The organism is Streptomyces sp. NPDC003016 (assembly GCF_053591455.1).
This window is the reverse complement of record NZ_JBSFTV010000031.1, coordinates 56,662-104,738: the sequence shown is the minus strand read 5'-3', so window position 1 is coordinate 104,738 and position 48,077 is coordinate 56,662. Positions and strand designations below refer to the sequence as shown.

44 protein-coding genes and 2 pseudogenes (1 of these 46 running past the window's edge) are annotated in these 48,077 nt (G+C 70.0%); 18 read left to right on the top strand and 28 right to left on the bottom strand.

The genetic code is table 11. The features are described from left to right. The 4 genes and pseudogenes from ACWDZ4_RS25315 to ACWDZ4_RS25300 form a co-directional block, all read left to right on the top strand. A pseudogene (locus tag ACWDZ4_RS25315) lies at positions 1 to 422 on the top strand (hypothetical protein); the annotation flags it as partial. Between the two features lie 42 nt (positions 423 to 464). Continuing rightward, entirely contained in the window at positions 465 to 1,778 is a 1,314-nt protein-coding gene (locus ACWDZ4_RS25310; RefSeq protein WP_451510676.1) for an SUKH-4 family immunity protein, read from the top strand. Between the two features lie 179 nt (positions 1,779 to 1,957). Beyond that, positions 1,958 to 2,287 carry a hypothetical protein gene (locus tag ACWDZ4_RS25305; RefSeq protein WP_451510675.1) on the top strand — a complete coding sequence of 110 codons (330 nt, stop codon included), beginning with the start codon at positions 1,958 to 1,960 and terminating at the stop codon, positions 2,285 to 2,287. A 334-nt stretch (positions 2,288 to 2,621) separates the two neighbouring features. Continuing rightward, positions 2,622 to 3,417 (top strand): annotated as a pseudogene (locus ACWDZ4_RS25300) (MerR family transcriptional regulator). Positions 3,418 to 3,492: 75 nt separating this feature from the next. On the opposite strand, the gene ACWDZ4_RS25295 reads toward ACWDZ4_RS25300, so the two are convergent. The 7 genes from ACWDZ4_RS25295 to ACWDZ4_RS25265 all read right to left on the bottom strand — a co-directional run bounded on the left by ACWDZ4_RS25295 (position 3,493) and on the right by ACWDZ4_RS25265 (position 10,880). Continuing rightward, positions 3,493 to 3,933, bottom strand: coding sequence for a hypothetical protein (locus ACWDZ4_RS25295; RefSeq protein ID WP_451510674.1), 441 nt, complete (start codon positions 3,931 to 3,933; stop codon positions 3,493 to 3,495). Positions 3,934 to 4,491: 558 nt separating this feature from the next. After that, complete coding sequence (locus tag ACWDZ4_RS25290) at positions 4,492 to 4,887, bottom strand: hypothetical protein (RefSeq protein ID WP_451510673.1); 396 nt, start codon at positions 4,885 to 4,887, stop codon at positions 4,492 to 4,494. A gap of 655 nt (positions 4,888 to 5,542) precedes the next feature. Continuing rightward, positions 5,543 to 6,664: a S8 family peptidase gene (locus ACWDZ4_RS25285; RefSeq protein ID WP_451510672.1), complete on the bottom strand. Its 1,122-nt coding sequence runs from the start codon at positions 6,662 to 6,664 to the stop codon at positions 5,543 to 5,545. Positions 6,665 to 6,714: 50 nt separating this feature from the next. Next, entirely contained in the window at positions 6,715 to 7,437 is a 723-nt protein-coding gene (locus tag ACWDZ4_RS25280; protein WP_451510671.1) for a hypothetical protein, read from the bottom strand. A 574-nt stretch (positions 7,438 to 8,011) separates the two neighbouring features. Beyond that, positions 8,012 to 9,361, bottom strand: coding sequence for a hypothetical protein (locus ACWDZ4_RS25275; RefSeq protein ID WP_451510670.1), 1,350 nt, complete (start codon positions 9,359 to 9,361; stop codon positions 8,012 to 8,014). Next, positions 9,358 to 10,545, bottom strand: a complete 1,188-nt coding sequence (locus ACWDZ4_RS25270; protein ID WP_451510669.1) for a WXG100 family type VII secretion target — start codon at positions 10,543 to 10,545, stop codon at positions 9,358 to 9,360. The genes ACWDZ4_RS25275 and ACWDZ4_RS25270 overlap by 4 nt, the downstream gene beginning before the upstream one ends. Continuing rightward, positions 10,542 to 10,880, bottom strand: coding sequence for a hypothetical protein (locus ACWDZ4_RS25265; RefSeq protein WP_451510668.1), 339 nt, complete (start codon positions 10,878 to 10,880; stop codon positions 10,542 to 10,544). The genes ACWDZ4_RS25270 and ACWDZ4_RS25265 overlap by 4 nt, the downstream gene beginning before the upstream one ends. A 301-nt stretch (positions 10,881 to 11,181) precedes the next feature. On the opposite strand from ACWDZ4_RS25265, the gene ACWDZ4_RS25260 reads away from it, so the two are divergent. Next, positions 11,182 to 11,940, top strand: a complete 759-nt coding sequence (locus tag ACWDZ4_RS25260) for a transposase family protein (protein WP_451510667.1) — start codon at positions 11,182 to 11,184, stop codon at positions 11,938 to 11,940. A gap of 315 nt (positions 11,941 to 12,255) precedes the next feature. On the opposite strand, the gene mycP (ACWDZ4_RS25255) is transcribed toward ACWDZ4_RS25260, so the two are convergent. The 7 genes from mycP (ACWDZ4_RS25255) to eccB all read right to left on the bottom strand — a co-directional run bounded on the left by mycP (ACWDZ4_RS25255) (position 12,256) and on the right by eccB (position 19,610). Beyond that, a complete protein-coding gene (mycP, locus tag ACWDZ4_RS25255) occupies positions 12,256 to 13,515 on the bottom strand; it encodes a type VII secretion-associated serine protease mycosin (RefSeq protein WP_451510679.1) in 1,260 nt (419 codons plus the stop codon). Positions 13,516 to 13,676: 161 nt separating this feature from the next. Beyond that, positions 13,677 to 15,257: a hypothetical protein gene (locus ACWDZ4_RS25250; protein WP_451510666.1), complete on the bottom strand. Its 1,581-nt coding sequence runs from the start codon at positions 15,255 to 15,257 to the stop codon at positions 13,677 to 13,679. Between the two features lie 44 nt (positions 15,258 to 15,301). Further along, on the bottom strand, positions 15,302 to 15,643 hold the full coding sequence (locus ACWDZ4_RS25245; RefSeq protein ID WP_451510665.1) for a hypothetical protein: 342 nt from the start codon (positions 15,641 to 15,643) through the stop codon (positions 15,302 to 15,304). A gap of 26 nt (positions 15,644 to 15,669) precedes the next feature. After that, the gene (gene mycP / locus ACWDZ4_RS25240) at positions 15,670 to 16,950 is read right to left on the bottom strand and encodes a type VII secretion-associated serine protease mycosin (RefSeq protein ID WP_451510664.1); all 1,281 of its coding nucleotides are present in this window, start codon (positions 16,948 to 16,950) and stop codon (positions 15,670 to 15,672) included. 220 nt (positions 16,951 to 17,170) lie between these two features. Then, positions 17,171 to 17,455 (bottom strand): WXG100 family type VII secretion target, encoded by a 285-nt coding sequence (locus ACWDZ4_RS25235; protein WP_451510663.1) that lies wholly within the window; start codon positions 17,453 to 17,455, stop codon positions 17,171 to 17,173. A 47-nt stretch (positions 17,456 to 17,502) separates the two neighbouring features. Beyond that, the gene (locus ACWDZ4_RS25230; RefSeq protein WP_451510662.1) at positions 17,503 to 17,814 is read right to left on the bottom strand and encodes a WXG100 family type VII secretion target; all 312 of its coding nucleotides are present in this window, start codon (positions 17,812 to 17,814) and stop codon (positions 17,503 to 17,505) included. Between the two features lie 206 nt (positions 17,815 to 18,020). Next, on the bottom strand, positions 18,021 to 19,610 hold the full coding sequence (gene eccB / locus ACWDZ4_RS25225; protein WP_451510661.1) for a type VII secretion protein EccB: 1,590 nt from the start codon (positions 19,608 to 19,610) through the stop codon (positions 18,021 to 18,023). A 311-nt stretch (positions 19,611 to 19,921) separates the two neighbouring features. Here eccB and eccE point away from each other — a divergent pair, with 311 nt between their 5' ends. The 4 genes from eccE (at position 19,922) to ACWDZ4_RS25205 (ending at position 25,378) form a co-directional block, all read left to right on the top strand. Continuing rightward, the gene (eccE, locus tag ACWDZ4_RS25220) at positions 19,922 to 21,253 is read left to right on the top strand and encodes a type VII secretion protein EccE (protein ID WP_451510660.1); all 1,332 of its coding nucleotides are present in this window, start codon (positions 19,922 to 19,924) and stop codon (positions 21,251 to 21,253) included. Then, positions 21,253 to 22,092, top strand: a complete 840-nt coding sequence (locus tag ACWDZ4_RS25215) for a hypothetical protein (RefSeq protein WP_451510659.1) — start codon at positions 21,253 to 21,255, stop codon at positions 22,090 to 22,092. The genes eccE and ACWDZ4_RS25215 overlap by 1 nt, the downstream gene beginning before the upstream one ends. A gap of 205 nt (positions 22,093 to 22,297) precedes the next feature. Beyond that, the gene (locus ACWDZ4_RS25210; RefSeq protein ID WP_451510658.1) at positions 22,298 to 25,024 is read left to right on the top strand and encodes an SCO5717 family growth-regulating ATPase; all 2,727 of its coding nucleotides are present in this window, start codon (positions 22,298 to 22,300) and stop codon (positions 25,022 to 25,024) included. Positions 25,025 to 25,144: 120 nt separating this feature from the next. Next, complete coding sequence (locus ACWDZ4_RS25205) at positions 25,145 to 25,378, top strand: DUF397 domain-containing protein (RefSeq protein WP_451510657.1); 234 nt, start codon at positions 25,145 to 25,147, stop codon at positions 25,376 to 25,378. A gap of 70 nt (positions 25,379 to 25,448) precedes the next feature. On the opposite strand, the gene ACWDZ4_RS25200 is transcribed toward ACWDZ4_RS25205, so the two are convergent. Beyond that, on the bottom strand, positions 25,449 to 26,075 hold the full coding sequence (locus ACWDZ4_RS25200) for a hypothetical protein (protein WP_451510656.1): 627 nt from the start codon (positions 26,073 to 26,075) through the stop codon (positions 25,449 to 25,451). 355 nt (positions 26,076 to 26,430) lie between these two features. Between ACWDZ4_RS25200 and ACWDZ4_RS25195 the strand changes: the two genes are divergently transcribed. From ACWDZ4_RS25195 to ACWDZ4_RS25175, 5 genes are all read left to right on the top strand, one after another. Beyond that, positions 26,431 to 28,284: an ABC transporter substrate-binding protein gene (locus tag ACWDZ4_RS25195; RefSeq protein ID WP_451510655.1), complete on the top strand. Its 1,854-nt coding sequence runs from the start codon at positions 26,431 to 26,433 to the stop codon at positions 28,282 to 28,284. 3 nt (positions 28,285 to 28,287) lie between these two features. After that, positions 28,288 to 29,358 carry an ABC transporter permease gene (locus ACWDZ4_RS25190; protein ID WP_451510654.1) on the top strand — a complete coding sequence of 357 codons (1,071 nt, stop codon included), beginning with the start codon at positions 28,288 to 28,290 and terminating at the stop codon, positions 29,356 to 29,358. Continuing rightward, complete coding sequence (locus tag ACWDZ4_RS25185; protein WP_451510653.1) at positions 29,355 to 30,269, top strand: ABC transporter permease; 915 nt, start codon at positions 29,355 to 29,357, stop codon at positions 30,267 to 30,269. Before ACWDZ4_RS25190 ends, ACWDZ4_RS25185 begins: the two co-directional genes overlap by 4 nt. Continuing rightward, positions 30,266 to 31,258 (top strand): ABC transporter ATP-binding protein, encoded by a 993-nt coding sequence (locus tag ACWDZ4_RS25180; protein WP_451510652.1) that lies wholly within the window; start codon positions 30,266 to 30,268, stop codon positions 31,256 to 31,258. Before ACWDZ4_RS25185 ends, ACWDZ4_RS25180 begins: the two co-directional genes overlap by 4 nt. Positions 31,259 to 31,481: 223 nt before the next feature. After that, the gene (locus ACWDZ4_RS25175; protein ID WP_451510651.1) at positions 31,482 to 32,495 is read left to right on the top strand and encodes an ABC transporter ATP-binding protein; all 1,014 of its coding nucleotides are present in this window, start codon (positions 31,482 to 31,484) and stop codon (positions 32,493 to 32,495) included. Between the two features lie 28 nt (positions 32,496 to 32,523). Here the strand turns inward: ACWDZ4_RS25175 and ACWDZ4_RS25170 are convergent, their stop codons facing one another. From ACWDZ4_RS25170 to rimP, 8 genes are all read right to left on the bottom strand, one after another. Then, on the bottom strand, positions 32,524 to 33,477 hold the full coding sequence (locus ACWDZ4_RS25170; RefSeq protein ID WP_451510650.1) for a bifunctional riboflavin kinase/FAD synthetase: 954 nt from the start codon (positions 33,475 to 33,477) through the stop codon (positions 32,524 to 32,526). Between the two features lie 316 nt (positions 33,478 to 33,793). Then, positions 33,794 to 34,696, bottom strand: coding sequence for a tRNA pseudouridine(55) synthase TruB (gene truB, locus ACWDZ4_RS25165; protein ID WP_451510649.1), 903 nt, complete (start codon positions 34,694 to 34,696; stop codon positions 33,794 to 33,796). Further along, positions 34,693 to 35,151, bottom strand: coding sequence for a 30S ribosome-binding factor RbfA (gene rbfA, locus ACWDZ4_RS25160; protein ID WP_451510648.1), 459 nt, complete (start codon positions 35,149 to 35,151; stop codon positions 34,693 to 34,695). The genes truB and rbfA overlap by 4 nt, the downstream gene beginning before the upstream one ends. 27 nt (positions 35,152 to 35,178) lie before the next feature. Further along, complete coding sequence (locus ACWDZ4_RS25155; RefSeq protein WP_344499739.1) at positions 35,179 to 35,472, bottom strand: DUF503 domain-containing protein; 294 nt, start codon at positions 35,470 to 35,472, stop codon at positions 35,179 to 35,181. 145 nt (positions 35,473 to 35,617) lie between these two features. Then, positions 35,618 to 38,764 (bottom strand): translation initiation factor IF-2, encoded by a 3,147-nt coding sequence (infB, locus tag ACWDZ4_RS25150; RefSeq protein WP_451510647.1) that lies wholly within the window; start codon positions 38,762 to 38,764, stop codon positions 35,618 to 35,620. Between the two features lie 147 nt (positions 38,765 to 38,911). Further along, entirely contained in the window at positions 38,912 to 39,190 is a 279-nt protein-coding gene (locus tag ACWDZ4_RS25145; RefSeq protein ID WP_451510646.1) for a YlxR family protein, read from the bottom strand. A 75-nt stretch (positions 39,191 to 39,265) separates the two neighbouring features. Beyond that, positions 39,266 to 40,261: a transcription termination factor NusA gene (nusA, locus tag ACWDZ4_RS25140; RefSeq protein WP_344499744.1), complete on the bottom strand. Its 996-nt coding sequence runs from the start codon at positions 40,259 to 40,261 to the stop codon at positions 39,266 to 39,268. Positions 40,262 to 40,263: 2 nt separating this feature from the next. Continuing rightward, positions 40,264 to 40,761: a ribosome maturation factor RimP gene (gene rimP, locus ACWDZ4_RS25135; RefSeq protein ID WP_451510645.1), complete on the bottom strand. Its 498-nt coding sequence runs from the start codon at positions 40,759 to 40,761 to the stop codon at positions 40,264 to 40,266. Positions 40,762 to 40,915: 154 nt separating this feature from the next. On the opposite strand from rimP, the gene ACWDZ4_RS25130 reads away from it, so the two are divergent. The 3 genes from ACWDZ4_RS25130 to ACWDZ4_RS25120 are packed head-to-tail and all read left to right on the top strand — an operon-like array spanning position 40,916 to position 42,818. Further along, positions 40,916 to 41,428 carry a hypothetical protein gene (locus ACWDZ4_RS25130; RefSeq protein WP_451510644.1) on the top strand — a complete coding sequence of 171 codons (513 nt, stop codon included), beginning with the start codon at positions 40,916 to 40,918 and terminating at the stop codon, positions 41,426 to 41,428. 17 nt (positions 41,429 to 41,445) lie between these two features. Further along, the gene (locus tag ACWDZ4_RS25125; RefSeq protein WP_451510678.1) at positions 41,446 to 41,886 is read left to right on the top strand and encodes a ferritin-like domain-containing protein; all 441 of its coding nucleotides are present in this window, start codon (positions 41,446 to 41,448) and stop codon (positions 41,884 to 41,886) included. A gap of 35 nt (positions 41,887 to 41,921) precedes the next feature. Further along, positions 41,922 to 42,818, top strand: coding sequence for an aminoglycoside phosphotransferase family protein (locus ACWDZ4_RS25120; protein WP_451510643.1), 897 nt, complete (start codon positions 41,922 to 41,924; stop codon positions 42,816 to 42,818). A gap of 6 nt (positions 42,819 to 42,824) precedes the next feature. Here the strand turns inward: ACWDZ4_RS25120 and ACWDZ4_RS25115 are convergent, their stop codons facing one another. After that, a complete protein-coding gene (locus ACWDZ4_RS25115) occupies positions 42,825 to 43,706 on the bottom strand; it encodes an NAD(P)-dependent oxidoreductase (protein ID WP_451510642.1) in 882 nt (293 codons plus the stop codon). An 89-nt stretch (positions 43,707 to 43,795) separates the two neighbouring features. On the opposite strand from ACWDZ4_RS25115, the gene ACWDZ4_RS25110 reads away from it, so the two are divergent. Further along, positions 43,796 to 44,401, top strand: coding sequence for a TetR/AcrR family transcriptional regulator (locus ACWDZ4_RS25110; RefSeq protein WP_451510641.1), 606 nt, complete (start codon positions 43,796 to 43,798; stop codon positions 44,399 to 44,401). Positions 44,402 to 44,459: 58 nt separating this feature from the next. Here the strand turns inward: ACWDZ4_RS25110 and ACWDZ4_RS25105 are convergent, their stop codons facing one another. From ACWDZ4_RS25105 to ispG, 4 genes are all read right to left on the bottom strand, one after another. Continuing rightward, the gene (locus ACWDZ4_RS25105) at positions 44,460 to 46,166 is read right to left on the bottom strand and encodes a proline--tRNA ligase (RefSeq protein WP_451510640.1); all 1,707 of its coding nucleotides are present in this window, start codon (positions 46,164 to 46,166) and stop codon (positions 44,460 to 44,462) included. A 70-nt stretch (positions 46,167 to 46,236) separates the two neighbouring features. Then, entirely contained in the window at positions 46,237 to 46,809 is a 573-nt protein-coding gene (locus ACWDZ4_RS25100; protein WP_451510639.1) for a GNAT family N-acetyltransferase, read from the bottom strand. A 26-nt stretch (positions 46,810 to 46,835) separates the two neighbouring features. Next, positions 46,836 to 47,681 carry a GNAT family N-acetyltransferase gene (locus ACWDZ4_RS25095; protein ID WP_451510638.1) on the bottom strand — a complete coding sequence of 282 codons (846 nt, stop codon included), beginning with the start codon at positions 47,679 to 47,681 and terminating at the stop codon, positions 46,836 to 46,838. 124 nt (positions 47,682 to 47,805) lie between these two features. Continuing rightward, positions 47,806 to 48,077 carry the 3' end of a flavodoxin-dependent (E)-4-hydroxy-3-methylbut-2-enyl-diphosphate synthase gene (gene ispG / locus ACWDZ4_RS25090; protein WP_451510637.1) on the bottom strand. Its footprint extends 883 nt past the window's final position, so only the last 272 of its 1,155 coding nucleotides appear in the window; its start codon lies off the right edge, out of view; it ends in the stop codon at positions 47,806 to 47,808.

Sequence of the window (48,077 nt, the reverse complement as noted above, 5' to 3'; positions counted from 1 at the left end):
CCGGCGCCCCGGACACCGGACAGAACCCTCCCTCCTCCCCTCCGTCCTCCCGCCCGACCCTGTCGGACTTCGACGACCCCACCCCCACCAGCACACCGACCGGCACACCGGACGCCGGCAACACGTCCCGGTCCGCCGACACCGGCACAGGTTCCTCCTCCCCGAGCAACGCGGGCCTCTCCGCACCGACCCCGCAACCGGCTCCCACACCGCCGGCCGGCGGCACCCCGTCCTCCACGGGCAGCAGCGGCGATTATCTGCGGGTCTGGGACCGCGTCAGCGAGGAGATCGTGGCGGCGTTCGTCTCCGATACCCCGTTCACGGGCGCGGACCTTCCTCCCGAGGGCATCCTCCTCGTCGCAACCGAGTGCGGAGCCAAGGCCCTGAGAATCCGGACCCCGACCACCGCGATAGCCTCGTAAGCCGCGTACTGCCACGCCCTACCGCCCCTGAAGGAGCTCCGCGTGACCACCCAGGACCAGGCGCTCGCCACCGCCGAGCGTTGGCTGAACCCCGAAGGCACGAAGGACCGCCGCGAGGTCAGGGTGCAGGAGTTCGACCTGGGATGGGTCGTGTGGGCCGCGCCCGCGCCGATGGAGCGTGACCCGGAGACCGGTGAGCGGCGGCCGCCCGCCGAGATCGGCAACGCGTGCGGCGTGGTCGACCGGCGTACCGGCGAGCTGACGGTGTGGCCGTCGGTGCCCGTCGAGGAGGTCGTCCGGATGTACCGGCAGAAGCACGGCGGCGGTTCGGCGGCGGAAGGCGCGCGTCCCGTCACCGGCCCAGGCAACACGGCTGTCTTCACGTACGTAGACCCGGCGACCGGCGAGGAGACGACCCTCTTCCGCACCTCCGGTCCGGGGCTTGCGCCCGTCGAGTACCAGGCCTGGTCCGAGCTCCAGCGCATGAACGTACCCATCGGCAACGTCACCGCGATCCATACCGACCTGCGCCCCGGCCTGCTCCCCGGCGGCTACACCGCCGAGCTCCTCAACGCCTTCCCCAACGCTCAGCTCTCCTGCGCCCACAACTACGGCGCCCGGCCCGAAACCCGCGCCGAAGGCATCGCCTCGCTGCTCCAGCACGTCGAGATGATGCACCAGATCGCCGGCCAGCAGCCGCCGCCCCGCCCGCACCGCGTCCCGGTTCCCCCGCACGTGACCCCCGCCGAGCCGATGCGCGACGTAGCCCTGGGCCGGCACCTCGTCGAGGTGTTCGGCCGGGACGGCGTACGCCGCTACGACGCCGACGACGCAGCCGGCAGCCAACTGCCCGAGGCCGCCCAGTCGACGCTCACCTGGGCCGGGCTCCCTGCCGACCTCCCCCTCTTCTTCACCGCCGACCGGCCCGACAGCCCGCCTGCCGGTGGCCTGTTCACCGACATCGCCACGAACCTGCGCGAGCGCCGCAGCCCGGCCGACGCCGAGAAGATCAACGCCCTCGCGCACCTCGTCCGTATCGGCTGGGACGGGGTAGCGGTCGTCGCGGTGCAGTGCCAGCCCGGCCCGACGGAGCCCAACGGCCTCGGCGCCCTCTGGGCCGTCGACCCCGTCAACGCCGCCGCCCGCTACATCAACGTCTCGGCCGCCGCCTTCGCCCGCTCCCTCGCACTGCTCGCCACCACCCGGCAGCAGATGCAGGGCCTGGACCCGGTCGCGGCCGGAGCGGCAGTCGCTGCGTTCCAGGAGCAACTGGCCGCCATCGACGCCTCGGCTCTGGTGAATCCGGACGGCTGGTGGTCGCTGATCGTCGAGCAGATGTGGCACGGACTGTTCTGATCGGGCGCTGCACCTGCCTCTGGGGCTGGGGCGGCGTACAGCACAGGCGTCGAGTCCGCGTGCCTGCCCGTATTCCTCCTCGACGGCGGCCGGGCGGGTGAATTCCCTGCATGAGCCCCAGAACCCGGACGCCGGCAGACCAGCAGACCAGCAGACCAGCAGACCAGGGAGCCTTCCCCATGCGTGCAGAAAGCTCCATGCCCCACCAGCAGCCCCACCCGGTGCCGGCCGGCCCCGAGGAAGCCCTGGAGCTCGTGCGCAGCCGCTTCGGGCAGCCCACCCTGCCCGACGGCACGCTCGTACCCTTGCGGGTCGAGGAATTCGATCTCGGTTACGTCGTGTACGCCGTCCGTCCCGAGCCCGCCGCCGGAGGGGTCCCGCGACCCGCAGAACCGGGTGGCAGCAGCATCGTCGTCGCCAAGGACAACGGTGAGATCGCGACCGTTCCCCACTACCCGCCGCCACTCGCCATCGAAGTGTTCAAGAAGCACTACCGCCCAGGCACCTAGCTCACCCAGGTTCTGCCCGGCGGCCCATGCGACTGCCTCGGACGGGGCCCGTTGTGCCTGGGGCGGACCTTCGGCCTTCGACCCCGGCCACCTCGGGCCGGTCAGCAGCGGGGCGCCGGAAAGCCGGGAGGCGCCGCAGCGTGCTGCGCCGGAGGAGTTGTTCGAGCCACAGGCAGGGCTGCGCCCACCGACCGGGTCCGAGCGGCCGTCGTCGGTGCGGCCGCGAGGCCGGAGGGGGTGAGACGGGAACCTGGTTACTGGGCTTGAAGCTGCCGCAGGAGCGGCTTCCACCGTCGTGACCAGGGACGGACAGACCGGCCCCGGTGAATCACTGGTGAGGCAGGCGGGGACGGCCCGGCCGATCGCGGAGGCCGCCCGGAGGCCGGAGGCACGGCTCGCACGCTGCGGCACTACGACGAGACCGGTCTGCTGCCGCCCGCCGGGATCGGGACGAACGGCCACGCTGCTACGAGGAGCGTCGGCGGCTGCGGCTGCGGCTGCGGCTGCGGCTGCGGCAGATCCTCGTGCTGCGGGAACTGGGTGTCGGGCTGTCCGAGGTCGGCCGGGTCCTGGCCGAGCAGGTCGACGAGGCGGAAGCCCCACGCGGCCACCACCGCAGGCTGCTCGCCGAACGCGACCGGCTGGGCGCCCTGGCCGACGCCGTCTCCCGCACGCTCAGCGAACTGGGACAGTCCAGAAAGGACGGTGGTGGGCCCATGACCGGCATCAACCGGCCGGAGAACCTCTTCAAAGGGGTCCGGCCCGCCCAGTACGGGGAGAACCTGCGTGACTTCCCGAAGCCGGCGGGGAAGGCCGAGGAGTACACCTCGGCGCTGAGCGGGGCAGAGATCGAGGCCGGACAGCGTAGGCGCACGGCGCGGATGATCCGGCCGGCCGAGCTGCCGGCCGTCGGCACGCCCGCGAACGCCGACCCGGTGCGGGCTGAAATCGACGCCCGGTACCGGACGCTGAGCGAGCTCCACACGGTCTCCGCCGAGGAGCGCCGCGCGATGGGACGCTCCTGCGCCCGGAACGAACAGCGGCGCGCGGCGTACGAGGCGATCGCACCGGGCCTGGCCGCCTACCGGCGCGACGCTATCGATGCCTACGCCACGGCCCGGCTGAACTGACCCGGATCCGGCCGCCTCAGCCTCCGCCGGCGCCGCCGAGGGAACAGGCCAGCGGAGGAGGAGGTGAACCCGTACTCAGTACAGCGAGAAGCCACCGCTGTGCCGCCCCTGGCTCTTCTTCCGGGGCTGCGAAGGCTCTCCCTCCGAGCGCCTCGGCCCGTCCGGATCCGAAGGAGCGCCACCGCTCGCAGGCACCTCCCCCTGCCTGATCTGCTCGCGCTCCTCGTCCGAGAGCGCCTCCCACTCGCCGCGCAGGGATGCCATGCCGCTGCCCAGGGCGCGTACCGCCGAGGGATCGTCCAGAGCGCCGCGCAGGGTGACGCGGCCCGAAAGCAGCTTCTCCGCCGTGTCCTGCAGTTCCTTGCTTGCGCCACTTCTGTCGTCGGCCAGCTTGCGCAGTGCGGAGTTCAGCGAGCGGACCTGCTCCGGTTCGAGCGCTTCGTCCCACACGCCGCGGTCCGGGGAAGGCCCTTGGGGGTTACGGGAGTTCTGGGGGTTGTGGGGTTGCTGGACCATCTCGCTTCTCCTCACCTCTCGTCACCCGAAGTATCTCCCGCCGCGAGCTCCAGGCCGATGATGAGGCCGTCTCCGCAGTCGCTCGTCAGCACCTCATGGCGGGGGGGTACGGGAGCCGGTCTTGCGACGACACCCTTCAACACCCAAGGACGCTCCATCCGAACGGATCGGTGATGGGTCGGCAGGCCAGGGCGGGAAGCTCCCGAAGGCACGGCCTGTCTTGGCCGCCCACCGCCCACCGCCCACCGCCCACCGCCCACCGCCCACCGCCCACCAGAAGCTTCACTGCTGGGTACGGGCCCCCCAACAACCCACCGGCGGGATCAAGCGGGGGAGGACTCCGCCGGTGGCGCCATGGCCGTAGCTCCGGCACGAGCTCTGCAACGGTCAGCAGCGCCGGGCCCGACTGCGCCCGCCGCCACACCTGTCGGGCCGGGGTGATCGAAGACGCACGAATCCAGTCGGACTTGCGGCACTTGGGCGTCAGGTCCTGTTCGGTTTGCTTGGCTTACTCCAAGCACTGACGCTTCCGGTACGTTGCGTTTCGCGACTTTGCGGTCACTGCCGATGCAGGGTCATGAGCCTGCGCCCGCCCGGCAGGGCGATGACGCCACCGCGGTCGGCGTTGCCCGCGAACCAGGCTCCGTGCTCGGACTCCCCCGACCAGCGCGCGCGTCGACGCCACGTACGCGCGGCCAGCACCGGCGTCCAGTCCTCATCCCTGCTCCCGTCACCGAGTCCGAGTTGCACAGCAGTGCCCGCACGGACTTTGACATCTGGTCTGCGGACCACGGAGCAGTACCTCCAGGGGTGGGACTTCAGAACGCTCTCGACGACACGCAGCCAACGCAGCGCCTTGGCCGGACCCGCCAGCAAGAAGGCAACGGGAATCAGCAGGAGGGATGCGGTGCCCGAGACGAGCTGCGTCTCCTCACCCTTGAACGCCCTCGCCACAATGAGCAGGGCCAGCCACACGGCAACCCTGACAAGGAGGCTGATGCGAGCCCTGCGCCGGGCTTCCCGAAAAGCCTGCCGGGTGGCGGGATCTTCAAAGGCACACTTGGTCAAAGGGAGGGAGTCGGAGAGACCGGACTTCACGCGCACAACTCCTCGTCATGGGGATCAGCAACAGTAATTGCGCGAAGGCCTGCGCTCAGGGCTCCGAGGTCGGCCTTCTTGGCCGCGCCATGCGGCCCTTGTCGCGGGGCCGCGGGGCCGCGGGGTCGCGGGCGATCTCCGGGTACTCCCCCAACGGGAATCCGGCTGCCACGGTCCAGAGTCATGTGACCCTGCTCCCCAGGCGCGACCAGTGCCATGCACCTTTGACGCCGCGGCACAGGTGTACGGAAGAAGAGCGATACTCCCAGGCTTACTCACGGAGCGCCTTCCGGACCCCGCGCAGGGCTGGAAGATCCTGATTGGCAACCGCAGCTTTCGATATACGAGACGTACTGCGCGTGCCGGTCAGGAAAGCGCGAGGAGCATGAGCCTGCCCAGCCATACCGCCACACAGCGAGAAGCTCCCGATGCACGATTCTGTCCGTCCTCGACATCAGCTTCCACCAGCAGCCCGTCCCTTGTTCACCCCCGCCATCGGCCACAGACGGATTCAGGAGGGAAAGCGTCCCGGAGGCGGCACCATGGCCGCCGGCCCGGCTCCGGTCCTGCGCCGCAGCAGCGCGAGGAGCAGTCCGCCGATCAGCATCAGCAGTCCGACTCCAGCGAGGCCCAGACCAGTCAGCCACACGCCCTGCTCCATGGGCTGGGTAGTGACCTTCGGCGTACCGACCGGATCAGCCAGATGTTCTTCGCCCTTGTAGGCCACCGCACCGGCCTTGTCGGCCGGCGGTGAAGCGGCGGCCTTCACGGCGGCAGCGGCATCGATCTGCCCGTATCCGACCTGGGCATCGCGGCCGCCCGGCGGGTGGTGGGCGGTGCGCGTCAGGATCGTGCGGACCTGGGCGGGCGTGAGTTCCGGGTTGTGGGAACGCATCAGCGCCACGACACCGGCCGCGAGTGCGGTCGCCGGTGATGTCCCGTTCACGGGCCGGTAGCCGCCCTCTTTCACCGCACTCACGATGCCTACGCCGGGCGCAGCCACCGAGTTGTGGGTTCGCACGGTCGAGAACTCCGCTCGGCCACCACCCTGCTGCGTGGCAGCGACAGCGATCGTGCTCGCGTAACCAGCGGGGAAAGAACCGTTGGTGGAATCGTCTCCGCTGTTCCCGGCCCCTGCCAGGACGGTCACCCCGTGGCTCACCGCGTAACCCACAGCCTCCGCGTCGTACTTGAAGTACGTGGTGAAATCGTCGCTCCCGAGGGACATCGAAATGACATCGGCACCGTGGTCAACCGCGTACCTGATGCCATCCGCGATTGGTTCGAAGCCCTCCCCCTGCTGCTCCTCACCGTCCTTGGAGTCATCGATCACCCTGACCGACAGGATCTTGGCCTGCGGAGCGACTTTGAGTACGTCCGAGGCCATGGCCGTACCGTGCACGCCCCACTCCGGACTGGCTGGGTCGACGCCGTCCTTGAAGAAGTCGGGTCCGGTGGTTACTTTGCCTTTCAGCGCCGGGTGATCGGCATCGACTCCGCTGTCGAGGACAGCGACGGTGACGCCCGCGCCCCGGCTGACCTGATGGGCCGCCGCAAGGCGGAGCGCATCCGCCTCCCACCCGCGGGGGGTTGCTTCGGCTGCTGCCGCGGGCGCCGCGGCCAGGGCGTACAAGAGTCCGCTCAGCGCCAGGCCGACCGCGATCGGCCGTACGTGCCAGGAATTCATGACTCCGCCCCTGCCTTCTGCAGTTCGTCGATGTGTATGCGGAACAGCTCGACGACATTGCCCGCTATGCCGTGCCACGACTCCCGGTCACTCGTCACGTCGAGGTCGTCCGCGTCCGGCATGTCTCCGGCGACTCGCCCGTCCGCAGCTCCCGTGGTCGCCGCGATGGCGTAGGGGAGGTTTTCGCCGCCCGTCCGGCTGAGCCCCGCACCATTACGCTTGTCGGCCTTCCAGCCGGCTGCGAGGGTGCCAGGCACCGGCAGCGGATTCACGGTACCCGCCTGCCCGTCCTGTTCGAGGAAGAAGTCTTCCAGCTCCTTCTTCCCGGACTCGCCTTCGGGAAGGACGATGAGCACAACCGTCGCGACCGTGTTTCCGGTCGGATCGATGTACGTGGCGCGCAGCACGGCTTTGCATCCGAGCCGGTTCGCGGCTCGCTTGACAGTGGCGGTCAGCCCTTTGTCGCATGAGGTGTCGGGCGAAATGCCGAGCCGGTGCCAGCTTGCGTTCTTGGGCTCTGTGACGTCACCGGCCCGGCCGTCCTTCCTGCCGAGATGGTCGGGGAAGAGCTGGTCGGCGGGCTCGTCCCGCCACAGCACAGGTCCGTAGGCGGGATTGGCGATCGTCTGCCGACTGTTGCTGTACGCGTGCATCGCGACGGCGCCGCCGCCCACCAGCGCGAGCGTCCCGGCAAGAACGAGCAACACACCGAAGACCACGCGGACAGAACGCCCTCCTGAGCCAGGAGGATGCGGGCCGGAAGGGCCTACGGGCCATCCCCCTGGAGGGCCGACCGGTACATGGGGCGCATAGACCTGCCCCTGCTGCCCTTGCTGGTACTGCCAGCCCCCTTGCTGGGGCGGTGGCTGCTGCCCGTACGGGGTACTGGCGCTGCCCGGGCCTCCGGGCGGCGTCGAATAGGACATCATTTCCCTCTCGCGCGATGCTTCCGGTGAGGGGGACGATGAGCGGCCAACCGCATGCGGCAGCAGTGGCGTTCCGGCCCACGTACGACGAAGTTATGCGTTGCCGGCGCACACGGTGCGGCACGACATCCTCCGGACAAGCCCTCCCCGTTTGGCACCCAACAGCTTATGGCGTGCGCCAACGCGAAGGCCCCTGCCCCCGTGCGGCTTCCGTGCAGGAATGGTGATCGGGGCTCTCGCCTCCCCCACCTCCCCCGCCTCCCAGGCAGGCAACATGCCAACTTCAGCCGACTGCTGTCCGCAAGGACCGGGCGGTATCGGCTCTCACCATGTTGGTGGCGGACTCTGATACCGATCTCTCACCTCATCAGCTCTGGCGCGGGTCACCGGCCCTCTCCTCGTTCGGGAGGAACTTCTCCAGACGTTCGGTGAGGAGGACCGAGAAAATCCCCCGCGCGACCAGAGGCGAAAAGAACGCGACAACGGACAGCACAACCGTCAGGAAAGTACCTACCCCTAGTGTCATGGTCGCCAATGCCAACAGGCTGATCAGCAGCGCGTAGAGACCAGAAGCATGCAGCGCCGGGTCCCACATGGGAAACGTACGGATCGCGCGCAGGTCACGTCCCTCGGGAAGTTCCTCAGCCGCAGGTACGAACGCTCCTTCCGGCATGTCCGAACCGTCGGCAGTCTCCACCCAGCCCATGATGTAGCGCCGGCCGCTCAAGACCAATACCGCATAACCGACCGACGCTCCGTACTTCAGGTGGTCAGCCGACGGCCGCCAGTAGAGCCTCGCTCGGCTGCCTGCCAGGCAACGGCTCAAGCTCGCCGGGTCGATGATGCGAGCCACGTACAGATCCAGAACACCTGCGTCCGCGCCTGCCATCCGCACACAAGGCTGTAACCGCCCCACCGTGGATTCCCTCGGCGGTCGTTCGTCCGCCTGTGCTCGTACGTCGACCACGGTGACGGAGAGGGAACGTAATTGGCCTGCTCTCAGGGCGATCCTGATGCTGGTGAGGGGACCGGCGCGCGCACGGCCCAGCGGAAAGAGCACCAGAAAGAAGACAATCCAGCAGAGGTCCAGGACCACCATTGAAGTGTCTGCCGGTCCTCCGATCTGCGACTCCAGTGCGTCTCGGTCACCATCGACGAACGCGCCGAGGGCGGGCGAAGACGGCGCGTAGAGCACCCAGACCCGGTCACCGATCTCTGCGCGTGAATCGGAAGCAAACGAGTCCTCGACCGGCTCGTCTCCTCGATCGAAGGGTACGGATACCTGAACGTCGGAGGAGTAATGACTTGTCTTCTGACTTCTCACGACCTCCGAAGACAGAACCTTCTCTACTTCCAACGCGCGAATCGTATGCCCGGCATCCACCATCTTCCAGGCTTGCGGCGACGGTGAGATCACCGCATGAGAAACGAGGGATACGGGAATGATCCAGACGCAAAGCCCGAAACTGATAATGCCCGTGTGGTGGTCCGGCCACCAGTATTTACGTGTACCCGCTCCGCCCGAATTGGGATACGGACCACGATGAACAATTACCAGGGCTCCGACGAGACCGGCAACGGCCAGCCCAAGGCAAATGAACAGATCCCACCGGGGCAGCGGAGTGGATTGCCGCATCCAGACTCGGGCGACCGTAGCCAGAATCCCCAGACCGGCCATCGCCAAGCACACCGCGAGCGCGTGGGGCTTTCCGCTCACCCGAAGTCGTCCCTGATGTCACGCTGCCGGGGAGATGCCTGAGGATTCGCCTCGGCCTTCTTCTGCGGTGAATTCTTGTCCGTGGAGCCGTCCGGGGCGACCACCTCCCCGCCCACTCCCGCGGCAGCGGCGCCGACTCCACCCAGCGGCACGTCGATGGCGAAGTGCGGGCCATTTCCTCGCCGGCCACCGCCGGGCAACCGTGTGGCGTCGAAGTCGGCGGGGGGAGTGAACGAGCCATCCACCCCACCCTGCTGGCGATGGTGACCCACAGCTCCCAAACCTACTCCGCCGAGAGCACCGCCTGCGGCATTCACCGTGACGTTCTTCAGCCACTCCGGCTTTTCACCACGGTCCTGTGAGATTTTGTCGACGGCGAGCCCGCCACTGACATTGCCCACTACGCCACCCGCCATGTTTTCCGCAGCAAGCATGCCAAATCCCGCCGTACGACGGTTTCGCATTAAGTAGCGCGCCCCTCCTGCCCCGGCCATCCCCAAGGGCGTGCCGACAAAGGATGCCACGCCTCCCTGCCAGGTAGCCTCGTAAAGTCCCGCTCCATCGACTCCGTCGGCTGACGCCCCCGCGCCCACGGTCGCACCGAATGTATTCCCGGCCCAGTTGATGCCGAAGTCCATCAGGAGCTTGGCCAGCTTCCCTGATCGCTGAAAGCTGCGCATAGCTGCGGCAATGCTGTGCAACAGTCGGCCGAGTTGTTCCGAGAGACGAATCGCTTGACCGGCCAGCCTGGCAACGTTCGTCGCGGCGGCTGCGCTTCCGAGACCAAGCGTCACGAATGAAAGAGCCACCCCGACACCGATGGAGACGCCGATCTCGATATAAATATCGTGAATTTCCGAGTTGATCTGCTCAATGGAGTCGGCGGCTTCGTCGAGCTGCCTGGCAACTTCGTCGTACTGCTCCGTCGCCTTACCGACCTCCGCCTTTACCTCTCCCCAATGCCTCTTGAATGCTTCAGCGGCGGGACCGCGCCAGGTGGTCCCCACTACGGCGTCAACGCGCTTGTCAAGGGCTTTCAGCAAGCCGTCGAGGCCCGCGAGGTCGGACTGCAGCCGACGCCACGCCTTGGCTGCCTGCCGCAACTCCTCAGGCCTACCCCCAGGATTTACGAGCTCGATTCCAAGCTCAACAAGTTCCTCGGTCGCCGACTCACTGCCACTCACTTCTTACCCCCATCGCCTTTTCCCCCAAAAAGCGCCGCAACACCCTCGTCAGTCACTTCAGTGTTACGGTTGACCTTTCTCAGAGCATCAGCGACGGAATCCAAATACTTGTGCACTACCTGCATGGCATCAGCGGCGTCCGTGGAGTACTCGATGTAGGCATTTCTCACCTCATCGGATTCTGTAAGGAGGCCAAATCCGTCGGAAATCGCCTCTTCTCCTGTTTCGTCTACGAATTTTTTCAGGTGTGCTCGTAAATCATACGCGTGGTGCTCAAACTCACGAGCGAGTTTTCTACATGCGTCCTGTTCGTAAAATGGTGCGTCGCCAGCCACTTGCAACTCTCATTCGCATCGTTCGACCAAGAAGGATCGCTTACAGCGGGACCTTGAGGCATGAGCCGAGCAGGTCTGCGGCCCACGCCCGACCCACGACGCGTATGGAACGCTCCACCCTCACCGCGTACCCCTGTGACCTGCCCAACGACCAACAACCAAGCAGGACATGGTTTTGTCCTACTGAGCTCTTTCAGAGTGGTCACTGATCAGGTGAAGGGGGCGGCGTCTGCAACGCGCGAGGCTCCCGTGCCGTTGAGGGAGGTGTTCGACGTCTCGACTCATCGGCCCAGGAGCCACGTTGGTTCCCCGTCCTGCCGCATTCGACCTGCCCCATGCCCTGGTCGAGTGGGTCACCATGCTCATCGTCACCCGCGAGGGTGACCGGCGCTGCAAGCTCCCGCCGCACCAGCGTGCCCTGGTCGGCCTGGTGCACCTACGCAGGCACGACACCCTCACGCAGCTCGCTGCCGGCTTCGGCATCTCCATCGGCACCGCCCACGCCCACACCACAGCCGTCGTCGACCTGCTCGCCGACCGCGCACCCGGCCTGCTGCGCGCCCTGCGCGAAACCGACCCCGACTACGTCCTGATCGACGGCACCCTCGCGGAGTGCGACCGAGTCGGCGACAGCCGGGCCGACTACTCGCACAAGCACCGCCGACACAGGGTGAACGTGCAGGTGGTGACCGACCCGGTCGAGCGGCTGCTATGGATCTCACCCGCACTGCCCGGCCGTGCCCACGACCTGACCGCGGCCCGCACCCACCGAATCATCCGGATCATCCCGATCTGCGAACACCAGGGCATCCCCGTCCTCGCCGACCGCGCCTACATGGGAGCCGGTCCGTGGGTGACGACACCCCTCAGACGCCCACCAGGCCGCGACCTCACACCGACCCAGCGCACGGTCAACCGCGCGCTCCCGGCGGCACGGGCACCGGTGGAGCGGGGCGTGGCCCGCCTGAAATCCTGGCGCATCTTCCGCAGAGCCCGGTGCAGCCCGAATCGAATGTCGTCAATCGCCGCGGCCGTCCTCACCCTGGAACGGCAACGCTGAAAGAGCTCAGTCACTCCACCTGTGGCATCGGCGATCAGGCCGATGCCTTACTCCCACGAGTCCTGGAAGTCGTCGCAGGCCTTCTCCAGCTCAGCAAATCCGGAACCACCCATCGGCCCGATATCCTTCAGCAGCTTCATCACGGCCCGCATGTCGTCTGCACACTCGCCCAGCCGAGTCGCGAGGTGGTTGGGCACGTCGAACTCGACCCTGTAACAGCCAGGCATGCGTGTTGCTGCTCTTCCTGCCCTCGGCAGGGGGCCACCGTCCCGCGACTGCCTGCCACAGGACGAGGCTCATTCTCTGTAATCCGGCTTACTGACACTGGTTCGGGGGGTGTTGAGCGTAGGGATTGGGGTGCTGCGGGGCCTGCGACGGAGGAGCGGTGGGGTACTGCTGTTGGGCATTGGGGTACGAGGGCTGGTTAGGGTAGCCCATGCCCGACGGGAAGATTCCTCCGTTGGGGCCACCGGGGCCCGGGCCGTCATTACCGCGGCTGCGGCGGCTGCGGATTACGGCGAAGACGATGCCGCCGATTACGACTACGGCTGCGACGCCGGCGATGACGAGGATGCCCCTGGAGGAGGACTTCTTCTTGGCCTGGTTCGCCGAGCTGCCGTTGCCCTCGGATTCCTTACCGGAATTCGTGGTCGTGGAGGACGGGGCCTGGGCGAGAGGGCCCTCCTTCGGGCCCTTGGGGATATCCATCGTGAGGGCCGACCCAGGACGGGCGATCCCGTAGCCGTACTCATCGTCCGGCGCCTTGAGGTCGCCGTGGTGAAGGAATGAGGCCGACTTGATCATGCGGTTGATTACTTGGCCCGCTGTGAGATCGGGGTACTTGGAACGGACCAAGGCGGCGATGGCAGAGACGTAGGCGGTGGCGTCAGATGTGCCGCTTGCTTCCGAATAGCCGCCTGCACGGTCGGGGTCCGCTCGCAGGATTCCTGCCCCGGGGGCAGCAAGAGTGACCCCCTTACCGGAGTTCGATTCATCCCAGAACGTGAGGGACTCATCAATGGCAGTCACAGCAACCACACCTGGAAGGGCGGCCGGGTAGTTTACAGTGGCCCCGTCATTCCCCGTACCCGCTACGACTACGACGTCGCGCTCTTGCGCGTACGCAATAGCTTTAGCCCCCTTTGAGCCCGGATAAGCGCCGTCATCATTGAACGAAAGATTGATTACCTTTGCGCCCTGATCTACCGCATAGCGGACCCCTTCAGGCCAAGCCGCTCTATCCATATATTTTCCATCACTAGCCCGCACCGGCAAAATTTTGGACTTTGGCGCCAAGCCAACAACCCCTGCAGAATTGTTTACGCCGTGCCCATGACCGGCGATGAGGCTAGCCATTCCCGTGCCATGTCCACTGTCATCTTGGTGAGGATCCCCACCGGAAGCAAAGTCCTTCCCCGGTAGCACTTGCCCAGTCAGGTCTGAATGACTGGCGTCAACGCCCGAGTCGACGATAGCAACCGTGACACCCTGCCCCTGGGACGTCGCCCAAACCTTCTCCGCGTCGTACACCCTGAGTGCCCATTGCTTGTCCCGTACAGGATCTGCTGAGGCCATTGGGGCTGAAGTGAGGAGCAAGGCTCCTGTCAGCGCCACGACTCCCGCCGTGGACCAGACTCGCTTGGCACCCATTCCTTGCTCCTCACTCAACTACGACTGGTTACGCCAGCCCGCATGCGCGAACCGTCGGCAGCTTGCCATCCGGACCGCTTGTGTGCCTACTCGATGTTCCGCGGCACGTTGCGCTTGCGGTCCTCCTCCGAGACCCAGGTCTCCTCATCCTCGACCAGGTAGTCGGGACGCTCGCCCCGGCTGTTCTCTTCCTCGGAGCGCCTGCCGTTGCCTCGGCCCATGCCACCGGCCATACCGCCTGCCATGCCGCCGCGCTGCGATCCACCTCGACTGCCGTGGAGGCCCGCACCTGTGCCTGCGCCCTTACCGGAAGGCGCCTTGGCCGCGCCGACCACGCCGCCACGAGCCTTCGCGAGGGCTCCTCGGCCACCAGCACCAACACCGCCTCGGCCCGCAGCGCCAGCTCCGGCGCCACCGCCCATACCACCCATGCCGGCCCGGCCTCCCGTACCACGCCCGGCTGCTGCGCCGCCCGCACCGCCAACCAGGCCGGCGCGGCCGCCAGGGGTTCCGATGCCGCTGCGCCCAGCGGGAGAGATCCCGCCGCGTCCCGCACCACCGATGCCGGTGCGCGCACCAGTGCCGAGACCAGGCCCTCCAGAGGCGATAACACCCTGCACACCACCGGTACCGCCGCCGCTACCGCCAGGCCCGATTCCGCCGGAACCTACGGAGGGGCCTGTTCCCGTCAGCCCGGGAGAAATACTGTCCACGTTCGTCTTCGCCACTGGGAGCTGCGCACCCCCCGTAATTCCCTTGGCGCGAGGCACCTGAGGCGCAGCACTGATCTTGCTAGTCCCGCCAGCGCTCCACGGCTTGGGAGCCGAACCCGCCGCGCCTGGGCCACCCCTCGAAGGAGTCGGCATCGAGATGGGAGGAGGCATCTCAATGTTGTTGGTGGGCGGAGCTGGGAAGGGGTCGCGTGTGTCGTCAACTTGCGGAGGCTTCGAGTAAGCCTTGTAGTTGACCGCCAGCTGCTCCATAATCGCCACCCCCTTCAGCTGCTCTTCCTTGCCCTGCGACAAAGAGTCGGCGTTCGCTTCGCGGGCGGCATCCGTATTGACACCCTTGTTGATGTCCTTCAGTAGCTGCCCGTCGTCCCGCTCGTCGTCCCACATCCTGTCCCAGGCGCTGGACCAACCAGAAGGCACCTTGACGTCCCGCATCTTCTCCTTGGAGGCCCGCAGGTCCTTCTGCACAGCCTCCATGACTGCCGCGTTGTGATTGGCCCATGCAGCACCGTTCTGGATTTTCTGCATGATCCCATTGGCCTTCTTGCGAAAGGCTTCGGCTGCTTCGCCCTCCCAGTGCTCCAGGACGTTCTCGACGGCCGCTTTCATCATGCCGACGACGCTGTCCTTGGCGGAGACGCTGTCCACCCCTCCACTCTTCCCGTCACCGTCGCCACCGGAGAGGATGTTGTGGACAGACTTCCAGTGCTGACTGACCTCGTAGATCCTGCCCGGGTCCGAGTCCAGGATCATCGCGCGCAGCTCGGGGATACCCATCTTCATGAAGGGGGTGTCGATCTGCGATCGATCCGGCCCCCCCATCCCCCCGTTGTGCTGCTCCTCAAGCTTTTCGTCGTGCTTGTCCTTGATGCGCTGCTCTTCAGCCTTCTGCCGAGCTTCAAGCTGCGCAGGCGTGGGCGGCGGTACGTACGCCATCTTCGAACATCCTTTCCGTCAGAGACCGATTTCCAGCAACCTGCTTAGTAGGCCGAGCTCTTGGAGCCGGAGCCAGCGCTTACACCCTGCTTGTTGGCGTGCTCCTGCTCGGTGTACTTGTCCCTGACCTTCGAGGCGCTCTTGCCGAATTCATCGACCAACTCGTGCAGACCCTTGATCATCTTCTCGATCCGGGCCTTCTGCTTCTCGTGCGCGTCGTGGAGGCCGTTCGACTCCAGGAACTTCTCGCTACCGAAGGCACTGCTCGGGATGGTCGTCTCGTACTTCGCCTTGCCGTTCGCCTTCTCCATGTCCGTGAGAAGGCCATTGAGCTTCCGGATGACCTCATCCAGTGCGCTCAGATCGACCCGCATTCCGTTGCTCATACCCCGTTGTCCTCTCCCCTGTTTTCTTAACCTGACTGCCTGACGCGCTTGTTCCGCCAGTCCCGTACCGCTACGCCGCTGCCGCTCGCCACGAGCACCAGCAACAAGCCCGCGCCCACCACGTACATCGCGACCCGGCGCTCCTGCTCCGCCTCCGTCTCGCCCATCGTCACCGCCATGGGGATGACCTCGCCCGCGCCCGCCTTGACCGGTGGGTCCGGTTCCGGGTGGGTGCCTGGGGCGGAGTCGTCCGAGAGGGCGGCTACCGGGTCCACTACGCCCCAGCCCAGGTAGCGGTTCGGGCCGCGGCCCGGGCGCTGGGCTGTTTCCTGGATACGGGTGGCGAGTTGGGCCGCAGACCACCTCGGGTGTTTTTCCTTCAGCAGTGCCGCTACGCCCGCGACGTACGGGGCGGCGAAGCTCGTGCCGTCCGCCGTGCACTGGCCGCCCTTCGGGACGGTCGAGACCATGCTGACGCCGGGGGCCGCGATGTCCACGAAGTCGCCCGCCTGCGAGAAGAAGGCGCGTTCGTCGTTGCGGTCCGAGGCCGCCACCGCCAGGACGCCCCGGTACGAGGCCGGGTACGTGTTGGCGGACTCGCCGTCGGCGCCGTCGTTGCCGGAGGCCGCGACGATCAGGGCGCCGGCGTCCACGGCCGCCTCCACAGCGTTCCGCAGCTCCGTGTTGTCCTGCTTGTTCGCGGTGTCCGAGGAGATGTTGATGATCTCCGCGCCCTTGGCGACCGCGTCGCGGATCGCGGCGGACATCGTCCTCGAATTGCCCTGCTTCTCCTCCGCGCCGGTGTAACGCAGCGACAGGATCTTGGCTTTCGGCGCGATGCCCGCGAAGCCGGTGCCCGGGATCTCGCGGGCCGCGATGATGCCCGCGACCCGGGTGCCGTGGCCCTCGATGTCCTCGGTGCCGTCGCCCGACTTGCCGACGTAGTCCTTGCCGCCGGCGGCCATCGCACCGCGCAGCTGGGGGTTCTTGTCGTCGACACCGGTGTCGATCACGGCGACCGTCACGCCCTTGCCCGTCGCCTGCTCACGCAGCTGGTCCAGGAGTACGCGCTGGAGCGACCACGGCGTGGACTTTATGATGTCGCCGCCGAAGACGCACTCGGAGCTGGAGGACAGCCCGAACGTCGGGTTGCCGGCGTCTGCGAGGCGGGTGGGGGCCGGGCCGGTGGCGAGCGCCGGCGGGGCGGATGCCAGACAGGCCCCGGTGACCGCCAGTACGCCAAAGACCCGCTGCAGTGCGCGGGTTCCACTCGTGCGCGTACGCGGACGGGGTGTCAGGACCCCCATGATCAGGCTCCCCAGACTTTTTGCTTCCACCGAAGCCGAGTTGCAGCTGTAGCTGTAGCTGTAGCTACAGCTGTGACTGTGGCTCTGGTTGAAGTTTTCTTTGTGTTGACAGTGGTGCTTCCGGGGCCTTCTTCAGCGGCACCCGGAAGTGGGTCGGCCCAGCGGACACCATGGCTGGCATCGGCCGGGCCGGCCCATCTCATCTCACCTCGGGTGCGGATCAGCCCCAGGTGTTGGCGTTGCTCTTCTCCGTGGCCTGGTAGTTCTCGGCCGAGCTCTGCAGCGCGGCGGAGATCTTCATCAGGGTCGCGTGAAGGGCGGCAGCGGTCTGGTCCCACTCGCGCTGCTTGCGCTGGTAACCCTCCTGCGCCTCGCCTTCCCAGGTGGTGGCAACGCGCTTGACCGCGGCCTCTACGTCGTCGAGCTGCTGCTTGATGCGGTTGGCGGTGTTGCGCACGTCCGTGGACGCGTTGGTGATGGTGGCGTAATTGACGAGAATCGACATCGTCGCTCCCTTTCAGGAAGAAGTTTCAGGAACTCGGAGAGAGTTGATCAGCCGAAGTCGGACATGATCTTGCTCACTTCGGCGTTCTGCTGCTCTTCCGAAGCGGTGTAGTTGCTCCGCGTGGAGTCGACGGCTTCCTTGATCCCCTCGAGGATGGCGCTCATGTTCTTGGCCTCCTCGTTCCACCGGTTCTGGAGCTCGTGGTAGGACTTGGCCGCCTGGCCCTGCCAACCGCCCGCGACCTGGTCGATCACTCCGCCAAGACGGCGGATCTCGCCCTGGAGCTGGCCATTCACCGTGGTGATCTGGCTCGAGAGCCTGGTCAGCTCATCTTCTGTTACCCGAAACTGCCCGGCCATGGTGAACCTTCCCCCATGTCGTTGATGGTCCGGGAAGCCTGTGCCACTCCCCGGATAAGCGTCATATCAATGAGCGCTGCAAGCACTCTATCGTCCGTCTGTCGCACATCCATATGCGAAGACCATCAGTTACAGACTTCACACATGCGTGCGGCGAATCCGTGATCGGGAGCGTCCAAGTCGGGCCGCACGCAAGCTCGTTGACCTCACTGGCTCTGCGGCTGCGCGGCGCTGCCGGTGTCCAGGGTGGGGCCCTTCGGAATGAACTTCGCCCACGGTTGCGGGACGACCGCGGGGCTGGACACCTTCTCGTATCCCAGACGTGTTCGCGCCTTGTCCGTCTCGCTCGCTTCGCCCTGCGACGGCGAGGACGAGGACGCCTCGCCGCTCTTGTCCGCCGCGCTGTCGTTGTTCGTCGGCAGCGAGTAGCGCAGGCCCGTGTCGGTCAGCAGGTACGTCGCGCCGCCACCCTGGGCCGCGCCCCTGACCTCCCGGAAGAGCAGCCCCGAGCCGGAGGAGACGTAGGCGTTCAGCGAATCGGCGATGACCTTCTTGGGGTACGTCGACCCGGCCCAGGCCGCGAGCTTCGGCTTCTTGTCCGCGCCGATGGTGCCGCTGTAGACGCTGCAGGAGGTGGTACGGGCCGCGCCGGTCGCCGTCGTCGCGGAGTTGGCCTGCTGCGGGACGGTCTGCGGCCAGCCCTTGTCCGCGTAGAAGCTGTCCGCCGGACCGCCGTTGGCGGCGATGATGTCGGGGGTCTCGGCCTTGATGTCGGCGATCTCGTCGGTTCCGTACGCCCGCTTCGCGGACGGCGAGTGCTTGAGCAGGTCGGCGACGAACGGCGTGATGGCGGCGACCTGGTCCCTCAGGACGACGTAGTACTTGTCCCCCTGGGCGTCCTGTGCCTTGAGCACCCGTCCCACCGTCCCGGCCTCCGCGGGAAGCCCCTCGACCGCGGTCGGCAGGCCGATGGACGGCATCGTCGGGAACGTGATGACGCCGCCCGGGTTGAGGGTCTGCAGCCACTCCGTGCTCACCGGCTGGGGTTCGGCCGCCGTGCCGATGACGGCGGCACGCAGCTGCTCCATCGTGGTGTCGTCGAGGCGCGGTGTGCCGCCCAGCTGGAAGGCGCTGCCCTCTCCGTCGACCAGGTACTCGATCCTGGTCCTGGCGTCGACGACGTACAGCGCCTCACGCGCGTCGACCTTCCCCGTGGTGTTCTTGACCGACTTCGCGTCGTCGTCGTCGAAGACGAAGACGGCACGGTCGATGGAGGTGTTCGAGCCGGGGGCGGGGCGCTCGCAGACCGCCCAGGTCTTCGCCCTCTCGGCGTCGTCCTTGGTGGGCAGCCGGTCGGGGGCGTACGGGATGCCGAGCGTCGCGCCGTGCGGGATGCCGCTCTTGTCGATGTCCTTGCCGGGGACCTCGATGACGGTGCCCTTGCCCTTGTCGAGGAGGAGCTTGGCGGAGGCGTAGTTGAGGACGGGGTGCAGCGTCGGCACTTCCTTGCCGTTCGGACCCTTGTCCTTGATCACGACGTAACGCGTCGTGGAGTCGCTGTCGACGATGATGTGTTCGCCTACGGTGTCCCACCCCTTGGGCGCCGACGGCTTGAGCACACCCCAGGCGATGAAGCCCACCACCAGCACCACGCCCACCGCCAGGCTGGGCATCACGGTACGGACCGGACGCGGCGCGCCTTCGTCCGATCCCCCGGGCGATGGCGCCAGGAACGCTGCGACGGTGCGCTTGCGAGCGAACGTATAGGCGGCGAGCTCATCCCGACGCGTTGCCATGGTCCTGGCTCTCCCGTGTGGTCGTGCGTGAAGAAGAATCGTGCGTGAGGCTGCTTCAGCTGGGCAGGGCAACCACTATGCACTGCGCCGCGCGACCGTGATCCACCAGGTACGGGGTCCCCGCCGCATCTTCACAGCCCTGTGCCGTGTCCGTAGCCCGGGACCTGTGTCGCCCCGTGTTCATCAGCGGGTACCGTGACCACTCGCACAACTGACGTGGGCAATTGTGGCCCCTGGCCCCGTCGCTGAGATCTCCACCGGCGATCTCCATGGACGACGGCCACCACTTCGCGAAAGGGATCTCCCGGGGGATGACCAGCGCTACGAGCACTCGGCGCGGACGCCGCGCACAGCAGCAACCGGGCCGTGGCCGCAGATCCGCGCCATCCCCGGCTCCCACCTCCACCACCACTCCCGCCACCGCGGCCCCGCGTACGCTGCCCCACCCCGGCGGCATGGGTCCGCTGCGGCTGCAGCAGCTCATTCTGGTGGAGCTCGCGGCGGCCGTCATGCTGGCCGCCTGGGTCACGTCCGAGCGCTGGCTGCTCGCCCCGGCCGGCGCCGTGGCCGCGCTGCTGCTGCTCCTGGCGATCGTGCGCCGGCACCACCGGCCGCTGCCGGAGTGGTACGAGACGACGCGCGCCCTCAAGCGCCGCCGGCGCGAGGCCAAGCTGCCCGTCCCGCCCGGCACGGACCCGCTGCTGGCCCCCACCGTGGAGTGCGACTCCGCCCTGCGGACGTACACCTTCGTCTCCCGTGACGACCGTTCGATCGGCATGATCGGCGACGGGTCGTTCCTGACCGCGGTGCTCTTCGTGCAGCCGGGCGACGAACCGCTGCGCCCCGGTTTCGCCGGGCGGCAACTGCCGCTCCAGCTGGTCCAGGACGCCCTGGAGGTCGACGGCATCCGGCTCGCCTCCGCACAGGTGGTGCAGCACACCCAGCCGGCGCCCGCGCCGCACCTGCCCCCGCAGTCCGTCGCCGCACGGTCGTACGGACCCCTCCAGGCCCGGGCCGGTTCCCCCGCGCTCCGGCTCACCTGGGTCGCCCTCAAGCTCGACCCCGAACTGTGTCCCGAGGCGGTGGAGGCGCGCGGCGACGGTGTCGCCGGTGCCCAGCGCGCGCTGCTGCGGGTGGCGGACCAGCTGGCGAGCCGGCTGGCCGGGGCCGGCTTCGAGGCGACCATCCTCGACGAGAACGAGCTCGTGCAGGCGCTCGCGACCTCCAGCTGCCTCAACCCGCGGGCCAACGCGCAGCACGGCCAGGACGGCCGGCCCGCTCAGCGCCGTACGGTCGAGTCGGTACGGAGCTGGCGGGTCGACGACCGGTGGCACTCGACGTACTGGATCTCCCGCTGGCCGCAGTTGGGGGACGGCGGTGTCGCACTGCCGCAGCTCATCACGCAGTTCACCTCGCTGCCCGTGCTCGCGACGACGTTCAGCATGACGCTGAGCAAGGCAGGCAGCCGGGGCGTCTCCGTCGCCGGGCATGTGCGCATCACCGGCCGCGGCGAGAACGAACTGGGCCAGGTCCGGCGGGACTTGGAGCGTGCCGCGAGCGCGTCCAAGGTCGGCCTGGTGCGCCTGGACCGGGAACAGGTCCCCGGAGCTCTCGCCACCCTGCCTCTCGGAGGTACCTCCTGATGTCCTACCCCACACCGGCCATGAACCCGGGGCAGCGGGGCCAGGAACCCGCCCGCACCCCCGCGCACGTGGCCTCGCCCACCGACACGGGTCTGATCCCGATCGTCCGGCCGGACGCGCCCCAGCAGCAACGGCGCATCTTCAGCCCGGGGTTCGGGCTGCGCGGACCGCGCCGCAACCGCCATGTCGTCACCGCCGAGGAGATCGCGGCGATCAGCGTGCCGATCGGCGACGACGGCGTGATCATCGGTACCGACCCGGAGTCCCAGCCGGCGGTGCTCGGCCTGGCCCGCCCCACCCCCTTCGACGTCGTCGTGGTGGGCGGCCTGTGGCTGGCCCAGGTGCTGGCGCTGCGCGCCGCCGCGACGGGCGCGCGCGTGGGTGTCGAAACCGGCCGCCCGCAGGCCTGGCAGCAACTGGCCCAGGCGGCGGGCGGCGGTCAGCAGTGCATGACGGTCTACCCGGTGGGACGGGTGCCCGCGCAGGGGCCGTCGGTCTCCAGCCCGGTGGTGCTGATCCGCGACTGCGGCGTACGCCCGCCGCGCGGGCGTGTGACGTCCCTGCCGTGGCAGGCCGTGGTGACCGTGCTGCCCTTCGTCGGCGAGCACGCGCCGCGCTGGCTGATGCAGGCGCAGCTGGTCGGGATCCAGCGCATCTCGCCCCAGGAGACCGAGGTCGTACGGGAGACCCTGGGCGTTCCGGCCGAGCATCTGGAGATGCTGCCGACGCTCTCCGACAACGTCACCCTGTGGTGCACGCGCAAGCATCGCAAGTACGTCATGACCGAGCCCACGGACGCGGAGACGGGTCTGCTCGGCATGGCCCGCCGCCTGGACTGAGCACCCCTGCCTGGGCGTCGGCCGGGCACGGTCGCCGGAGGAGCAGCGGAGCCGGTCCGCACGCAAGGGCGCTTTTCCGTACCGTGGGGCGAAAGATTAGTGTTCTGGTGATGCGGTGAACGTCGCAGCGGCGTCGGACGCGCCACCCCATCCGCCCGACCGCGACGACGCATTCAGCAGCAGTGGCTGACCAGGAGGCAAAGCAGTGAACAGGGATCGGTCCGAGTACGACGGCGGCGGCCAGTCCTCGGACGGGGACGACCGCGAGCTGGATCTCACCGGCGAGTTCGAAATCGTCTACGAGCCTCCTGCCTGGTACGACCAGAGCGCGCGGGGTGGCTCCGCGCAGGGCGGGCAGGGGGGCGCCGGACAGACGCCTCCGCCGCCGGCCGGGCCGCCGCCGGGGCCGGCGGGCGGTCCCGTGCAGCAGGGGTCGCCCGCGCCCCAGGTCCCCGCGCAGGCGCAGCCGTACGCGCAGGGCGGCTACGGGTTTCCGCCGCAGCCGGGACCGGGCGTACCCCCGGAGGCGGCGCCTCAGCAGGCCGCCGGGTACGGGTATCCGCAGCAGGCCGCGCCCGCCGGGTACGGATACCCGCAGCAGCCCGGACCGGCTGCGCCGCCGCAGCAGGCCGCGCCCGGCGTGCCCCAGCCGGGTCAGGACGCCCCGGGCGGTTACGGATACCCGCAGCAGCAGGCGCCGGCCCAGTCGGCCGGGGCCGGCGCGCCCCCGCCCGCCGCGCCCGCGCCCGGTTTCCCCGTACTGCGTCCGGTCGACGAGGACGCGCAGGCGAACCCGCCGCAGGCCGCCGTCCCGGTGGCGAACGCCCCCGAGCAGCCCGCTCCCGAGCAGCCGGCCCCCGAGCCGGACTACGCCGCTGCCGACGCGGAGGCGGCAGCGCTGTTCGGCGACGCCGACGACGTCGGGGAGCCGACGCAGGAGCGCGGCGGCGAGGCGGAGCCGGGTGGCTCCGAGGCCGCGTCCGGTGCGGAGGAGGACGCCGACTCGGCAACGGACACTCGGTCCGAAACGGAGAGCGAGAGCTCGTCCGGTGCCGAGGAGCAGGCCGGGTCCGCGGCGGCAGCGCCCGCCGCGGCCGGACCCCAGCCGGTGGCGCAGGCCCAGCCGCAGAGCGAGCCCGCTCCGCGGGCCGCCGCGCCTCACGCCGGTACGCCTCCGCAGGACCCCCAGGGCCTCCCCCCGCTGCCGCAGGGTTACCAGCCCGCGCAGCCGGTCCAGGGCGCACCTCAGCAGCCGGCGCAGTCCGACCAGCAGGCCGCGGCCGCACAGGCCGCCGGGTACGGCTACCCCCAGCCGTTCGCCCAGCAACAGCAGCCTCAACCGCAGCACCAGCCCCTCCCGCAGGGCACCTTCGGCGCGGCCCAGCCGCTGCCCCCGGTGCAGCAGCAGCCCGCCCCCCAGCAGCACCCGGGGTACCCGGCGCAGGGCGGGCAGGCCGCACCCGGTTACCCCCAGCCCCAGCAGCAGGCCGCACAGCCGCAGCCGGTCCAGCCGCAGCCCGCACATCCGCAGCAGCCTCAGGCCGGTTACCCCTACCCGCCCCAGCAGGCCGGTTACGGTTACCCGCAGGTCGCACAGCCCGCGCCCCCGCAGCAGGCCGTACAGCCGCAGCAGCCGCAGCAGCAGATGCCGCCGGCCCAACAGCCCCAGTACCAGCAGCCCCCGTACCAGCAGCAGCCGCACCCCGCGGCCCCGCCCGCCTACGGCTCCCAGGGCTGGACCGCCCCGGCGGGACCGCAGGCCGGCGCCCCCCAGCAGCAGGCGGCGCCCGGCACCCCGCTCGGTTACAACGCAGCCGTCGAGCTCTCCTCCGACCGGCTGCTGCGCAACCAGCCCAAGGCCCGTAAGAACAACTCCGGCCCGTCCCGCTTCAAGCTCGGCGCCAAGAAGGAGGAGGAAGAGCGGCAGCGCAAGCTGGCGCTGATCCGCACGCCGGTGATGTCCTGTTACCGGATCGCGGTGATCAGCCTCAAGGGCGGCGTGGGCAAGACCACGACGACCATCTCGCTCGGCTCCACGCTCGCTTCCGAGCGCCAGGACAAGATCCTGGCGATCGACGCCAACCCGGACGCCGGCACCCTCGGCCGACGCGTGCGGCGCGAGACCGGTGCCACCATCCGCGACCTGGTGCAGGCGATCCCGCAGCTCAACAGCTACATGGACATCCGCCGCTTCACCTCGCAGGCCCCGTCGGGGCTCGAAATCATCGCCAACGACGTGGACCCGGCGGTCTCCACGACCTTCAACGACCAGGACTACCGCAGTGCGCTCGACGTCCTGGGCAGGCAGTACCCGATCATCCTCACCGACTCGGGCACCGGTCTGCTCTACAGCGCGATGCGCGGCGTCCTCGACCTCGCCGACCAGCTGATCATCATCTCCACCCCGTCCGTGGACGGTGCGAGCAGCGCCTCGACGACGCTCGACTGGCTCTCCGCGAACGGTTTCGCCGATCTCGTCCAGCGATCGCTCACCGTGATCTCCGGGGTCCGCGAGACGGGCAAGATGATCAAGGTGGACGACATCGTCGCGCACTTCGAGACCCGCTGCCGCGGCGTCGTCGTCGTGCCCTTCGACGAACACCTCGCGGCCGGCGCCGAGGTCGACCTCAACATGATGCGCCCCAAGACCCGTGAGGCGTACTTCCACCTCTCGGCCCTCGTCGCCGAGGACATCGCCCGCACCCAGCAGGGCCAGGGCTTCGCCGCCCAGCAGCAGGTCCCGCAGCAGCACCCGCAGGGGTACGCGCCCCAGCAGCAACCGCCCGTCGCCGCTCCCCCGCCGGGGCAGGGCTGGCAGCAGCAGATGCAGCAGCCTCCGCAGGGCCAGGGCTGGCAGCAGCAGCCACCGGCGCAGCAGCCTCCGGCTCAGCCGCAGCACCAGCAACAGCCCGGCCCCGGCTGGACCCAGTAGTACGCGGGGTTCGTCCCCCGTGCGGGTGAGTTACTACAAGGTGCTTATGCGCACGGCACGTTGAGTCGGCCTAAGATGCCCGAAACGACGTGCTGCCGTTGCCGAAAGGGAGTTTGACTGATGGGGAGCGCACAGGAGAAGGAAAAGCTGTACGCCCTCGACATCTCCGACGTCGAGTGGCACAGCGCCCCCGGCACGAGTGAGGACGAGGAGCGCGTCGAGATCGCGTATCTGCCCGAGGGGGCCGTCGCGATGAGGTCGTCCGTGGATCCGGAGACCGTCCTGCGGTACACCGAGGCCGAATGGCGGGCGTTCGTGCTCGGTGCGCGCGACGGTGAGTTCGATCTGACCTGAGCGCTGAACAGCACCGCGCCCCGCCGGACGAGCTCCGGCGGGGCGCAGTGCTGTGGCGTCGTTCGTTTCGTCAGCGGCGCCGTCGGCCGATGAGGGAGGCCATCCCCCAGGCCACCGCTCCGGCGGCCAGCAGACCGAACAGGGAGATCAGCTCGGGGTCGCTCGGGTTGCCCCACCAGGCCTTGGCCGGAGTGAGGGGGTCGTCCTCCATCATGTTCGAGAACGCGGACATTCCGCCTACGTCGGTGAAGATGAGCGCCACGCCGTTGGTGTAACCGAAGAAGGCGCCGAGCATGGCCACGACGGCCCCGCCGATGTGGGCGCCGATACGGCCGCGGGCCAGAAGGCCGACCACGGTACCGACAGCAGCCGCGTTGAGAAGCGCATGGGCCACATAGAGGACGCGCGCCACATCCTGCGACGTGTCCTCGTACGAGGCGTAGATGACCAGGCTGTAGAGCGAGGCCAGACCGACCGAGACGAGCAGCCCGAGGAAGAAGGCGGCGACCGGCTTCCCGCTGTTCGGCTGCTGTCCGTACGGCGCGTACGGAGCAACCGGGTACGGGTACCCGGGCTGCATCGGGAATTGCCCGGGGACGGACGGCGGAGCGCCGAATCCCGGGGGCGGCCCCGGAGGCTGCTGGGGCATGGGGGGCTGGTTGCCCGGGTTGTACTGGGGCTGCCAGGGCTGGCTCAAGACGGGGTCCCCCGGGGAGGCAGAGAGATGGATCCGACCAAAGTACCAAACGGGCCACGTACGGCGCCGCTTCGGGCATCCGCGTCACGGACGGTGGCCGGACACACCTCCCCCGCCGGTCCGCAGGCTCCGCCAGCCCCTCAGCAGGGGGGCGACAAGGGTCTGGACCAATGAAGGGCCGTACCGTCTCCGCCGTGCGGCCCCACGTCGATCAGTCCGGTATTCCCGCAGTCCACGCGGGGTTTGGCACATCGTTGACGCAGCCGGACCGGCGCTGATAAACCTCGCTTCACCAGCTGGAGCTCATTGATCAACACGCGCTCCCCGTGCGAGTCATGACGCGAGGTCACGTCCCATGGACACAGAGATTCCGCGCAGTACCCGGCAACGCCCCCGCACCCGAACCCTTCTGGCCGCCGGAGCCACCGCCCTGACCCTGGCCGCCGGAGCCGCGACCCCGCTCAGCCCCGCGCCGCAGCAGGCGAAGGCGGCGCAGGCCGACGCCAAGCGGACGCTGACCGTCGCGGTCTCGCAGAGCGTCGACTCCCTCAGCCCGTTCCTGGCCCAGCGCCTGGTCTCCACCAGCGTCCACCGGCTGATCTACGAGAACCTGACGAACTACGACGTCAAGGACAACCACGCGGTCCCGGGCCTCGCCACCCGGTGGGAGGCGTCGCCGGACAAGCTGACGTGGACGTACACCATCCGTGAGAACTCCAGCTGGTCCGACGGCAGGCAGGCCACCGCCGAGGACGCCGCCTGGACGTTCAACACGATGATGAAGGACGAGGGCGCGGCCACCGCCAACGGCAGCTTCGTCGCCAACTTCAAGAAGGTCACCGCCCCCAGCCCCGCCCAGCTCGTCATCGAGCTGAAGAAGCCGCAGGCCACCATGGCCGCGCTCGACGTGCCGATCCTCCCCCGGCACGCGTGGGAGAAGGTCGGCGACTTCTCGAAGTTCAACAACGACAAGAAGTTCCCCGTCGTCGGGAACGGCCCCTTCGTCCTCACCGACTACAAGGTGGACCAGTACGTCGAGCTCAAGCCGAACAAGAAGTTCTGGCGCGGCGCCCCGAAGTTCGACGAGCTGGTCCTGAAGTACTACAAGGACGGTGACGCGGCCGTCGCCGCGCTCCAGAAGGGGGAGGTGTCCTTCGCGGCCAACCTCACCCCCGCCCAGGCGGCGTCCCTCGCGAAGGCCAGGAACATCAAGGTCAACGACGCCCCCGGCCGGCGCTTCTACGCGCTCGCCACCAACCCGGGCGCCAGGTCGAAGGACGGCAGGAAGTTCGGCGACGGCCACCCCGCGCTGCTCGACCGGAAGGTGCGCCAGGCCCTCTTCGCCGCCACCGACCGCGAGACGATCATCGACAAGGTCTTCCGGGGCCACGCCGTCGAGGGCGAGGGCTACATCCCGCCGCGCTTCTCGGCGTACCACTGGAAGCCGTCCGCCGACCAGAAGGTCGCGTACGACCCGGCGAAGGCGGCCGCGCTCCTCGACGAGGCGGGCTACAAGAAGAACAGCGCGGGCAAGCGCGTCGGCAAGGACGGCAGGCCGCTCGACTTCCGCATCCTGTGCCACGCCACCGACCCGAACGACAAGGCCATCGGCAAGTACCTGCAGGAGTGGTGGGGCGAGCTCGGCATCGGCCTCGAGGTCGAGTGCCTCGACAACGTCTCCGACCCCTGGCTGGCCGGCGAGTACGACCTGGCCTTCGACGGCTGGTCCGTCAACCCCGACCCCGACTTCGTCCTCTCCATCCACACGTGCGCCGCGCTGCCGGCCACGCCCGAGGACACCGGCGCGACGGACAACTTCATCTGCGACAAGAAGTTCGACGAGCTCTACGCACAGCAGACCGCGGAGTACGACGAGGCCAAGCGCGCCGACATCGTCAAGCGGATGCAGTCGCGGCTGTACGACACGGGCTACATGAATGTCATGGCGTATCCGAACGCGGTCGAGGCGTACCGTACCGACCAGATCAAGTCGATCACGACGATGCCCGAGTCCGGCGGCAATCTCTGGGGCCAGGACGGCTACTGGAGCTGGTGGTCGGCCGTGCCCGCCGATGTCGACGACACCTCCGGGGAGGGCGGCTCCTCCACCGGTCTCGTCGTCGGCATCGGCGCGGCCGCCGTCCTCGCCGTGGGCCTCGGGATCTTCGTCGCCCTGCGCCGCCGCTCCACCGCGGAAGACCGTGAGTAGTCCATGAGCACTGCAAGCACCGCCCCCCTCGCGGAGGGCACCGCCGACGGCCCGGCCTTGGTGAAGTCCGGGCCGTCCGGCCCCCGCGCCCGCTCCGCCCGCGCCTACCTGCTGTACGTCGCGGGAAAGCTGGGCGGTGCGGCCGTCTCGATCTTCGCCGTCCTCGTCACCAGCTTCTTCCTCTTCCGGATCATCCCCGGCGACCCGGTGCGCACCATGACGCACGGCCGTCAGGTCTCCGCCGAGCAACTCGCCTCGCTCCGCCGCCAGTTCGGCCTGGACCTGCCGGTGTGGCAGCAGTTCACGGACTACTGCGCCAAGGCGCTGAGCGGCGACTTCGGCACCTCGTACCAGTTCCACGCGCCGGTCGGCGAACTGATCGCCGAGAAGGTGCCCGCGACCCTGCTGCTGACCGGCGTCGCCGTCGTCATCTACTCCGTCCTCGGCCTGTGGCTCGGCACCCGCTCCGCGTGGCACCACGGCGGGCTGGGCGACAAGGTCAGCACCGGGGTGGCCCTCACCCTGTGGTCCGTGCCGTCGTTCTGGCTCGGTCTGCTGCTGATCATCACCTTCTCGGTGGGTATCGGCCCGGTCCCCGGCGTGTTCCCGACGGGCGGCATGGAGTCGGGCGACGCGTCCGGTTTCGCGTACGTCGCCGATGTCGCGCACCACATGGTGCTGCCCGTGCTCACCCTGGTCGCGGTCGGGTACGCGCAGACGCTGCTGGTCATGCGGTCCTCGCTGCTCGACGAGATGGGCAGCGACTATCTGACGACGGCGCGCGCGAAGGGGCTGCGCGACGACCTGGTGCGGCGCCGTCACGCCGTACCGAACGCCCTGCTGCCGACCGTCACCATGGTCTTCATCAACCTGGGCCACGTGGCGGCCGGTTCGATCCTCGTCGAGACGGTCTTCTCCTGGCCGGGGCTCGGCGGTCTCTTCTACCAGGCGCTGAGCGTGCCCGACCTGCCGCTGGTGCAGGGGCTCTTCGTCGTCTTCGCCGGAGCGATGATCGTGATGAACCTCCTCGCCGACCTGCTCTATCCGCTGCTCGACCCCCGGGTGGGCCGATGACCACTACGCCTCCCGCCCAGACCGCCTCGTCCCTCGCGTGGGTGCGGCGCCGCCACTCCGTGGCCCGGTTCTGGCGTGCGTACCGCACGCACCGGGCGGGGCTCTTCGGGCTCGGCGCCCTGGCCGTGATCGCGCTGGTCGCGCTCGCCGCGCCGCTGCTCACCGGCGGCGACGTGCAGAGCGTGACGAACGCCCCCGGGTCGGCCCTGGAGTCGCCGAGCGGTGAGTTCCCGCTCGGGACCGACCAGTTCGGACGCTCGCTGCTCGGGCTGCTGGTCTGGGGCGCCCGCATCTCACTGACCGTGGGGCTGATGGCGGCCGCGCTGTCCGTGGCCATCGGTACGCTCGTGGGCATCGTCGCCGGGCACTTCGGCGGCTGGTTCTCGACCGTGGTCATGCGGATCACCGACTGGTTCCTGGTGATGCCGACGCTGGTGCTGGCGATCGTGCTGGCCACGGTGATGTCGCGCAGCGTGTGGACGGTGATCCTGGCGATCGGCGTCACCACCTGGCCGACGACGGCCCGGCTGGTGCGGGCGCAGACGCTGGCCGTCGAGTCGCGTCCGTACATCGAGCGGGCGACGGCGCTCGGCGGCGGCCACGGGCACATCATGATCCGGCACGTCCTGCCCAACGTCATGCCGCTGGTACTCGCCCAGACCACGCTCGGCATCTCCAACGCCATCCTGACCGAGGCGACGCTCGCCTTCCTCGGCCTCGGCGATCCGGACGTCGTCTCGTGGGGCGGCATGCTCCAGGACGCGCGGGAGGCGGGCGCGGTGTCGTCCGGGCACTGGTGGTACCTGGCGCCGCCCGGCATCGCCATCGCGCTCGTCGCGCTGGCGTTCACCCTGTGCGGACGCGCGGTCGAGTCCGTGCTCAACCCGAAGCTGGGGGTGTCCGCCCGATGAGCGTGCTGCTCGAAGTGAAGGACCTGCACGTCACGTACGGCGCCGGGACGCGCGCCGTACGCGGTGTGGACCTGACGCTGTCCGCCGGCCAGAAGCTCGGCATCGCGGGCGAGTCCGGCTGCGGCAAGTCGACGCTGGCGCTGGCGCTGCTGCGGCTGCTGCCCGCGTCGGCCCGGCTCAGCGGTGAGGTCCTGCTCGACGGCGAGGACGTCCTCACCATGAAGTGGGGCAGGCTGCGGGCCGTACGGTGGGCGGGGGCCTCGATCGTCTTCCAGGGCGCCATGCATTCGCTGAACGCCGTGCACCGCGTCGGGGAACAGATCGCCGAGCCGGTCCTGCTGCACCGCAAGTCCACTCCGGCGGCCGCGCGCAGACGGGCCGTCGAGCTCCTGGAGCAGGTGGGGCTGCCGGCCGCGCGCGCCGACGCGTATCCGCACGAGCTGTCGGGCGGGCAGCGGCAGCGCGTGATGATCGCGATGGCGCTGGCCTGCGATCCGCGGCTGATCGTCGCGGACGAGCCGACGACGGCGCTGGACGTGATGGTCCAGGCGCAGATCCTGCGGCTGATCGAGCAGTTGGTCGCCGACCAGGACATCAGCCTGCTGATGATCAGTCACGACCTGTCGGTGCTGGCCGACACGTGCGACCGGCTCGCGGTGATGTACGCCGGGAGGGTCGTCGAGGAGGGCCCGGCGGACCAGGTCTTCACCGATGCGCGGCATCCGTACGGCCTGGCCCTCTCGGCGGCGTTCCCGCGCATCGGCGACCCGGCCTCCCGCCGGGCCCCGCGCGGCCTGCCGGGCGATCCACCGGATCCGTCCGCGCTGCCCACCGGCTGTACGTTCCACCCGCGCTGCCCGGTCGCGCTGGACCTGTGCGCCACGGAGGACCAGACACTGCGGGAGTCGGGGGCCGGGCGGCGGGCGGCCTGCGTGCGGGTGGGGGCGGTACCGGCGCAGGTGACGGTACCGGAACCGCCGCCGGCGTGAGCAGGGTTGCCCCGGGGCCGGCGCCGCCTGCCGCTGCGCGGGGCCTGTTCCCCGGCCCGCCCCTTCCCGAAACTCGGGGGCAAGCCCTCCAGCCCTCCGGCGATCGAGGACCGGGGCCCAGGGCGGAGCCCCGGTCCGGGAAGGATCGGTTCGCGGAAAGCCCCGCGCAGCGGCACCGGCCCCGCGCCCCGTCCTCCGTCCCACCACCACACCGGAGCCAGACATGAGCACCGAGCCCCTCCTCTCCGCCGCCGGACTGCACGTCGCCTTCCCCGGGCGGCGCGGCGCGGCGACCGCCCGCGCCGTCGACGGCGTCGACCTCGACATCCGCCCCGGCGAGATCGTCGCGCTCGTCGGCGAGTCCGGATGCGGCAAGACCACGCTCGCCCGTTCGCTGCTCGGCCTGGTCCCGCCCACCTCGGGCCATGTCACCTTCGGCGGCGAGCCCCTCGACTACGCCTCACGCTCCCTGAAGGCGTACCGCAAGCGCGTCCAGCTGGTGCTCCAGGACCCCAGCGGCTCGCTCAATCCGCGGCACACGGTGTACGACGCCGTGGCGGAGGGCCTGCGCATCCACGGTTACGCGGGGGACGAGCGCGAGGCCGTCGCCGGGGCCCTCGCGCGCGCCGGGCTGCGACCGCCCGAGCGGTTCTTCCTGCGCTACCCGCACGAGCTCTCCGGCGGCCAGCGCCAGCGCGTCGTCATCGCGGGCGCACTCGTCCTCGACCCCGAACTCATCGTCGCCGACGAGCCGGTGGCCTCCCTCGACGCGTCCGTACGGGGGGAGATCCTGGCCCTCCTGCTGTCGTTGCGCGACCAACTCGGGCTCTCCGCACTCGTCGTGACCCACGACCTCGGTCTCGCCTGGAACATCGCGGACCGGGTGGCGGTGATGTACCTGGGCCGGATCGTGGAGACGGGACCCGCCGAAAAAGTCCTGACGGACCCTCAGCACCCCTACACCCGGGCCCTGTTGTCCGTACTCCCGGAGTCCGGCGCGGAACCGGTCGTGCTCACCGGCGAGCCCCCGGACCCGTCCCGCGTCCCCGGCGGCTGCCGCTTCCACGTCCGCTGCCAGGTGCTCGCCTCGGGCGAGGCCGAGCGCACCGGCGTCGCCGCCGACTGCCGTACGACGCTCCTGCCGGTCCTGAGCGGCGGCGAGGAGGCCCAGGTCGCCTGCCACTGGGCGGCCGCCCGCGCCGGGGAGACGGCGGAGACGGAGGCCGCCGGCGCCTGAAGCCCGCAGGGCCTGCCGAGCTCCGGGGCTACTGGGCGGCGTACGCCTCGATGAGTTCGCGCGAGCGCTTCACGTCGGCCCCGATGGCTTCCAGCAGCGCCTCGATCGAGCCGAACTTCTCCTGGCCGCGTACGTACGCGAGGAAGTCGACGGCGACGTGCAGCCCGTACAGATCGAGGCCCACGCGGTCGATGGCGTACGCCTCCACCGTCCGCTCCGTGCCGTCGAACTGCGGGTTCGTGCCGACCGAGATCGCGGCGGGCATCTTCTCGTCCTCCGCGGTCAGCCAGCCCGCGTACACGCCGTCGGCGGGGATCGCGGTGTGCGGCAGCGTCTCGACGTTCGCCGTCGGGTAGCCGAGTTCACGGCCGCGCTGCGCCCCGCGCACCACGACGCCCTCGACGCGGTGCGGCCGGCCCAGGATCTCCGCGGCGCCTTCGACGTCGCCCTCGGCGACCAGCCGCCGGGTCAGCGTGGAGGAGAACGGCTCGCCGCCGCCCGCCCGCCCGGTCACGTACAGGTCGACGACCTCGACCTCGTAGTCGTACGTCCGGCCGAGCTCGGCCAGGAAGGCCACGTCGCCCGCCGCCCGGTGGCCGAAACGGAAGTTGGGGCCCTCGATGACCGTCCGCGCGCGCAACCTGTCGACCAGCACCTTCACGATGAAGTCGGCCGGCGAGAGCTTCGAGAACACCTGGGTGAAGGGCAGGATCAGCAGCGCGTCCACGCCCAGCTCCGCGATCAGCTCCGCCCGACGGTGGTGCGGGGCGAGCAGCGGGGGGTGGCTGCCGGGGCGCACGACCTCGCTCGGGTGCGGATCGAAGGTGACGACGACCGAGGGCACGCCCAGCTCGCGGGCGCGCTCCACCGCGCGGCCGATGATCAGCTGGTGTCCGCGGTGCACTCCGTCGTAGGAGCCGATGGTGACGACGCTGCGTCCCCAGTCCTGGGGGATGTCCTCCAAGCCACGCCAGCGCTGCACTGTGACCGCTCTCCTCGTCCGAACTCGAACCCGAACCTGTGTACGTGGGACTGCCGATTACGCAGGTCTAAGACTGCCATGCCCACAGCTCCCGGCTCGCATCGGCATGGGGCTCACCAGGCCCCCGACCGCCCGGCGGACATCGAAAGCGCCCCCTTGTGCGCCCGCCAGTCACTCCGAGCGCCCGCCCAAGTGGGTGAATCGACGGGGTGAAGTGGACAGAGGTCTTTCAAGGGGGATCGTGGAGCGGCCGGCCCTCGGGCGGGCCGCTCCACGGTGACTTCGACGCGCCGGGCGAATACGTCAGGCGAACGCGTCAGGCGAATACGGCGAGGCTCTTCGCCTTGCCCCGGCTCTCCTCGACGAGCGCGAGGAAACGCCCCTCGGGCCCGAAGACCGCGACCGGGCTGGTGTCGTACGCCGGCATGTCGAGCCGTACACCGTTGGCCACCAGGCCCGCGCGCCGCTCGTCCACGTCCCAGCGCGCGAACGCGGCGGCCGCCGCGTCGGCGATCGGCATGACCGTGAGCTCCTCCTGGAGCTGCTCCAGCGTCTTCGCCGCGTCGAGCCCGTACGGGCCGACCCGGGTCCGGCGCAGCGCGGTCAGGTGCCCGCCGACGCCGAGTCCCGCGCCGAGGTCACGGGCGAGGGCGCGGATGTACGTACCGGAGGAGCAGACCACGGAGACGACGAGGTCGACGACGGGCGTCCCGTCCTCGGCCACCGCCTCGCGCACGTCGTACACCTGGAAGGACGAGACGGTCACCGGCCGGGCCGGGATCTCGAACTCCTCGCCCTCGCGCACCCGCGAGTACGACCGCTTGCCGTTGATCTTGATGGCGCTGACCTTGGACGGCACCTGCATGATGGCGCCGGTCAGCTCGGCGACGCCCGCGCCGATGCCCTCCCTGGTCACGCCGGACGCGTCGGTGGACGTGGTGATCTCGCCCTCCGCGTCGTCGGTGACCGTGGTCTGGCCGAGCCGGATCGTGCCGAGGTACTCCTTCTCGGTCAGTGCGAGATGGCCGAGGAGTTTCGTGGCCTTCTCGACGCCGAGGACGAGAACGCCCGTCGCCATGGGGTCGAGCGTGCCCGCGTGGCCGACGCGGCGGGTCCTGGCGATCCCGCGCATCTTGGCGACGACGTCGTGCGAAGTGAAGCCGGACGGCTTGTCGACGATGACAAGGCCGTCCGGCGTCGTGGTGGTGCGCTGCTTCATTCCGCGGTTTCGCCCTCGTCCTCGTCCTCGTCGTCGTCCTCGGGCTTGCGGTACGGGTCGGCGTCGCCGGCGTACGTCTTGCCCGTGGAGACCTGGCGCACCTCGGCGTCCTTGGCGCGCGCCTTGTCGAGGAGGTCCTCGATCGTGCGCGCGGTGTCCGGCAGGGCGTCCGCGACGAACGTCAGCGACGGCGTGTGACGCACCCCGGTCTGCCGGCCGACCTCGGAACGCAGGACGCCCTTGGCGCTCTCCAATGCGGCGGCCGAGGCGGCGCGCGCTTCGTCGTCGCCGTAGACCGTGTAGAAGACCGTGGCCTCCCGCAGGTCACCGGTGACCCGGGCGTCCGTGATGGTCACGAACCCCAGTCGCGGATCCTTGATTCGCCGGTCCAGGGTCTCCGCGACCACGACCTGGATGCGATCGGCCAGCTTGCGGGCTCGCGCTTTGTCGGTCACCGGTCCGTCTCCTCTTTCTGCTGAACGTCAGTCTTCGTCACTGTGCAGCCGCCGTCTCACCGACAGCAGCTCCACCTCGGGCCGGGCGGCGACCATGCGCTCGCACCGGTCCAGTACGTCTGTGAGATGCCCCGTGTCCCCCGAGACCACCGCCACGCCGATCTCGACTCTGCGATGGACATCCTGGTCGCCGACTTCCGCCACGCTCACTGCGAATTTGCGGTGCAGTTCGGCGACGATCGGGCGTACTACGGAGCGCTTCTCCTTCAGCGACCGTACGTCGCCGAGGAGCAGGTCGAAGGACAGTGTCCCCACATACATGTGTGTCCGGATGTCCCGCCGGTTCGGGGTCGTGCCCCGCCAACCACTTGGCAGGGACACAAGAACCGTACACGCAACGGCCGGGGCCGCTCGACGGAAATAATCTCCGCCGAGCGGCCCCGACTGCACTGCGTGGCTACACGGCTCAGCCGCGCGGCTTCTCGCGCATCTCGTACGTCGCGATGACGTCGTCGATCTTGATGTCGTTGAAGTTTCCGAGGTTGATACCGCCCTCGAAGCCTTCGCGGATCTCGGTGACGTCGTCCTTGAAGCGGCGCAGACCCTGGATGTTGAGGTCCTCGGCGATGACCTTGCCGTCGCGGATGAGGCGCGCCTTGGTGTTGCGCTTGACCTCGCCCGAGCGGACCAGGACACCGGCGATGTTGCCCAGCTTGGACGAGCGGAAGATCTCGCGGATCTCCGCCGTGCCGAGCTCGACCTCTTCGTACTCCGGCTTGAGCATGCCCTTGAGGGCCGCTTCGATCTCTTCGATCGCCTGGTAGATGACCGAGTAGTACCGGACGTCGACGCCCTCGCGGTCCGCCATCTGCGCGGCGCGGCCGGCAGCTCGGACGTTGAAGCCGATGACGATGGCGTCGGAGCCCATCGCCAGGTCGATGTCGGACTCGGTGACCGCACCCACACCGCGGTGCAGGACCCGGATCTCCACCTCTTCGCCGACGTCGAGCTGGAGCAGCGAGGACTCGAGAGCCTCCACCGAACCGGACGCGTCGCCCTTGATGATGATGTTGAGGTCCTGGACCAGACCGGCCTTGAGCACCTGGTCGAGGTCCTCGAGGGACACCCGGCGGGTGCGCTTGGCGAAGGCCGCGTTGCGCTCGCGCGCCGCACGCTTCTCGGCGATCTGGCGGGCCGTACGGTCCTCGTCGACGACCAGGAAGTTGTCGCCGGCGCCGGGGACGTTGGTGAGACCCAGGACCAGGACGGGGGTCGACGGACCCGCTTCCTCGACGTTGTTGCCGTGGTCGTCGAGCATCGCCCGGACTCGGCCGTACGCGTCACCGGCGACCATCGTGTCACCGACGCGGAGCGTTCCGCGCTGGACGAGCACGGTGGCGACGGCGCCGCGACCGCGGTCGAGGTGGGCCTCGATCGCGATACCCTGCGCGTCCATCTCCGCGTTCGCCCTGAGGTCGAGCGAAGCGTCCGCGGTCAGGACCACGGCCTCCAGCAGCTGATCGATGTTCAGCTCCTGCTTGGCGGAGATGTCGACGAACATCGTGTCGCCGCCGTACTCCTCGGCCACCAGACCGAACTCGGTGAGCTGACCGCGCACCTTGGTCGGGTCGGCGCCCTCGACGTCGATCTTGTTGACCGCGACCACGATCGGCACGTCGGCCGCCTTGGCGTGGTTCAGCGCCTCGATCGTCTGCGGCATCACACCGTCGTTCGCCGCGACCACGAGGATCGCGATGTCGGTGGACTTCGCACCACGGGCACGCATGGCGGTGAACGCCTCGTGACCGGGGGTGTCGATGAAGGTGATGGCGCGCTCTTCACCGTTGACCTCGGTGGCGACCTGGTACGCACCGATGTGCTGCGTAATACCGCCGGCCTCGCCCGCAACGACGTTCGTCTTGCGGATCGCGTCCAGCAGTCGGGTCTTGCCGTGGTCGACGTGACCCATGACGGTCACGACCGGCGGACGGGAGACGAGCATTTCCTCGCCGCCCTCGTCCTCGCCGAACTCGATGGAGAAGGACTCGAGGAGCTCGCGGTCCTCCTCCTCCGGGCTGACGATCTCGAGGACGAAGTTCATCTCGTCCGCGAGCAGCCTGAGCGTCTCGTCGGAGACGGACTGCGTGGCAGTGACCATCTCGCCGAGGTTCATCATCACGCCGACGAGCGACGCCGGGTTGGCGTTGATCTTCTCGGCGAAGTCGGTGAGCGAGGCACCGCGCGACAGGCGGACGGTCTGTCCGTTGCCGCGAGGCAGCATCACGCCGCCCACGGACGGGGCCTGCATGGCCTCGTACTCCTGGCGCCTCTGCCTCTTCGACTTACGGCCGCGGCGAGCGGGCCCGCCGGGACGGCCGAACGCACCCTGCGTGCCACCACGGGCACCGGGACCGCCGGGACGTCCACCGAAGCCGGGACGACCGCCGAAGCCGCCGCCACCACCGGGACGGCCCGCGCCGCCACCGCCGCCGGGACCACCGGGACGGCCGGCGAAGCCGCCGCCGCCGCCGCCACCGGGACCGGCCGGACGGCCCGCGAAGCCGCCACCGGGACGACCGCCGCCACCGCCGGCCGGACGGCCACCGGGGCCGCCGGGACCGCGGCCGCCGCCGGGACCGCCGCCGGGACGGGGAGTACCGGCAGCAGGACGCTGCGGCATCATGCCGGGGTTCGGACGGTTACCGCCGGGGGCACCGCCCGGACGCGGGGCGCCGCCCTGCGGACGGGGCATGCCACCGGGGGTCGGACGTGCGCCGCCCTGGCCCTGCGGACGCGGAGCGCCGCCGGGACCGCCCTGCGGGCGCGGAGCGCCACCGGGTGCCGGAGCACCGGCGCCGCCACCCGGACGGGGTGCGCCGCCGGGACGGGGCGTCTGGGGGCGCGCCATGCCGGTGGAGCCGCCGGAGGTGAACGGGTTGTTGCCCGGACGCGGACCCGCGGGACGGGCACCGCCCGGACGCGGGGCCTGCTGGCCGCCGGGACGGGCGGGACGCTCGCCACCACGGCGGTCGTCACGCTGACCGCCGTCGCGCTGGCCACCGTCACGCTGACCGGCCGGGGCCGGACGGGCGGGACGAGGGCCGGGGGTGGCGCCCGCGGGACGCGGGGCCTGCTGCGGCTGCGCGGGGGCAGTCTGCTGGGCCGGCTCGGGCGCGGAGAACTCCGCCGCGGGGACCGGCGCCGCCGGAGCGGGCTTGGCCGGTGCGGGCTTCGGGCCCGGACGCGGGGCACCGGACGGCGCGGACGCCGCCGGGGCGCTCTTCGGAGCCTCGGCCGCGGCCGGCTTGGGGGCCGGGGCGCCGGGCTTCGGGGCGCCGGGACGTGCTGCCTGCGCCGGGGAAGGCGCGGACGAGGGGGCCGTCGGGGACGGCTTTGCGGGCGTCGCCTTACGCGGCGCGCCCGGCTTGGCTGCGGACTTGCCGGCGTTGCCGCCGGGACCCTGCAGTGCGTCAGTCAGTTTGCGTACAACCGGCGCCTCGATAGTCGAGGACGCCGAGCGGACGAATTCACCAAGTTCTTGGAGCTTGGCCATGACGACCTTGCTCTCCACACCGAACTCCTTGGCGAGTTCGTATACCCGGACCTTTGCCACTTCGCTCCTTTGAGGTCCGGGTTACCGCCGGACCGTCGCTACTTCATGGGCGTACTCATCGCGTACTCATCGAGTGCTCATCGCAATCTCGACCTACTTCCAACTCGCGAGGTACCTGACCGCACGGTTATCCGTGCCGTTCTGTTCTTACGGTGTTGCCTGCTCGACAAACTGGCTCAGCGCCGTTGTGTCGAGCGGTGCCCGGCCCCGAAAGGCCCGGGGAAACGCCCGGCGGCGGACCGCCAGAGCGAGACAGGCAGGGGCGGGGTGAACGTACGCACCCCGGCCGGGCAGCGTACCGCGAGGATCGGGGGCACACTCACCCTCGACCACCACGATGCGCAGCAGTTCGCTCTTGGCCGCTCGCTCCCGGCATCCCACACAGGTTCGCTCAGGGCATACGCGGGCATGCGTCCGGCCAGACACTATGAAGTCTACCTCCCCGCAGCGACCTCACCCCCTCGGGGCAAAAATCGAACGGTTGTCGTCGTGAAACCTGGCTCAGTCCCGGTCGTCCGAGGGCTGCTCGGTGTCGGGGCGGATGTCGATGCGCCAGCCGGTCAGCCGGGCCGCGAGGCGGGCGTTCTGGCCCTCCTTGCCGATGGCCAGCGAGAGCTGGTAGTCGGGCACGGTGACGCGGGCGGACCGGGTCGCCATGTCCACGACCTCGACCTTGCTGACCCGTGCGGGCGACAGCGCGTTGGCCACCATCTCGGCCGGGTCGTCCGACCAGTCCACGATGTCGATCTTCTCGCCGTGCAGCTCGGCCATGACGTTGCGCACACGTCCGCCCATCGGGCCGATGCAGGCGCCCTTGGGGTTCAGACCCGACCGCGTCGACCGTACGGCGATCTTGGAGCGGTGGCCGGCCTCGCGGGCGATGGCCTCGATGACGACCGAGCCGTCCGCGATCTCCGGCACCTCCAGGGCGAAGAGCTGCTTCACCAGGTTGGGGTGCGTACGCGACAACGTCACGGACGGGCCGCGCATTCCCTTGGCCACCCGTACGACGTACGACCGCAGCCGCAGACCGTGCGTGTACTCCTCGCCGGGCACCTGCTCCTGCACGGGCAGGATGGCTTCCAGCTTGCCGAGGTCGACCAGGACGTTCTTGGGGTCCCTGCCCTGCTGCACGACGCCCGTGACGACATCGCCCTCGTGGCCGGCGTACTCGCCGAAGGTCCGGTCGTCCTCGGCGTCACGCAGACGCTGGAGGATGACCTGCTTGGCGGTGCTCGCCGCGATCCTTCCGAAGTCGGACGGGGTGTCGTCGAACTCCTTGGGCTCCTGACCCTCTTCGAGATCCGCCGGGTCCTCCTTCGCCCAGACCGTCACGTGCCCGGTCTCGCGATTGAGCTCCACGCGCGCGCGGCGGTGGCTTCCCTCGGTGCGGTGGTACGCGATGAGGAGGGCCGATTCGATCGCCTCGACCAAGAGGTCGAAGGAGATCTCCTTTTCTTTCGCCAAGCCCTTCAGGAGCTTTACGTCGATGTCCATGGCTACGCCTCCTCTTCCTTCTTGTCCTTGCGGTTGAACTCGATCTCCACCCGCGCCTTGGCGATGTCCGCGAAGGCGACCCGGCGGGCGGTGGGCTTGCGGCCCTTCACGCCCGGCACTTCGAGGTCGAGTCCCTCGTCGTCCACGGCCAGAATGCGTGCGACCAGCTCGGTGGCGTCGTTCAGCGTGAGCTTGGCGAGGCGGCCGGTGGCCCGTACGTAGTGGCGGCGCTCCGACAGCGGGCGGTCGGCGCCCGGCGAACTGACTTCGAGGACGTACTCGCCCTCGCCCATCACGTCCGTCTCGTCGAGCTTCTCGGAGACGGCGCGGCTCAGCTCGGCGCAGGCGTCGAGTTCCACGCCCTCGTCGGAGTCGACGACGATCCTCAGCTGGCGCCGGCGGCCCGCCCGGGACACCTCGATGTCTTCCAGATCGAGGCCCTCTGCGCTGACCAGTGGTTCCAGCAGTGCGCGCAGCCTGTCGCTCTGGGTGGTGCTCATCCGGGTGACTCCTCGGCCGCGTGTGCTGTTGTGTGGATCGTCGCGTGTCAGATCAAAGGGTATCCGGTCCCGAGGGGTGTTGCCGTCCGCCTGCCGGACGGCCGCAGGTACGCTCGCCTGCGGTGATCACCGCAGAGGCCCGAGGGAGACACACGTGCGGCGCACGGAAACCACACGCAGGGGTGCGCTCGCGGCGACCGGGGCCGCGGCCGCCCTGCTGCTGACCGCCGGGTGTACGGAGGATTCGGCTCCGCGGGGCACGGAAGGCTCCGCCGCCGGGGCCAGGGCCGCGGCCGCGCGGGCCGAGGCGGGGCTGCGGAAGCGTTCCGCGGGGGTGCGGCGGACGCTCCTGGCGCACTACGACGCCGTCATCGCCGCCCACCCCTCCACCGCCGGCCGGCTGGAACCGCTGCGCGAAGCGGTGGCCAGGCAGACGGACGTACTGCGGGGCGAAGGTCCGGCGGGCCGTGCCGCCGCGCCCCCGGTCGTCGCCGCCGAGCCGAAGGCCGCGCTGAAGGAGCTCGCCGCCGAGGAGCGGCGCGGCGCCGACGCGCACACCGCGGCTCTCCTCGACGCGCCGGCGGAGCTGGCACGGCTGCTGGCGTCCGTCGCCGCGGCCGGCGCCGCGCACGTGTATCTGCTGACGACCGAGGGGAGCGACGGGTGAGCGGGACGCCGGCCGGCATGCGGGCGGTGGAGGCCGTGCAGGCCGCCCTGGCCGCCGAACACGCCGCCGTGTACGGGTACGGGGTCGTCGGCGGCCGGGTCGCCGACGCGCGCAGGGACGAGGCGCGGGAGGCGTACGACGCCCACCGTGCGCGGCGTGACGCGCTGGAGCGGACCGTGCGCGGCCTGGGCGCCACCCCGGTGGCCGCAGCCGCCGCGTACGCCCTGCCGTTCCCGGTGCCCGACGCGGCCGCGGCGCTGCGGCTCGCCGCCGAGCTGGAGAACCGGGTGGCCGGCGTCTACTCCGATCTCGTACGCGCCGCCGCCGGGCCGCTCCGGCGCGAGGCGGCGGGGGCGCTGCGGGAGGCAGCGGTGCGGGCGGTGCGCTGGCGGGGACGCGGCGTAGCCTTTCCTGGGCTCGCCGAGCTGACCACCCCGGTCACGAGCCGCAAGCAGTGAGCTTCGAGCCGGCCTTTGAAGGGGACACCACACGCATGCTTTGTGAAGCGCCGCAGCGTCTCGTACGAGCGCTGGGCGAGGTGTACGGAGACGCGGCGGCCGCCGACTGGCTCGGGAAGCTGCCCGAGCTCGCCGCGGAGGCCGTGTCCCGGCGGGAGCTGACCGTCGAGCGGGTGCAGAACCCCGGCGGCAGGAGCAGCCTGGTCGTCCTCGTACGGCAGCAGGACGGCACTCCGGCCGCGCTCAAGATCGCGCCCGAGGGGGCCGGGCCCGGCCTGGAGCGGGCGGCGCTGGCGCACTGGAACGGCTGGGGAGCGGTCCAGCTGCTCGACCGGGAGGAAACGAACGGCGAACTCCTCCTGGAGCGGCTGCACAGCGAGGTCTCGCTGCGTTCCCTGCCGGAGGCCAAGGCGCTGCTCGAAGCGGCCGGGACCGTACGGCGGTTGTGGGTCGAGCCGCCCGCGGACCACCCCTTCGAGACCGTCGCCCGGCGCACGGCCCGCCAGGCGGCGGCGATGCGCTCCGCCGGTCCCGCGCTCGCCCCGCTGGTCGAGGCGGCCCTCGCGGCGCGCGACGAGCTGACGGCGTCCGCCGGTGAACTCCTGCTGCTGCACGGCGACTTCAGACAGGGCAAGGTGCTCGCCGGCGACCGGTCCCCGTGGCTGGCCGTCGGGCCCGACCCGCTGGTCGGGGAGCGGGCGTACGACCTGGCCCGGCTGGTCCGCGACCGGGTCGAGGACCTCGTCGCGACGGCGGCGGGCGCGTCCGCCACCCGTCGCCGGGTGAACAAGCTCGCCGACTCCCTGGACGTGGACCGGGCCAGGCTGCACGGCTGGACGCTGTTCCGTGCGGTCGAGTCGGGCGTACGGGCGGCCGCGGCCGGCCGCCACCAGGACGCCGAACTGCTGCTGGAGTTCGCCGGCTGGCTGTAGCGGCCGCTACCGCGCCCCCGCCTTCCTGAAGACCTCGACCAGGCTGGTGACGCTGTCGCCGGCATGGCCGGCCGCCATGCCCCGCTCGAAGATGTCGAGCAGCGCGGCGGGCAGCGCCGGGTCGACGCCCGCGTCGCGCGTGGTGTGCAGGACGTGCCCGACGCTGGCCACGCCCATGGCGAGCCTGTCGACGTCACCGGGGTGGTGCCCCGCGTCGATCCGGGGCGTGTAGAACCGGAGGAAGTCCGGCATCGAGGCGAACGTCTCCGAGGCGTGCGGCAGGAACTCCCCGGCGGTGATGCCGTTCGCGTCGGCCACCGCGAGAACGTGCAGCCAACTCACCAGGCTCGTCCAGAAGATGTCCATCTGGAGCTGGTAGAAGAGCGCGGCCAGGCCGGGGTCCTCGCCCTTGTAGTCCGTGCCGGTGAGCACCTTCAAGGTGTCCCGGTGGGCCTCGAAGACGTCTTTGGGACCGCTGTAGTACGTCGACACGTCCGGCCCGCCGATGGTCGAGGGCGAGGACTGCACCCCGCCGGTGAGGTGCTGGGCGCCGTGCCCCGCCGCCCACGTGGCGGCCGCGCGGGCCCTCGCGGGGGTGTCGGAGCTGAGGTTGACGAGGACCCGTCCGTCCAGCGACGCGGCGGCCGGCTCCAGGACGGCGTACATCGCGTCGTAGTCGGTGAGGCTGAGGAAGACCAGTTCGTTGGCTGCGAGCGCCTCCTCGGCCGTGGCCGCCCGGCGCGCTCCCCTCGCCACCAGTTCGTCGGCCCGGCTCGCCGTCCGGTTCCACACGGTCACCTCGTGGCCGGCTTTCAGGAACGCGCCCACCGTGGCCTGCCCCATCGGGCCGAGGCCGATCACGGTCACGGACCGCTGCTGCTCACGCATGCGAAATCTCCCTCTAGAACGAACGCTCTATCCAGGAAAGAACCTAGCACGGACTCTGGAACGAACGCTCTATTCGGTATGCTCGGCGTGTGAAGACCAAGGCGGAGCAGGACGCGGGAGCGGGGCCGGGGCCGGGTACGCGCGAGCGGATCGTCCGGACGACCTCACGGCTGATGCAGCGGCAGGGGTACGAAGGGACCGGGATCAAGCAGATCTCGCGGGAGGCCGGGGCCACGCTGGGCTCCGTCTACCACTTCTTCCCCGGCGGGAAGCAGGAGCTGGCCGTGGCCGCCGTACACCACGGCGACCAGGAGTTCACCGACATCCTGCGCGAGACGCTCGAAGGCGAGCAGGACCCGGCGAAGGCCGTCCTCGCGCTGACCGGGGCCCTCGCCGAGGGCCTGCGCGCCTCGGGCTGGGCCGAAGGCTGCCCGGTGACCTCGGCGGTCGTGGGTACGACGGGCAGCGCCCCGGACATCCGGCGGGCCGCCGCCGAGGCGTTCGCGCGCTGGCGGACGGTGGTGTCGGACAAACTGCGTGAGGCGGGCGTGGCCGAGGAGGAGGCCCCCGCGCTCGCGTACACCGTGATCAACACGCTGGAGGGCGCCGAGCTGGCCGCCCAGGTCTCCCGCAGCGCGGAGCCGCTGGAGATCGCGGGCCGGCACCTGGCCCGGCTCATCGACTCGTACCGCTGACACGAGAACGCGACGAGGGCCCCGCGCCGAAGCGCGGGGCCCTCGTCGCGTTCTCGCGTCAGGCGGTCAGGCGGGCGATCGCCTCGTCCACCGTCAGCTCCTCGCGCTCGCCCGTGCGGCGGTCCTTGAGCTCCACGACGCCCTCGGCGCTGCGGCGGCCCGCCACCAGGATCTTCGGTACGCCGATGAGCTCGGCGTCCGTGAACTTCACGCCCGGTGAGACGCCCGGACGCTCGTCGACCAGCACCCGCAGACCGGCCGCGCCCAGCTTGTCGGCGACCTCGACGGCCAGCTCGGTCTGGAGCGCCTTGCCGGCCGCGACGACGTGCACGTCGGCCGGGGCGATCTCGGCCGGCCAGCACAGGCCCTTGTCGTCGGCGGACTGCTCGGCGAGGGCGGCCACGGCGCGGGAGACGCCGATGCCGTACGAGCCCATGGTCACGCGGACCGGCTTGCCCTGCTGGCCGAGCACGTCGAGCTGGAAGGTGTCGGCGTACTTGCGGCCGAGCTGGAAGATGTGGCCGATCTCGATCGCGCGGTCGAGCTTGAGGCCGGCGCCGCACTTCGGGCACGGGTCGCCCTCTTCGACGACGACGACGTCCAGGTAGTCGTCGACCTGGAAGTCACGGCCCGCGACGACGTTCGATGCGTGGGTGTCGGGCTTGTTGGCGCCGGTGATCCAGGCGGTGCCGGCGGCGACGCGCGGGTCGGCGATGTAGCGGACCTTCTCCAGGCCCTGCGGGCCGACGTAGCCGCGTACGAGGTCGGGGCGGCCCACGAAGTCCTCGGCCGTGACCAGCTCGACCACGGCGGGCGCCAGGTGCTCGCCGAGCTTGCCGAGGTCCACCTCGCGGTCGCCGGGGACGCCGACGGCGACGATCTCGCCGTCGACCTTGACCAGCAGGTTCTTGAGGGTCGCGGACGCCGGTACGCCGAGGTGGTCGGCGAGGGTCTCGATCGTCGGGGTGTCGGGGGTGTCCAGCTCCACGACCGGGCCGTGCTCCGCGTCGTCGTACGCGGCGGCGACGGCGGCGGGGCTGAAGGTCACGGCCTCCGTGTTGGCCGCGTAGTCGCAGGACGGGCAGTCCACGAAGGTGTCCTCGCCCGCCGCGGCCGGGGCCAGGAACTCCTCGGACGCCGAGCCGCCCATCGCGCCGGACACGGCGGAGACGATGCGGAAGTCGAGGCCCAGACGCGCGAAGATCTTCTGGTACGCGGCGCGGTGCAGCGCGTACGACTCGGCGAGTCCCTCGTCCGTCGTGTCGAAGGAGTACGAGTCCTTCATCTGGAACTCGCGGCCGCGCAGCACGCCGGAGCGCGGACGCGCCTCGTCGCGGTACTTCGTCTGGATCTGGTAGAGCATCACCGGCAGGTCCTTGTAGGACGTGCACTGGTCCTTGACGGTCTGCGTGAAGATCTCTTCGTGCGTCGGGCCGAGCAGGTAGTCGGCGCCCTTGCGGTCCTTGAGGCGGAACAGCAGGTCGCCGTACTCCTCCCAGCGGCCGCTCGCCTCGTACGCCTCCTTGGGCAGGAGCGCCGGCAGCAGCACCTCCTGGGCGCCGATCCCGTCCATCTCCTCGCGCACGACGCGCGAGATGTTGTCGAGGACCTTCTTGCCCAGCGGGAGCCAGGTCCAGATCCCCGCCGCGTTCCGGCGGACGTACCCGGCGCGCACCAGCAGCTTGTGGCTGAGCGTCTCGGCGTCCGCCGGGTCGTCACGCAGTGTCTTGACCATCAGACGGGACATGCGCTGGACCTGGGCCATGGTGAACTCCTGCGAAGAAAAGTGTGATGGCTAGGAGGTTAGCCGGGCAGCACAGGCACCGGGAAATCCGTTACGCGCCGTGACGGCGCAGCGGGAGGGGCGCGCCCATCACGGCGTACGGCCTGGGGGCGCTCGGGAAGTGCACCTGGCGGGCCAGGTCGACGTAGCCCAGCGCGCGGTAGAGGCCGCGGGCCGGGCTCTCGATGTCGATCGCGGAGAGGATGGAACGCGGCTGCGACGCGGTGTCGGTGAGGGTGGTGATCAGCTCGCGGCCGATGCCGCGTGCCTGGTGGGCGGGGTCGACGTGCAGTTCGGTGATGACGAAGGAGTCGTCGAGCCAGTCGTCGTTGCCGGCGCGGCGCAGGTACGGCTCGACGACGGTGGACCACCAGTGCGTACGGTCGTTGGGCATCCCGTAGACGAAGCCGACGAGCCGTCCGTCGGGCGTCGTCGCGCCGAGCGCCCGCGCGCCGGGGCTGAGCAGGTGCCGCAGCACGATGTGACGGCGTACCCCGATCTCCTCGTCGGTGAGCCCGAAGGCGAGGGCCTGGACGGCGAGCGCCTCGTCCACGCGCGCGGCGAGATCGACCGGCGCGACCACTACGGCGGGGCTGTGGGGTTCGCCCCCGGAAAGAGGTGCCATGGAGCGCACCCTACTGGGCGGCAACGTCAGAACAACACGCTCATGAAGGCGCCGACCTCGCGGAAGCCGACCCGGCGGTAGGAGGCGCGGGCCGCGGTGTTGAAGTCGTTGACGTACAGGCTGACGACGGGGGCGACATCGGCCAGCGCGTAGCGCAGCACGGCCGCCATGCCGGTCTCGGACAGGCCGCGGCCGCGGAACTCGGGGGCCACCCAGACGCCCTGGATCTGGCAGGCCCGGGGGGTCGCGGCGCCGATCTCGGCCTTGAAGACGACCTTGCCGTCCTCGATACGGGCGAACGACCGCCCGGCGGCGACCAGTTCGGCGACGCGCGCCTGGTAGAGCAGCCCGCCGTCACCGGCGAGCGGCGAGACGCCGACCTCCTCGGTGAACATCGCCACGCACGCGGGCATGATCACGTCGGTCTCGTCCTTGCCGATGCGCCGGACGCGGGGGTCCGGCCGGACCTCGGGCGAGGGCTGCTCGGTGACCATGAGCGGCTGGTGCGCGCGCACCTCGCGGGCCGGGCCCCAGTTGGGTTCGAGCAGCCGCCACAGCTGCCCGGTGGCCTCGGCGGGGCCGACGATCGACGAGCAGCGGCGGCCGGCCCTGCGGGCGCGGTCGGCGAAGGCGCGTACCGCTTCGGGGGGCGCGCAGATCGGGACGAGGTTGGCGCCGGAGTAGCAGAGCGAGCGGAGCCGGCCGTCCGCGTACCAGCCCCACATCTCGCCGCCGAGGCGCCAGGGGTCGAGCCCGGCGGCCTGGACGCGTGAGGCCACGAAGGCGTTGGCGACGGGCTCACTTTCGAGGATGGCGAGCGCGGCGCCGAGGTCGCCTGGGCCGAGGACCCGGGTAGTGGTCTGAGTCAACACGTGAGGGGCCTCACCGTACGGTCTTCTGATCTCCGCACTGTACCTGGCCTGTCCACGGGGCGTCGCGGAACGGCAGTGGAGCCCGGCCGGGGGCGGGGCTCCACTGCTGTCGGTCCGCGGGGCGTCAGCTGACGGAGACCTCGGGCTCGCCGGACATGACGCCGTCCTTCTCCATCTGCTCGGCGATCTTCAGCGCCTCTTCGATGAGGGTCTCGACGATCTTCGACTCCGGGACGGTCTTGATGACCTCGCCCTTGACGAAGATCTGCCCCTTGCCGTTGCCGGAGGCGACTCCGAGGTCCGCCTCGCGCGCCTCGCCGGGGCCGTTGACGACACAGCCCATGACGGCGACGCGCAGTGGCACCTCCATGCCGTCGAGACCGGCGGCCACCTGGT

Excerpts from the sequence above, each read along its gene's own strand:
- ACWDZ4_RS25305 (WP_451510675.1), top strand. The coding sequence starts at position 1,958 with ATGCGTGCAGAAAGCTCCATGCCCCACCAGCAGCCCCACCCGGTGCCG.
- ACWDZ4_RS25295 (WP_451510674.1), bottom strand. The coding sequence starts at position 3,933 with ATGGTCCAGCAACCCCACAACCCCCAGAACTCCCGTAACCCCCAAGGG.
- mycP (WP_451510679.1), bottom strand. The coding sequence starts at position 13,515 with ATGGCCTCAGCAGATCCTGTACGGGACAAGCAATGGGCACTCAGGGTG.
- ACWDZ4_RS25250 (WP_451510666.1), bottom strand. The coding sequence starts at position 15,257 with ATGGCGTACGTACCGCCGCCCACGCCTGCGCAGCTTGAAGCTCGGCAG.
- ACWDZ4_RS25245 (WP_451510665.1), bottom strand. The coding sequence starts at position 15,643 with ATGAGCAACGGAATGCGGGTCGATCTGAGCGCACTGGATGAGGTCATC.
- mycP (WP_451510664.1), bottom strand. The coding sequence starts at position 16,950 with ATGGGGGTCCTGACACCCCGTCCGCGTACGCGCACGAGTGGAACCCGC.
- ACWDZ4_RS25235 (WP_451510663.1), bottom strand. The coding sequence starts at position 17,455 with ATGTCGATTCTCGTCAATTACGCCACCATCACCAACGCGTCCACGGAC.
- ACWDZ4_RS25230 (WP_451510662.1), bottom strand. The coding sequence starts at position 17,814 with ATGGCCGGGCAGTTTCGGGTAACAGAAGATGAGCTGACCAGGCTCTCG.
- eccB (WP_451510661.1), bottom strand. The coding sequence starts at position 19,610 with ATGGCAACGCGTCGGGATGAGCTCGCCGCCTATACGTTCGCTCGCAAG.
- eccE (WP_451510660.1), top strand. The coding sequence starts at position 19,922 with ATGACCAGCGCTACGAGCACTCGGCGCGGACGCCGCGCACAGCAGCAA.
- ACWDZ4_RS25215 (WP_451510659.1), top strand. The coding sequence starts at position 21,253 with ATGTCCTACCCCACACCGGCCATGAACCCGGGGCAGCGGGGCCAGGAA.
- ACWDZ4_RS25205 (WP_451510657.1), top strand. The coding sequence starts at position 25,145 with ATGGGGAGCGCACAGGAGAAGGAAAAGCTGTACGCCCTCGACATCTCC.
- ACWDZ4_RS25195 (WP_451510655.1), top strand. The coding sequence starts at position 26,431 with ATGGACACAGAGATTCCGCGCAGTACCCGGCAACGCCCCCGCACCCGA.
- ACWDZ4_RS25190 (WP_451510654.1), top strand. The coding sequence starts at position 28,288 with ATGAGCACTGCAAGCACCGCCCCCCTCGCGGAGGGCACCGCCGACGGC.
- ACWDZ4_RS25185 (WP_451510653.1), top strand. The coding sequence starts at position 29,355 with ATGACCACTACGCCTCCCGCCCAGACCGCCTCGTCCCTCGCGTGGGTG.
- ACWDZ4_RS25180 (WP_451510652.1), top strand. The coding sequence starts at position 30,266 with ATGAGCGTGCTGCTCGAAGTGAAGGACCTGCACGTCACGTACGGCGCC.
- ACWDZ4_RS25175 (WP_451510651.1), top strand. The coding sequence starts at position 31,482 with ATGAGCACCGAGCCCCTCCTCTCCGCCGCCGGACTGCACGTCGCCTTC.
- truB (WP_451510649.1), bottom strand. The coding sequence starts at position 34,696 with ATGAAGCAGCGCACCACCACGACGCCGGACGGCCTTGTCATCGTCGAC.
- ACWDZ4_RS25155 (WP_344499739.1), bottom strand. The coding sequence starts at position 35,472 with ATGTATGTGGGGACACTGTCCTTCGACCTGCTCCTCGGCGACGTACGG.
- nusA (WP_344499744.1), bottom strand. The coding sequence starts at position 40,261 with ATGGACATCGACGTAAAGCTCCTGAAGGGCTTGGCGAAAGAAAAGGAG.
- rimP (WP_451510645.1), bottom strand. The coding sequence starts at position 40,761 with ATGAGCACCACCCAGAGCGACAGGCTGCGCGCACTGCTGGAACCACTG.
- ACWDZ4_RS25125 (WP_451510678.1), top strand. The coding sequence starts at position 41,446 with ATGCGGGCGGTGGAGGCCGTGCAGGCCGCCCTGGCCGCCGAACACGCC.
- ACWDZ4_RS25120 (WP_451510643.1), top strand. The coding sequence starts at position 41,922 with ATGCTTTGTGAAGCGCCGCAGCGTCTCGTACGAGCGCTGGGCGAGGTG.
- ACWDZ4_RS25115 (WP_451510642.1), bottom strand. The coding sequence starts at position 43,706 with ATGCGTGAGCAGCAGCGGTCCGTGACCGTGATCGGCCTCGGCCCGATG.
- ACWDZ4_RS25105 (WP_451510640.1), bottom strand. The coding sequence starts at position 46,166 with ATGGCCCAGGTCCAGCGCATGTCCCGTCTGATGGTCAAGACACTGCGT.
- ACWDZ4_RS25100 (WP_451510639.1), bottom strand. The coding sequence starts at position 46,809 with ATGGCACCTCTTTCCGGGGGCGAACCCCACAGCCCCGCCGTAGTGGTC.